This window comes from Mesorhizobium sp. WSM4847, assembly GCF_055811335.1.
In genome coordinates, this window is sequence record NZ_JBVVPY010000002.1 from 112,361 (window position 1) to 169,446 (window position 57,086).

General features: G+C 62.2%; 51 protein-coding genes and 7 pseudogenes (2 of these 58 running past the window's edge). 28 read left to right on the forward strand and 30 right to left on the reverse strand.

All coding sequences use genetic code 11. The features are described 5' to 3' along the window. The 5 genes from AC0L28_RS03255 to AC0L28_RS03275 form a co-directional block, all read right to left on the reverse strand. Positions 1–294 carry the 5' portion of a hypothetical protein gene (locus tag AC0L28_RS03255; RefSeq protein WP_287238941.1) on the reverse strand. The gene continues 45 nt to the left of window position 1, outside the view, so 294 of the gene's 339 nt are visible here — the first part of the coding sequence; it begins with the start codon at positions 292–294; the stop codon falls past the left edge of the window. Between the two features lie 120 nt (positions 295–414). Then, entirely contained in the window at positions 415–1,251 is an 837-nt protein-coding gene (locus tag AC0L28_RS03260; protein ID WP_473475510.1) for a universal stress protein, read from the reverse strand. Between the two features lie 79 nt (positions 1,252–1,330). Beyond that, a complete protein-coding gene (locus AC0L28_RS03265) occupies positions 1,331–2,281 on the reverse strand; it encodes a DUF2950 domain-containing protein (protein ID WP_473475512.1) in 951 nt (316 codons plus the stop codon). A 48-nt stretch (positions 2,282–2,329) separates the two neighbouring features. Further along, positions 2,330–3,727 carry a DUF3300 domain-containing protein gene (locus AC0L28_RS03270; RefSeq protein ID WP_473475514.1) on the reverse strand — a complete coding sequence of 466 codons (1,398 nt, stop codon included), beginning with the start codon at positions 3,725–3,727 and terminating at the stop codon, positions 2,330–2,332. Positions 3,728–3,757: 30 nt separating this feature from the next. Further along, positions 3,758–4,264, reverse strand: a complete 507-nt coding sequence (locus AC0L28_RS03275; RefSeq protein ID WP_473475516.1) for a hypothetical protein — start codon at positions 4,262–4,264, stop codon at positions 3,758–3,760. Between the two features lie 618 nt (positions 4,265–4,882). Here AC0L28_RS03275 and AC0L28_RS03280 point away from each other — a divergent pair. From AC0L28_RS03280 to ydiK, 4 genes are all read left to right on the forward strand, one after another. Continuing rightward, positions 4,883–5,137, forward strand: coding sequence for an aspartate-alanine antiporter-like transporter (locus AC0L28_RS03280; RefSeq protein ID WP_473475829.1), 255 nt, complete (start codon positions 4,883–4,885; stop codon positions 5,135–5,137). Positions 5,138–5,208: 71 nt separating this feature from the next. After that, positions 5,209–5,514: a potassium channel family protein gene (locus AC0L28_RS03285; RefSeq protein ID WP_306454962.1), complete on the forward strand. Its 306-nt coding sequence runs from the start codon at positions 5,209–5,211 to the stop codon at positions 5,512–5,514. Continuing rightward, positions 5,486–6,574: a calcium/proton exchanger gene (gene cax / locus AC0L28_RS03290; protein WP_031255267.1), complete on the forward strand. Its 1,089-nt coding sequence runs from the start codon at positions 5,486–5,488 to the stop codon at positions 6,572–6,574. Before AC0L28_RS03285 ends, cax begins: the two co-directional genes overlap by 29 nt. A 146-nt stretch (positions 6,575–6,720) precedes the next feature. Then, the gene (ydiK, locus tag AC0L28_RS03295) at positions 6,721–7,821 is read left to right on the forward strand and encodes an AI-2E family transporter YdiK (protein ID WP_473475518.1); all 1,101 of its coding nucleotides are present in this window, start codon (positions 6,721–6,723) and stop codon (positions 7,819–7,821) included. Between the two features lie 124 nt (positions 7,822–7,945). Here the strand turns inward: ydiK and AC0L28_RS03300 are convergent, their stop codons facing one another. From AC0L28_RS03300 to AC0L28_RS03315, 4 genes and pseudogenes are all read right to left on the reverse strand, one after another. After that, positions 7,946–8,563 (reverse strand): hypothetical protein, encoded by a 618-nt coding sequence (locus AC0L28_RS03300; RefSeq protein WP_473475520.1) that lies wholly within the window; start codon positions 8,561–8,563, stop codon positions 7,946–7,948. A 228-nt stretch (positions 8,564–8,791) separates the two neighbouring features. Then, positions 8,792–9,007: pseudogene (locus tag AC0L28_RS03305) on the reverse strand (protein-S-isoprenylcysteine O-methyltransferase); the annotation flags it as partial. 79 nt (positions 9,008–9,086) lie between these two features. Beyond that, positions 9,087–9,752 (reverse strand): hypothetical protein, encoded by a 666-nt coding sequence (locus AC0L28_RS03310; protein ID WP_473475522.1) that lies wholly within the window; start codon positions 9,750–9,752, stop codon positions 9,087–9,089. A 149-nt stretch (positions 9,753–9,901) separates the two neighbouring features. After that, positions 9,902–10,048 carry an ABC transporter gene (locus tag AC0L28_RS03315; protein ID WP_473475524.1) on the reverse strand — a complete coding sequence of 49 codons (147 nt, stop codon included), beginning with the start codon at positions 10,046–10,048 and terminating at the stop codon, positions 9,902–9,904. Positions 10,049–10,302: 254 nt separating this feature from the next. On the opposite strand from AC0L28_RS03315, the pseudogene AC0L28_RS03320 reads away from it, so the two are divergent. From AC0L28_RS03320 to AC0L28_RS03330, 3 genes and pseudogenes are all read left to right on the forward strand, one after another. Then, positions 10,303–10,968 (forward strand): annotated as a pseudogene (locus AC0L28_RS03320) (IS6 family transposase). 395 nt (positions 10,969–11,363) lie between these two features. Next, positions 11,364–11,597 carry an SAM domain-containing protein gene (locus AC0L28_RS03325; protein ID WP_473475526.1) on the forward strand — a complete coding sequence of 78 codons (234 nt, stop codon included), beginning with the start codon at positions 11,364–11,366 and terminating at the stop codon, positions 11,595–11,597. Positions 11,598–11,835: 238 nt separating this feature from the next. Further along, on the forward strand, positions 11,836–13,479 hold the full coding sequence (locus AC0L28_RS03330; RefSeq protein ID WP_473475528.1) for a SulP family inorganic anion transporter: 1,644 nt from the start codon (positions 11,836–11,838) through the stop codon (positions 13,477–13,479). 1,103 nt (positions 13,480–14,582) lie between these two features. On the opposite strand, the gene AC0L28_RS03335 is transcribed toward AC0L28_RS03330, so the two are convergent. The 4 genes and pseudogenes from AC0L28_RS03335 to AC0L28_RS03350 form a co-directional block, all read right to left on the reverse strand. Beyond that, positions 14,583–14,792, reverse strand: coding sequence for a hypothetical protein (locus AC0L28_RS03335; RefSeq protein ID WP_023799928.1), 210 nt, complete (start codon positions 14,790–14,792; stop codon positions 14,583–14,585). 15 nt (positions 14,793–14,807) lie between these two features. Then, on the reverse strand, positions 14,808–15,041 hold the full coding sequence (locus AC0L28_RS03340; protein ID WP_473475831.1) for a hypothetical protein: 234 nt from the start codon (positions 15,039–15,041) through the stop codon (positions 14,808–14,810). A gap of 144 nt (positions 15,042–15,185) precedes the next feature. Then, positions 15,186–15,889: pseudogene (locus AC0L28_RS03345) on the reverse strand (CHAD domain-containing protein). Between the two features lie 11 nt (positions 15,890–15,900). Next, on the reverse strand, positions 15,901–16,719 hold the full coding sequence (locus AC0L28_RS03350) for a CYTH domain-containing protein (protein WP_473475530.1): 819 nt from the start codon (positions 16,717–16,719) through the stop codon (positions 15,901–15,903). Between the two features lie 84 nt (positions 16,720–16,803). Here AC0L28_RS03350 and AC0L28_RS03355 point away from each other — a divergent pair, with 84 nt between their 5' ends. Further along, a complete protein-coding gene (locus AC0L28_RS03355) occupies positions 16,804–18,483 on the forward strand; it encodes a SulP family inorganic anion transporter (RefSeq protein ID WP_023799932.1) in 1,680 nt (559 codons plus the stop codon). Between the two features lie 72 nt (positions 18,484–18,555). Next, the gene (ppk2, locus tag AC0L28_RS03360; RefSeq protein WP_128178101.1) at positions 18,556–19,389 is read left to right on the forward strand and encodes a polyphosphate kinase 2; all 834 of its coding nucleotides are present in this window, start codon (positions 18,556–18,558) and stop codon (positions 19,387–19,389) included. Positions 19,390–19,426: 37 nt separating this feature from the next. Here ppk2 and AC0L28_RS03365 read toward each other — a convergent pair whose 3' ends face one another. From AC0L28_RS03365 to AC0L28_RS03390, 6 genes and pseudogenes are all read right to left on the reverse strand, one after another. Continuing rightward, positions 19,427–19,903 carry a histidine kinase gene (locus AC0L28_RS03365; RefSeq protein ID WP_128178093.1) on the reverse strand — a complete coding sequence of 159 codons (477 nt, stop codon included), beginning with the start codon at positions 19,901–19,903 and terminating at the stop codon, positions 19,427–19,429. 276 nt (positions 19,904–20,179) lie between these two features. Then, entirely contained in the window at positions 20,180–20,767 is a 588-nt protein-coding gene (locus AC0L28_RS03370; protein ID WP_473475533.1) for a BA14K family protein, read from the reverse strand. A 387-nt stretch (positions 20,768–21,154) separates the two neighbouring features. Next, a pseudogene (locus tag AC0L28_RS03375) lies at positions 21,155–21,367 on the reverse strand (calcium/proton exchanger); the annotation flags it as partial. A 257-nt stretch (positions 21,368–21,624) separates the two neighbouring features. After that, complete coding sequence (locus AC0L28_RS03380) at positions 21,625–21,939, reverse strand: DUF6665 family protein (protein ID WP_473475535.1); 315 nt, start codon at positions 21,937–21,939, stop codon at positions 21,625–21,627. A 31-nt stretch (positions 21,940–21,970) separates the two neighbouring features. Next, positions 21,971–23,854, reverse strand: a complete 1,884-nt coding sequence (locus AC0L28_RS03385) for an ABC transporter ATP-binding protein (RefSeq protein ID WP_473475537.1) — start codon at positions 23,852–23,854, stop codon at positions 21,971–21,973. A 53-nt stretch (positions 23,855–23,907) separates the two neighbouring features. Then, positions 23,908–25,783, reverse strand: a pseudogene (locus AC0L28_RS03390) (ABC transporter ATP-binding protein). A gap of 871 nt (positions 25,784–26,654) precedes the next feature. Here AC0L28_RS03390 and AC0L28_RS03395 point away from each other — a divergent pair. Together AC0L28_RS03395 and soxR are read left to right on the forward strand one after the other, a co-directional pair. Next, positions 26,655–27,113, forward strand: a complete 459-nt coding sequence (locus AC0L28_RS03395; RefSeq protein WP_128169704.1) for a tRNA (cytidine(34)-2'-O)-methyltransferase — start codon at positions 26,655–26,657, stop codon at positions 27,111–27,113. A 205-nt stretch (positions 27,114–27,318) separates the two neighbouring features. Continuing rightward, a complete protein-coding gene (gene soxR / locus AC0L28_RS03400) occupies positions 27,319–27,765 on the forward strand; it encodes a redox-sensitive transcriptional activator SoxR (protein ID WP_023799942.1) in 447 nt (148 codons plus the stop codon). On the opposite strand, the gene AC0L28_RS03405 is transcribed toward soxR, so the two are convergent. After that, positions 27,762–28,019 (reverse strand): hypothetical protein, encoded by a 258-nt coding sequence (locus tag AC0L28_RS03405; RefSeq protein ID WP_455837943.1) that lies wholly within the window; start codon positions 28,017–28,019, stop codon positions 27,762–27,764. The two genes, soxR and AC0L28_RS03405, sit on opposite strands and share 4 nt — an antisense overlap. A gap of 105 nt (positions 28,020–28,124) precedes the next feature. Here AC0L28_RS03405 and hemF point away from each other — a divergent pair, with 105 nt between their 5' ends. From hemF to AC0L28_RS03420, 3 genes are all read left to right on the forward strand, one after another. Further along, a complete protein-coding gene (gene hemF / locus AC0L28_RS03410; RefSeq protein ID WP_128174433.1) occupies positions 28,125–29,039 on the forward strand; it encodes an oxygen-dependent coproporphyrinogen oxidase in 915 nt (304 codons plus the stop codon). Between the two features lie 246 nt (positions 29,040–29,285). Beyond that, a complete protein-coding gene (locus AC0L28_RS03415; RefSeq protein WP_023799944.1) occupies positions 29,286–29,546 on the forward strand; it encodes a DUF1344 domain-containing protein in 261 nt (86 codons plus the stop codon). Between the two features lie 245 nt (positions 29,547–29,791). Continuing rightward, positions 29,792–29,977: a DUF1059 domain-containing protein gene (locus AC0L28_RS03420; protein ID WP_023799945.1), complete on the forward strand. Its 186-nt coding sequence runs from the start codon at positions 29,792–29,794 to the stop codon at positions 29,975–29,977. Positions 29,978–29,982: 5 nt separating this feature from the next. On the opposite strand, the gene AC0L28_RS03425 is transcribed toward AC0L28_RS03420, so the two are convergent. The 3 genes from AC0L28_RS03425 to AC0L28_RS03435 form a co-directional block, all read right to left on the reverse strand. After that, a complete protein-coding gene (locus tag AC0L28_RS03425; RefSeq protein ID WP_473475541.1) occupies positions 29,983–31,251 on the reverse strand; it encodes a CCA tRNA nucleotidyltransferase in 1,269 nt (422 codons plus the stop codon). Then, a complete protein-coding gene (locus AC0L28_RS03430; protein WP_128169702.1) occupies positions 31,248–31,880 on the reverse strand; it encodes a CoA pyrophosphatase in 633 nt (210 codons plus the stop codon). Before AC0L28_RS03430 ends, AC0L28_RS03425 begins: the two co-directional genes overlap by 4 nt. Positions 31,881–31,973: 93 nt before the next feature. Further along, complete coding sequence (locus AC0L28_RS03435; RefSeq protein ID WP_023799948.1) at positions 31,974–32,603, reverse strand: DUF1285 domain-containing protein; 630 nt, start codon at positions 32,601–32,603, stop codon at positions 31,974–31,976. Between the two features lie 146 nt (positions 32,604–32,749). On the opposite strand from AC0L28_RS03435, the gene AC0L28_RS03440 reads away from it, so the two are divergent. From AC0L28_RS03440 to AC0L28_RS03455, 4 genes are read left to right on the forward strand one after another with little or no spacing between them, the layout of a single operon-like run. After that, on the forward strand, positions 32,750–33,754 hold the full coding sequence (locus AC0L28_RS03440; RefSeq protein WP_023799949.1) for an AAA family ATPase: 1,005 nt from the start codon (positions 32,750–32,752) through the stop codon (positions 33,752–33,754). Next, the gene (locus AC0L28_RS03445) at positions 33,754–34,668 is read left to right on the forward strand and encodes a DUF58 domain-containing protein (protein WP_023799950.1); all 915 of its coding nucleotides are present in this window, start codon (positions 33,754–33,756) and stop codon (positions 34,666–34,668) included. Before AC0L28_RS03440 ends, AC0L28_RS03445 begins: the two co-directional genes overlap by 1 nt. Then, on the forward strand, positions 34,665–37,490 hold the full coding sequence (locus AC0L28_RS03450) for a DUF4159 domain-containing protein (RefSeq protein WP_473475544.1): 2,826 nt from the start codon (positions 34,665–34,667) through the stop codon (positions 37,488–37,490). Before AC0L28_RS03445 ends, AC0L28_RS03450 begins: the two co-directional genes overlap by 4 nt. A gap of 3 nt (positions 37,491–37,493) precedes the next feature. Next, a complete protein-coding gene (locus AC0L28_RS03455) occupies positions 37,494–39,581 on the forward strand; it encodes a hypothetical protein (RefSeq protein WP_473475546.1) in 2,088 nt (695 codons plus the stop codon). Between the two features lie 208 nt (positions 39,582–39,789). Here AC0L28_RS03455 and clpS (AC0L28_RS03460) read toward each other — a convergent pair. The 6 genes and pseudogenes from clpS (AC0L28_RS03460) to AC0L28_RS03485 all read right to left on the reverse strand — a co-directional run. Further along, positions 39,790–39,906 (reverse strand): annotated as a pseudogene (gene clpS, locus AC0L28_RS03460) (ATP-dependent Clp protease adaptor ClpS); the annotation flags it as partial. An 11-nt stretch (positions 39,907–39,917) separates the two neighbouring features. Continuing rightward, positions 39,918–40,556: pseudogene (locus tag AC0L28_RS03465) on the reverse strand (VOC family protein); the annotation flags it as partial. A 195-nt stretch (positions 40,557–40,751) separates the two neighbouring features. Beyond that, on the reverse strand, positions 40,752–41,057 hold the full coding sequence (clpS, locus tag AC0L28_RS03470) for an ATP-dependent Clp protease adapter ClpS (RefSeq protein WP_473475548.1): 306 nt from the start codon (positions 41,055–41,057) through the stop codon (positions 40,752–40,754). Positions 41,058–41,251: 194 nt separating this feature from the next. Further along, the gene (gene choV, locus AC0L28_RS03475; RefSeq protein WP_473475550.1) at positions 41,252–42,433 is read right to left on the reverse strand and encodes a choline ABC transporter ATP-binding protein; all 1,182 of its coding nucleotides are present in this window, start codon (positions 42,431–42,433) and stop codon (positions 41,252–41,254) included. Then, entirely contained in the window at positions 42,430–43,284 is an 855-nt protein-coding gene (gene choW, locus AC0L28_RS03480) for a choline ABC transporter permease subunit (RefSeq protein ID WP_023799956.1), read from the reverse strand. Before choW ends, choV begins: the two co-directional genes overlap by 4 nt. Positions 43,285–43,444: 160 nt before the next feature. Continuing rightward, positions 43,445–44,392: a choline ABC transporter substrate-binding protein gene (locus AC0L28_RS03485; RefSeq protein ID WP_287073496.1), complete on the reverse strand. Its 948-nt coding sequence runs from the start codon at positions 44,390–44,392 to the stop codon at positions 43,445–43,447. Positions 44,393–44,628: 236 nt separating this feature from the next. On the opposite strand from AC0L28_RS03485, the gene AC0L28_RS03490 reads away from it, so the two are divergent. From AC0L28_RS03490 to AC0L28_RS03525, 8 genes are all read left to right on the forward strand, one after another. After that, positions 44,629–45,240, forward strand: coding sequence for a thymidine kinase (locus AC0L28_RS03490; RefSeq protein WP_287375412.1), 612 nt, complete (start codon positions 44,629–44,631; stop codon positions 45,238–45,240). A gap of 222 nt (positions 45,241–45,462) precedes the next feature. Continuing rightward, positions 45,463–46,551: a hypothetical protein gene (locus AC0L28_RS03495; protein WP_023799959.1), complete on the forward strand. Its 1,089-nt coding sequence runs from the start codon at positions 45,463–45,465 to the stop codon at positions 46,549–46,551. A gap of 29 nt (positions 46,552–46,580) precedes the next feature. Beyond that, a complete protein-coding gene (locus AC0L28_RS03500; RefSeq protein ID WP_027151017.1) occupies positions 46,581–47,726 on the forward strand; it encodes a hypothetical protein in 1,146 nt (381 codons plus the stop codon). A 24-nt stretch (positions 47,727–47,750) separates the two neighbouring features. After that, complete coding sequence (locus tag AC0L28_RS03505; RefSeq protein WP_287260205.1) at positions 47,751–49,661, forward strand: AAA family ATPase; 1,911 nt, start codon at positions 47,751–47,753, stop codon at positions 49,659–49,661. Positions 49,662–49,881: 220 nt separating this feature from the next. Next, positions 49,882–51,186, forward strand: a complete 1,305-nt coding sequence (locus AC0L28_RS03510; protein WP_473475553.1) for a DUF6638 family protein — start codon at positions 49,882–49,884, stop codon at positions 51,184–51,186. A 32-nt stretch (positions 51,187–51,218) separates the two neighbouring features. After that, positions 51,219–52,361, forward strand: a complete 1,143-nt coding sequence (locus tag AC0L28_RS03515) for a DUF2333 family protein (RefSeq protein WP_473475555.1) — start codon at positions 51,219–51,221, stop codon at positions 52,359–52,361. A gap of 158 nt (positions 52,362–52,519) precedes the next feature. Further along, positions 52,520–52,915, forward strand: a complete 396-nt coding sequence (locus AC0L28_RS03520; protein WP_473475557.1) for an ester cyclase — start codon at positions 52,520–52,522, stop codon at positions 52,913–52,915. A gap of 307 nt (positions 52,916–53,222) precedes the next feature. Then, on the forward strand, positions 53,223–54,902 hold the full coding sequence (locus AC0L28_RS03525) for a formate--tetrahydrofolate ligase (RefSeq protein WP_473475559.1): 1,680 nt from the start codon (positions 53,223–53,225) through the stop codon (positions 54,900–54,902). A gap of 73 nt (positions 54,903–54,975) precedes the next feature. Here the strand turns inward: AC0L28_RS03525 and AC0L28_RS03530 are convergent, their stop codons facing one another. Then, positions 54,976–55,623 (reverse strand): cysteine hydrolase family protein, encoded by a 648-nt coding sequence (locus AC0L28_RS03530; RefSeq protein ID WP_473475561.1) that lies wholly within the window; start codon positions 55,621–55,623, stop codon positions 54,976–54,978. 128 nt (positions 55,624–55,751) lie between these two features. Here AC0L28_RS03530 and AC0L28_RS03535 point away from each other — a divergent pair, with 128 nt between their 5' ends. Beyond that, a complete protein-coding gene (locus AC0L28_RS03535) occupies positions 55,752–56,729 on the forward strand; it encodes a helix-turn-helix domain-containing protein (RefSeq protein WP_473475563.1) in 978 nt (325 codons plus the stop codon). A 323-nt stretch (positions 56,730–57,052) separates the two neighbouring features. Beyond that, positions 57,053–57,086, forward strand: the beginning of a protein-coding gene (gene parS, locus AC0L28_RS03540; protein ID WP_473475834.1) for a type II RES/Xre toxin-antitoxin system antitoxin. Its footprint extends 437 nt past the window's final position; only the first 34 of its 471 coding nucleotides appear in the window; its start codon is at positions 57,053–57,055; its stop codon lies off the right edge, out of view.

Genomic DNA, 57,086 nt, shown 5'->3' on the forward strand with positions numbered 1-57,086 from the left:
AAGCGTTTTTCCGGCGCAACTTCCCGACCAATCTCCGCCAACTGGCTCGGCCTTGCCTCGCATGGTGATTGTGCCGGCCTGATTGTCGGGGGTTATATAAACGGCAACCCCGTCTGGACCAATTTTGGACAAGTAGTAAGCACGAACGATGCCGCTTAATTCACAACGCACCAAGAAAGGAAAGTCCTCAAACGATCCCTCTTGGGCATGTGCTTCAGGGCTATACATGCAGGCAAGCGACGATTGCGCAATGAAAGCGAAAACTGTTCCTGTAAATAGCCAACGAGCCTTCATGCGAATATCCTTCCTAGGCCAAATATACTCCATTGCCAAATATACACCATTGATTGCCGTTCCTTGACCACCCGGTTCCGAATAACCTCGATGGCGCTTCGCCACTCGTCACCGACACGATCAATGCGAAAGCATTATCGGCAGCCGGATGTCCGACAGGATGCCTTTCGTAGCCCCACCGAGCACGAAATCCCTCAGTCTGGTGTGACCGAACGCTCCCATGATCATCAGGTCGGCGCCGATTTCGATCGCTCGCTCCTGAAGCGACACCTCGACCGGGCAATCCTCGGATACGAATGGCATGGCCTCGGCTGACAGCCCGCGTAGGTTCAGCCCTTGAGCCAAGCGTTGGGCGGCGTCCGTCTCCCGCAGGGACTTCTCGCCCGTCACGGTGAGCACCGTAATCTTGGAAGCGCGGCGCAACACCTGATGTGCATCCGCCACAGCGCGAGCCGCAACACGGCTGCCGTCCCAGGCAATAGCAAGGCTGTGCAGCTTCGTGACAGGCTCGACCTCTGGCAGAAGGATCGTCGGCCTTCCCGACCCGAAGATAATGGCCTGCGCGGTCGTCCTGCTCGTGGGGTTGTTCGCCTCCCAGGCGCAGAGAACGAGATCATAGTAACGCGCTTGAATTGCAGCGGTGTCATTCAGCAAGGGAGCGTTCGACGCGACCGCGTCTGTGGTTGAGTCCACGCCTGCCCGTTTCGCTTCCAGCACAACCTTTGCTAGAAACGCTTCGCCGCGATCCCGGCACAGCGCTTCGGCCTCCCGCGTCATTTTGGGGACGTCGACCAGCCTCCGCGACAGCGCATTCGAGATGTTTCGGATCTCTACGTTGATGGCCAACGCATGCAGTTGCGCGCCGAGGGCCGCCGCCATCGCGACCGCCCTGGGCACTACCATTTCAGGGTTGGGTTCGGGATAGGTGATAACAGGAAGCAGGGCTATCGTTTTCACTAGGGGCCTCCCTCTGAATGCAGGGTACGCGACAGCCATCTAGTCCCAAAGCATGCATCCGGGATGTGCATGGGTCCGCTCACTCGCCCGGATCGTTGACCACGGCCCAACCGTCATCGGGATTGAACGCCGTGATCTTTTCGGCGAGCGCCGCCGTATCGGGCCCGAGATCCTTTTCGTAGACTGTGCCGTACTGGTTTACGACGAAGGTCATGATGCCTGTGCGGTCGTATTCGGCAGGCATCGCGATCAGCCCAAAGCCGGCGATCATGTTGCCGTTGATGACGTAGTCGTACTGGCCGCCGGCGACGTTAGCGCCTTGACCGTTCAATATGCGGTAGCGGTATCCGAAATAGCCGTCCTCGGCGGCCGTCGCCAACTCGGCCTGGCTGATCAGCGAACCGAACGGGCTTTCCGGGACGCCGTCGCCGGGTTCCCAATAGAGCCCGTCATATGTTTCGGGCGTGCTGATCAACTTCTGAGCATATTCGCCGACGCCATCTTCGTCCCAGTCGGTTTCCTTGTAATCCTCCTGGGCGTCGACATAGGCGCGCAGGTTGGCGACGGTGGTCAGCTCGTTCTCGCCGATCCTGCGGTTGATGACTTCTTCCAGCCCGGCGATGGTATCGAACGCCCATTTGCCCTCTGTCTGCACGACAGGGAATGGAAACGGCCATACCTGGTTACCAAGAAGAAGCGAGCGGCGGTCGGGTGCCAGTTCCTTGACGGCGATGCCCTTCGCCGCCTCTTCGCGGATTTCCGGAAAGCTCGCCTCCACTTCCTTCGACTTCAGCACTTCGCTGGGCGACAGTCCGAGAAGCGAGGCGACGGCCTCCTTGTCATCTTCCTCCAGCGCTTTGCGGAACGCCTCGATGAGTTCGTCGACTGTTGCGAACGGCGTGGGCGTCTCGCCGATGAAGGCATCGAAATCCTGCGTGGTGCTGGTCTGTGCTTCCTGGGCGCCGCCGGCCGAAAGGGCGGGAACGCCGAGCGAAAGTGCGAGAGTTGCGGTAATGAGGTATCGGATCATGATCATGTTCCTGAAATAAGCCGGATGTCGCACACGATACGGCAGTTGCTACCGGCGTCCTCCGCCTCGTCCGCCTCCGCCTCGTCCGCCTCCGCCCCCTCCTCTTCCACCTCTGCTCTGCACCTGGCGATGGCCGCCACCCCGGCTATAGGCACCGCGGTTCGAATGGTTGGTCGCAACCCTGCCAGGTCGCGGATTCCCCATCGCCGACGGCTTGCGCGGACGATTGTCGGCGCGCGCAGCCGGCTTTTTCCTGGAGGACTTCTTCTGAGCGACTTTCTTGGCCGCAGGTTTGTTGGCCGCCGGTTTCGCCTTCCTGTGCTGGTCCGAGACGCGTTTTGCATCGGGCCGCTTGGTCCCCGACTTCGGCAGCTTGGCCTGCGGCCGGTCCTTCAAACCTTCGGCGACATTCTTGCGGACATCCTTCCCCTTGAGGTCATGCGCCCGCGCCTGCTTGCCCTTGCCCGACTCCCGGCGGTCCTTGGCCTTGCTGGCAATGTTGTTGAAGTCCTTGCTCTTCAGGTTCTGCTTGAGCTTGTCGCGGTCGATGTTCGCGTTCTTGAGATTGATCTTGTCGCGGTCGATGTTCTTGAGGTCGAGGTCCTTCAGCCTGTCGATGTCGATATTGTCGATGTCGATATTATCGAAATCGATATCGATGTTGTCGCCGATATCGACGTCGAGATCCACGTCGCCGCCCCAGGTTCCCCAGTCGTCCCAGTCGACCACTGCGGCCCACATCGCACCGGTAGCAAGCGCGGCCCAGTAGGGCGCTGTCGGATAGTAATAGGAGGGGTACGGGTCGTAGGCGATCGGGTCGCCCGCTATGACGTAGTCGGGCTCGTACAGCATTTCGGGGGGATAGGTCGGGATATAGACGGTCTGCGGATCGGCAGACCTGATCACGACATTGTCGCCTTCGTTGACAACCTGCACCTGCTCCGTCGTCTTCAGGTAGTCCTTGGCGACCGCCTCGTCGCGCAACTGCTGGATGGCGACGAGCAAATCCTTCTGCTGGTTGGCGGCCGCATTGCCCAACTGTTCGGTCCACTCCAGATCGTCGTTCATCATCTTCACGATCTTGGGATAATTGAGCAGCGAGATCACGCTGCCATCCCATTTGTCGCTCGGCTCGAGGTCGGGAGACTTCGCCTTTTCGTCGAGAAAGCGGGCCGCCTGCACGATCTGTAGCGGATAGAGCGAAGCCGCGATGGTGAGCGCGACGACATCGTCGGGATAAAGCGCGATCGGCGCGGTCAGGACCTTCAGTTCGTTGAGCGTGAGAGGAGCAGGCTCCTCAGTGACGGCGGCCGGTTCGCTGTCGGCCGCCGGCCGCGGAGTCGGAGTGGGGGTCTGGCCGTAGGCAGGCGCACCGAACGGCGCGGAAAGAAGCAGAAGGGCCGCAAGGCCGACTGAAACGAGGCCGAACCTGGACCAATGGGTCATCTGGCTGCTCCTACAGTTGCGATCGCCAAGCTATTTCTTTTGCGCGGCGTCGAAAGGGTCGACGTAGCTCCGCCCAACCGCGCGGACGGCGCGACCTATGTCGTCATGGATATCGTCCTGGAGATTGACGAAGGAGACACGCACGCTCCAGTTGGGAGCATCGAAACCCCCGCCATTGAGCAGCACGATCGAGTGGTTTTCCGCCAGGCGATAGACCAGGTCCAGTGGATGAACGTTCTTCTTCAGCCACGTAACCATTTCCTCGCCTTGGTATTTGCGCAGCCAGAACTCGAAATCGAGGGTTCCGCAGTACGCCGCAGAATTCGCGTTGGGCTGAACATCCAGAGGCGGTCCTTGCGCGTCCGATCTGCATCGGTCGGGCATTCCGGCCGCGCCACCGCTGTCGGAGCCTTCGCGAATATGGCTTGCACTGGAAACCGTTTGCGCGGCATCGATATGGTTTAACCGGTCACGCGGGGTGAGCCGTCGCTTCAAGCTCGGAACAGAGCCAAACTCACTGGAAAATTGATGCGCCACAGGAACACCCCTTCAATGGCCCTCAACTCTCTACTGTCAAACTACTTTCTCGCGCAGTTTTTAGACACACCACAATTAAAATAAGCTTTGAATTATCGTCCCTCCGCGCTCGCTCACGTCTGTTGTTAAAATGTAACCATTGTAGTAGTCTACGTTAAAAAAAAATCGAGACTTCAATAACATAAGCGATGCAGTTGTTCCATGATAACACCTTGAAATAAGGCACGCAAGGGTGTATTGTACGACTTCAAATTAACTGAAATTGCAATCAGCGGTTTCATTAGGATAATTATCATACAATTTAGCTTAGCGGCGGAAGCAATTGGAGAACTTCTGGCCGCTTGTTCCAGTATTGAACCTGCAACAGGAGGGTATCGTGGTAGAATGGGTTCGTGAGCACGCTTCGCAGCTGTCCTGAAATCTTGACCTTCATGTCTCTAGCCATTTGCTATTATTTCTGCCCCTTTATGGATGAAGATCTCGGATTAAGAGCGGTGACAGCGACCCCCATTGCAGCCGTCATCGTTGGGCAGCTTGGGATCACGATTTCTCCGTCGCTGAAAGCGCTGCTGGCAGGACTGGTTGTCGGGCATCTGCGTATGCGCTTCCCTCTCTTCGGTGGGGCCGGGACTGTACCTCCGGCACTACCTGCTCCGTATGAACCCCATACTGCTCCTCGGAGGACTGGCTGGGGCGCAGACCATGACCGCCGGCATGGCGGCGGTGCAGGACCGCTCGGGTAGCCCGGTTGCCGTCCTTGGCTATACGCCGGCGGTTCCATCGGCCATATCCTGCTCACAACCTGGGGACGGTGATCGTGGGCGTGACGGCGAAGTGAAATCCGACCTGAGAAAGGGACTTCGGTGGCAGTAGGATTAACCGGCAAGCCCCGATCGCGGCAGTTGAGACGCAGCTTCTTTTATGCGCTCGTGCAGCAGCTTCGCGTGGTCTGGCCGATCTTCTCCGGCATCCTTCTCGCCATGGCGGGATGCGGGCTGATCATCGGGCGTATTGAAAATTGGCGCGTCGACGAAGCTCTGTACTTCACCTTCGTGACGGGTCTTACGATCGGTTACGGCGATTTCTCGCCGCAGCACCTTCTGACGCGGTTACTGGCGATAGCGATCGGTTTTGCCGGCATAGTGATGACAGGCCTCATTGCGGCGGTCGCCGTGCAGGCGCTGAGGGCGGCTGACAGCAATCTCCTGAATGAGGCTGGAAATGGGCCCCTTGATCAAAGAGATCCGTAGCAACGTCGTTCTCTGGCTTTTGGCGTTTGTTCCGGTGGTCTTCGTCGTCCGGCAATTGGAGCCGGAAGCGCACACGCTGCTCTTTGTGCTCTCTGTGCTGGCGATTGTACCGCTGGCCACCTTGCTGAGCGCGGCTACCGAGTCGGTCGCGTCCAAGACGGGCGATACGGTCGGCGGGCTGCTGAATGCCACGTTGGGAAACCTGACGGAACTGGTCATTGCGCTGGCTGCGCTGCAAGCCGGCCAGTACACGTTGGTGAAGGCTTCTATCGCCGGAGCAATCGTCGCCAATACTCTGTTCATGTTGGGCGCCTCGTTCCTGCTAGGCGGTATCAAGTATCATGTGCAGGAGTACAACAGAGTCAGCGCCAGGCTGCAAACCAGCCTGCTGTTCCTCGCTACGATCGCGATGGTGACACCGTCCATGGTGGCGCAAGTCGATTCCGTTGCCACGTCCGCGTTCACCCAGCAGTTGAGCGTTGGATTGTCGGTGCTGCTCATCGGCGCCTACGCGATGGGCCTGGTCTTCTCGCTGAAGACCCATCGAGAACTTTTCAGCGGAACAGCCCATGCGGAAGACGGCGAAGCGTGGCCGATGGGCCTGGCCCTCGGAACGTTGGCAGCGGTGACATTGCTTGTTGCTCTGGTAAGCGAAGTGTTCGTCGAGTCGGTGCAGGAGGCTGCGGTCGCGTTCGGCATGACCCCCGCCTTCGTGGGTTTCATCGTCGTTGCGTTGGTGGGCGGTTCCGCCGAGATGGCGGCGGCGTTTGCCGGCGCGCGAAGGAACCGGCTGGACCTGAGCGTGGGCATCGCGCTTGGGGCCGCATCGCAGATCGCGCTTTTCGTTGCCCCGATGATGGTGCTCCTCAGCTATGTCATCGGCCCTGCTCCGATGGACCTTCTGTTCTGGCCGGGCGCGGTCGTCATGGTGCTTATTGCCACGATAACGGCGTTCCTGATGACCAATGGCGGACGTTCCGCATGGTTCGTCGGAGTGCTGCTGCTGATGGTCTATCTGATCTTCGCCATGACGATCTACCTTCTACCGCCGCAAATCTAGGCAGGTGGATGGAGCGTGGTTCCGTCACGGCGAATACCAGAGATGAACACCAAAGGATGGGCTGACCGCAGGTTTGGGCGCGCCAGGAGCGGACTTGGAGAACATGACGTGAGAAAGATAGGCGAGCGGCGTTGGGAGGGCAGATAATGGATTCGGACGGTTCGCGTCCCCGCGTCCATCCTCGTCAGGATCTCACCCGCGTGACGCTGGCGGTGCTGTTCATCGGCAGTCTTCTCATCGCCAGCGTCTGGGTGATGCAGCCGTTTCTGCCGGCGATCGTGTGGGCCACGACGTTGGTGCTTGCCACCTGGCCGCTCATGCTCTGGTTGCAGCGCCATACCGGCAACCGCCGCGGCCTTGCCGTCCTGATCATGACGCTGACCTTGCTGCTGCTTGTGATCGTGCCCTTCTGGCTGGCGCTCAGCACGGTCCTCGCGAACATCGACAAGGTTGGCGACCTGGTCCGGACTATCCTGTCGATGCGACTGCCACCGCCACCCAGCTGGCTGGAGGGAGTGCCCCTGGTTGGAGCACGCGCTGCCGAAGCATGGCAGAATCTGAACTCGGCGGGCGCTCAGGAACTGGTCCAAAGACTGACCCCTTATGCCGGAACGCTGACCTACTGGTTCGCGTCCGCCACCGGAAATTTGGGTGGCATGTTCATACATTTCCTGCTGACGACCGCGATTGCCGCGATCATGTATTCGGGCGGTGAACGGGCCGCCGCCACCGCAATTCTCTTCGGTCGTCGGCTGGGCGGCATTCGTGGAGAGACCGCGGTAAAGCTAGCCGGCCAGGCGATCCGAAGTGTGGCCTTAGGCGTAGTGGTTACCGCCGTTGCGCAAAGCGCTGTAGCGGGTATCGGGCTGGCCGTGGCCGGCGTGCCCTATGCCGCCGTGCTCATGGCATTGATCTTCATTTTGTGTCTGATCCAGCTCGGTCCGGTCCTGGTAATGGCTCCGGCAGTAATCTGGATGTATTATTCGGGCGACACGCTTTGGGCGACGGTGTTGCTGGCCTTTACCATCGTCGCCGCGACGATGGATCAATTTATTCGCCCTGTTCTCATCCGCAGAGGCGCCGACTTGCCTATGCTGCTTATCCTGGCCGGGGTCATCGGCGGCCTGGTAGCGTTTGGCATACTGGGCATTTTCATAGGCCCGACGGTTCTGGCGGTCGCCTACACGCTGCTCAATGCGTGGATGGCGGATGGCGATGATAGAGAACCTCCTGGGGAAACGCGATGAAGCCGGCACGCGTTGCTGCTTTTTAGCTAGGCGGCAGCGCCGCGAGCCAAATCGGCTAGTAGGGTGGACTCAATGCGCACGCCCGGCAGTTCACCCTCCAAGCGCTATAGTAACTACCAAGACGCTACCGATTGCCGCCATGGCCAGAGCCATCGGCCAAGGGCTTCTGCCCATATATTTTGCCGAGCCGTGCGCCGATCAAAAACAGCATGGCTACGGCTACCGCGTTCGACGCGCGCATCGCCGTCGGCAGATCGTCGATGAACAGGAACGGCATGCTGGGTGGAAGCGTCGATAGGATGACCAGCAAGCAGATTGAAACTGCAGCTCTGACATCCCGAATGTTCACAATGCGGCGATTGTCGGATGCTGGATGAGATCTGATGCGCGTGACGATACTTTCGGCGTCGGCCTCGGATGTGACCAGGCGGACGTCCTTCGGCAACTCGGAGAGGAAGACGCGCCGCGCCTCTGCCAGGGGCATGACGCGGATGGCCTCAAGGAAATTTAGGCGCTTCACCCGCTCCACAGCTGTCGTCAAGGCAAACATGACGCCGTCGACAATTCCCCAAGCGAGGTTGCAGCCCAGGGCAGCCAACAGCACGGCCCCCACCTTGTCGCCTTCGCCAACCGCGACGCTCATGGTGCCTGTGAAGGAAAGCGCTATCAATAGTCCGAAAAGTACCTCCGACAGACGGTCGATGGGGTCGAGCACGGGTCTAACGGAATCGGGACCGTTCATGGCAGGACAACCGGCACATGACAACACTTGAGCAATCGCACCTTACAGCAAGCGATTTCCGTTTGGAGGCTAATTCCGCTTGCCGAGTTCCCGTGCTTTGGGCAGAGGCGAACGAGTGGCTCCGCTTCAGCATGGTGGCGCGGCGGTGTAGAACCTGTCCCATAGCGCATCCTTTGATTCGGATGGCAATGATGCGCCATTAAAGTCCGGGAGGCCCATGCCGCGCGCGGCCAGGGCGAAGATGATAGCCCCGAGCGCGACCGCCCACCATCTCGCCGTAAAGTCGGCTGACTCGGGGATTCCGGTCGCGACATAGAAGCCGGGCAGAATCGCCAGGCCGAAGAGCAGCACGCGCTTGGCCGGTGCTCGAAAGGATATCGAATCACATACCAGCCGACGAATCCCGAGCACCCATACGATCTCGCCGACTGAACTCGCTTCCATGCTCAATGTAGCTCACCGGCGCCCTTTCGGCGGTATGGACGTCTTGAGGAGGCGCGGGTGCCTCGACATTCTCGATCTGCTAACGGGGGGCCGTTGCGGCGGGGGCATTTTCAACCCCCGGCGGGCCGGTATAGCCGATCGCATTCGGCCCGCCATTCATCTGTCGAAGCTTTGTGATGAAATCACGCGGCATAAGCCAGATACCTGGCGTCTTGTAGCCCATGAAGCTTGCGATGTCGGCCACGAAGGCGTTGCAATTGTAGAGCGACGCGTGCCAGAGCGGCGACTTGGCCTGCAGCTTGCGTATATATGCCACGACCCTCCTGTATTCAGGTTCGGTAAGCGGAACTGTCCAGCTCGCCGACCGGTAGGCGATTTCCAGATCGCCGTCGGTCCATCCGGTCGAGGCCGGCACCGGCGCGAGATGGCCGAGCATATAGATATTGGGATCGTTGGATTTCGGCGCGAGCCCGGCGACTTCGGCATTGATCATCTTTCCCGATTTGTCCATGCGCCCGAAAATCACGAAGGAGTGCCCGTATGTATAGGCGTAGCGGGAGCGGAACTCGATGAAGTACCGGCCTTCTGCTGAATTCACCGTGCTCGTCGGCGCCCCGGCAGCCGCTAGGGTCCGATCATCGGACGTGAAATTCAGTTGAGGTTTATTCTGCGATTGCGATTGGCATGATGCCGCCGCGAGCGCGAGCAGGGCCACGGACAGTGAACGGCCACCTACAAGCGTCATTTCATTCCCGAACTCCGAGGAGCGCAGATCAAAAGCGGGGTCCTGCCCGCCACTGCCGACCTCACGACCGAGCCGAAGAGTCGCCCGATCCGGATTGCTGGCTGATGGGAAAGGCCAGCGGCCCTTTCCCCATCCCGACCTAGGCCGGTTTACTTGTACACGGGCGCCGGTGCAGGCTCTTCGACGACGACAGGCGGCGGAGCCTTCCCCTTCCCTTTGCCGATGTCCATATTTGCGCAGCCGCTTAGGCTGGCGACGGCGAGCGCCGCAACCACTGGGATTAGAATTCTGCTCATCACATATTCCCCTCGGGCGAATCGGTTCAAGCTACAACACGCAAACTAACGGGGGACTACACCGCAGCTAGTGCAGGAAAGACACACCTAGCCAGTTTAACTGTCGGTTGATGGTTGGGAGAGGCATTCTGTCGGGTTCCGTTGCAAAATTGGGCTGTGTTGCAAAGTTTTCGGTAACCAGGCGCATGGCATGGCCTCTGGTGTTTCGCCGGAGAGTTCAGATGTTCAAGGGCCGCCATTTCGACTAGTCCGTCATTCTGCTTTGCGTTCGCTGGTATCTGGCCTACGGCTTGAGCCTTCGCGATTTGAAGGAAATGATGGCCGAGCGCGGCATCGGTATCGATCATTCGGCGATCCACCGCTGGGTCGTTCACTTCTCGCCCTTGCTGCTGAAAGGCTTCAATCGGCGCAAGTGTGCCGTCAGCGGAAGGTGGCATATCGACGAAACCTATATCAAGGTTCGCGGCCGCTGGATGTATCTCTATCGCGCCATCGACAGCGTCGGCGACACCGTCGAGTTCTGGTTCAGCGAGCATCGTGATCTGCCGGCGGCCAAACGCTTCCTGCGCAAGGCGTTGTAGCGTCACGGCCGCCCCGAGCGCATCGTCATCGACGGTAGCCAGACGAATCGCGAGGCGATCCTTTCCTGTGACGCGGAAAGCCGGCTGCGGGATCGGTCGCGGCGGCAGCTCAAGCCGATCCGCATCCGAAAGAGCCAGTACCTCAACAACCGCATCGAGCAGGATCACCGGCGCATCAACTGTCGTGTGCGGCCTATGCTCGGTTTCAAACTTGGCAAGCGCTATCGCCAGGCTGGGCGGGATCGAGATGATCCACATGATTCGAAAACGACAGGCGAGGTACGCCTTCAATCCAAATCCGCCATCGCCGAGCAATTCGAAATCATCGCCGTCGCGTGAGGCTGGGGTCGTTCCCAGAGTTTCTATTGCCAGACGACAATTTTGCAACGGAACCGTTCAGATCATTGCTGCACCCTCACCACGGGCGCCATTGCCGCGCAAGCGGCTTAGTCCAAGGGTCAATTCTTCCGGTCTGCGAACAGGAAGGACGCGCCATTTCTTGACATTGCCGGCGCTTCTCCGAAGCTGACCTTCCCCGAGGCAAGAGCATGGGCAAGTCCTGACCTCAGAGCAGGCATCCTCTCGAGAAGCGCGATGCTCGTCGTCAGGCCACCCGTTCCACGCCGATATCTCCGTTTCAGCGGCCTCTTCCAAAGAGATTCCGCCTACTCCATCGATTTGGGATATAGTTGGGAGAACAGGGCAGCCCCCCGCAGCCGAAAAGGAGAAGGGGCGTGGACATCGCGAAATGGCTACGGAGCCTCGGCCTGCAGCAATACGAGCAGGCTTTTCGCGACAACGACATTGAAGCTGAAACGCTTCCCCAGCTCACGGCCGACGATCTCGTGCTCGCCGCTATCGCCGTCCTGCGCGCGATTCGGATACAGCGGCCACCTCGACCACGCGATCCCTGGCGGCGATCTCAGGGACAGCCCCGCCGCTTCCAGAGGCTGAGCGGCGGCAGCTAACGGTCATGTTCGTTGACGTCGTCGGCTCGACGGCACTCGCAGGCCGCCTAGATCCGGAGGACATGCGCGAGATCATCGGAACCTACCATCGCTGCGTCGCCAGACTGAACCGAAATTCCTGGAGTAGGATACAGTTAAGTACCTTCCTTGCCGAGGAGTTACACCCTAGCTAGACTAGGTTGAGAACCATAACAGACATCGGCAAGGTCGCTCGATTGTTGAGCGCTGGCAAAGCGGCGTGAAAAAGCCCTCGATTGTTGCAATCCAACGCCTCGACGTGGTCGCAGGCCTGACGGCCTCAGCCGTCGTCCTGCCAAAGGCGATGGCCTACGCGACGGTTGCGGGCCTGCCGGTGAGTGTCGGACTTTACACGGCCTTCGTGCCGATGATCGTCTACGCGTTGCTTGGCACATCGCGCGTCCTGAGTGTAAGCTCTACGACCACCCTTGCGATCCTCGCTGGGACACAGCTCGGGCTCGCAGTTCCGGACGGTGATCCGGATAAACTGATCACGGCAACTGCGACGCTCACCGCGCTGACCGGAGCCCTGCTGATCGGGGCCTCAGTGCTTCGCCTCGGGTTCGTCGCCAATTTCATTTCGTCTCCCGTTCTGACCGGCTTCAAGGCCGGTATCGGTCTTGTGATCGTACTCGATCAGGTGCCGAAGCTGCTCGGCGTGCACATTGCGAAGGAAGGCTTCCTCCGCGACATTCTGAGTGTGGCGCACCATTTACCCAACACGTCGCTGCTCACTTTGACCATCGCCATCGCGGCAATACTGGCGCTGTTGGCGATGGAGCGGCTCTGGCCCCATTCGCCGGCTCCCCTCGTAGCGGTGAGCGCGGGGATTGGGCTCTCATGGTTCGTCGGTTTGGATTCTGTGGGCGTCGCGATTGTGGGGTTCATCCCACAGTCGCTCCCGTCGATCACCCTACCGACTCTCAGCCTCGTCCAGCAACTCTTGCCGGGCGCGCTCGGCATCGCATTGATGAGCTTCACTGAATCGATCGCCGCCGGGCGAGCCTTCGCCGCCCCCGCCGATCCGCTCATCAAGGCCGACCGCGAGCTTCTTGCAACAGGGACCGCCAACTTGGCGGGTGCGTTGTTCGGCGCCATGCCGGCGGGCGGTGGTACTTCCCAGACTGCCGTGGTCCGCGCGGTCGGAGGACAAACGCAGAAGGCATCTCTCGTCACGGCCTGTGCCGCGGCGGCCACCATGCTGCTCCTCGCCCCGCTGCTCAGCCTGTTGCCTCAGGCTGTGCTGGCGGCAATCGTGATCGTCTACTCGATCGGACTGATCAAGCCGGCCGAGTTCGTGTCGATCCGCAAGGTACGGCGAATGGAGTTTCGATGGGCGCTGGCGGCCTTCCTTGGCGTACTTGCCTTCGGCACGCTGCAGGGCATCGTCGTGGCGATCGTTCTGTCGCTCGTTGGCTTGGCCAGTCAGTCGGCCAACCCAAATGTCTACGTGATCGGCCGCAAGCGGGGCACCGACGTAATCCGTCCGTTGTCACCCGAGCACCCGGACGATGAGACATTCGAGGGCCTGCTTATCCTCCGGCCGGAGGGACGGCTCTTCTTCGCCAATGCCCAACGGGTCGCGGATCAGATCCAGGCCCTGGTCGTCGAGCACAAGCCGCGCGTCCTCGCGCTCGACATGAGCCGGGTCTTCGACATCGAGTATTCCGCCCTCCAGATGATAATGGAGGGTGAACGCCGCATAACCGAGCAAGGAATGACGTGTTGGATAGTGGCGCTGAACCCCAGCGTACTCGAATACATCCGGGCCTCTGGCTTCGCCGATCGACTAGGACCCGAGCGTCTATTCTCCAGCGTACGGGGAGCCATCCAGCACTATACGACGAGTTTCAATCAAAACTAGGCACCCATTGGCGCTCGGTCGTGAGCCACCTCTCGGTGGGCGTGAATATGACTGGGGATCCTGCCGTGAAGAGCGGTCGGATGGAACTTCGCTGATCATCCCATGTACTCTGTCAGGCGCGAGACAGGCAGCATTGGCTCGAAGGAAGGCACCTACGAAGACCGGGCATTCAGCCGGCCACAGCCGGTGTCCTAGCTGAGATAGTAGGTCAAAGAATAAGACTACATTCCTCAAAGATCAGTGTTGCAAGTCATATGCTTGACCCGTCGATCGTAGTTGCTCAAGTGTTTTTCCTGCGCAACTTCCCGACCCGTCTCCGCCCACCGGATCGGCCTTGCCGCTTACAGTTATGGTGCCGGCCTGCCTGTCTGGCGAAATATAGACGGCAACCCCGTCTTGGCCAATTGTGGACAAATAGAAAGCACGATGCAGGCCGCTAACCTCGCAATGTACTAAGAAGGGAAAGTCATCAAATGATCCCTCGCTGGCATGCGCGATGGCCGCTAACTGCGACAACGCAGTGGCGGCGAAAGTTGCTCTTATGACCATACCACGCGCCTTCACGCGAGGATTCCGCCAAGACGCGAGATATGCCATTTGATTGGACCCCACTTTGCTCGCCGTTATTTTTGATGCCGGTTGTGACGGTGGTGTGGACAACCACGCTATTCCCACATCTGCTCTATGAGTGGCTCTTCGAAAACCAAGTTTCGCGCATAAAGTGTCATCTGGCAAGTTTAGGCTCAGCGCAAGAAGTCCGACACCCAACTAAGAACCCAGACCGGCACTTCACCCTTACACAGCCAGGCGGGCGGATGCGGACCCCAGCGCCACCAACTTCTTACTGAGGGGCGGCGCGCCGACGTTCTTTGGATTCTGTGTTGCGTGCGTGTATCTTGTGGTCCTGCCCAGGGTCAACGACAGGAGGGTCATACGCCTGACGGCAATACCATGCGGGCTCTTCGATTTGTCGGGTATCAGAAGCCGTTTGAGTTTTGCGACGTACCAATTCCGGAGGCTGGGCCAGGCTCTGTACGCGGGTGGAGATCACCGGGAAGAATGCGCCGTTCATAAGATGGCACGGGACGCGGCCAGTGAATTAGTCACTGAACTGGTTCAAGGTTCCGCAACCCGTCGCTGACTAGCTGCAGCGTGGCGATCAGGCGCTTGTATTCCTCGATGATATCAGTCGAGAAATGCGCGAGTTGGACTGCATCGCCCCAATGGTGTGACGCTTCCCACGCAATCATGTCGCGGCAAAGCTCAATCTGTTGCTCGCGGATTGCTATTCGGTCGGCATTGGTTGGACGCAAGCGCCATGCTCCCGATCAAGAGCCGCCGGCTACGCGCTCGGCTATTGCGAACGCCTGCAGGTTCTTGACCTTGCCGTGGTCCTGATCGGCGGTTGCAATAATCGAGAAGAACGCCGCGCAGGCGACATCCTTCTTTGACGCGTTCGGATGCGCTTTCATTGCCGCCTTGGTCAATTGCTTGGGCGTCATGTCTGGCGTCACGACCCGCATCAGGGTGTCGGCAATAGCCTGCATCTCGCCCGCTTCCACAGCAAAACTCCACTTGGCGACGCGAAGCATATTAGCAGTTTTGCGGGGAAACGCCATGAACCAAAGTTTGGTCTGTCAAGTATACAATCGCCGCGTCTTCCGGAGGCCAAAGCCGGGCCAGCAATCTCCATGCAGCGGGGCCGGTCACTTCCAGAAGGGGCGGGTCTCGTCGAGGCTTCCCCACAAGGTTTTTGCGCCAGCCCAGCCAAATTCGGCGCGCGCCTGACTCGCTCCGATCACCCATCCGATGGCGCGTTGCGCGGCCGCATCGCCGGCGCCGGGCGCTTCCGCTCCCGTCAACATGGCTCTGACGACCGCCGCGTCGTTCAGGTCGCCGAAGACCGCCTGAAGTTTCTTCAATTGCTTCAGGAACGGTTCAGCACGTTTCGCCGGGTATAGGGAGAGAAGAACTCAACCGCATAGCGCAGCTTCTTTAGTTCCTTGCGCAACTCGTGGCGCTGCTCCACATCGAGAGTCTCCAGTCCACGTGCGTGCTTGCTAACTTTCTTCCAGCGCTTGCTGAGTGCCTTGCCAGCCAACTCGACGACCGGCGCTGCAAGCCGCTCGGTCTGGCCAAAATCTTGAGGAACGAGCCAGCCTCGCGCCTCCACGAAACGCGCCAGGTCGATCAGGAACGCCTGCACGCGCGCTTCGGGGAGAACCTTGCGAAGGTGATCGCGCAGTCCCCCAGCCTGCCTCGAGAGAGCATCGGCAAGGGGCGGCAGACCCGGTTCATCCGCGTGGGCCTCGGCCTCCCGCCGTACGATATTGTTCGCCACCATATCGATATCCCTGAGACGCCCGACCTCCTGGCCAAGCCAGCGGGCTTCCATGCTGAGCCGCGTCATTTCCGGGCTCTTCAGAACGGAAGCGCAGACAGAGAGCGCAGGCCGATCCGCAACTGGTGCGGCCCTTCGGGATCGTCCAGCTCCCGGATCACCACGACATTCGTGGCGACCTGATCGAGGCACTCGCGAAGGACGTCGCGTGCCGCCTGCTCGGCGATCTGAGCCCGATCGAGTGCAACGTCCTCGGCATTGCGGGGCGCGAGAGGCGGGTCGATCCATCCCTGTTCCGCGAGCAGATAGCCGCGCGCCGCCTTGGAAAGGCGGGAGAACCTCAGGCCCCCCTCAGGAACCAGTAGATGTGCAATGTCGAACAGTCCGCCCAGGCTGCCCTCAATGAGTTCGATCTCGAGTTCACGCAACTCGGCCGAGCGCCCCCCGGCGTGGATTTCGCCGATGTCTATTGCCAGTTCCGCACGCGTGCCGTCCTCAAGGGACAACTCGCTGGCGGAACGCCTGATCACGGTCTCGCAGACGAACTCAAGCGGCGCGCCGTTCACGCGGCGAACGACTTCCTCTCGGACCGCTGCGTCCGGAATCGCTTCGAGAAACAGCCGGCCGCCCGGAGCCGGGTTCCCCACCTCGCCAACCTGCGACAGACCGCCATGCTGCTCTGGCTTGGTCTTGACGGTCTGTATCCAACGCCGCCCGTCGCGCCGGAGTCTGAGCACAATTCCTGCCTTCTTCAGCGCATGATCAGGGGTGTCGAGATAGATGCTTCTGAGCGTCCTGGTTTTCGGGCGGCCAGTAACCAGCTTCAACGCCTTCGCGCGCGCGCCCAGTTGGCTCGACGTCAGTTCGTCGAGGAGAAATTTTAGCTCGATCTCGCTCATTGGCCGAGTGTTGTCAGGCCCGGTACAAGGCTATAGAGTCGCTGAAGCTAATAAAATAGCTATGCCAGCTAAGGATTCAACCCGGTGGGCTTGCGCCTTCCCGTGCTTACGAGCCTTTCCGGTTATCAACCGGGCTGGGTGCGGAGCGATGTCTCTGCCGGGCTTGCAGTTGCCGCGGTTGGGCTTCCCAGTGCTATCGCCTATCCTGCGATAGCGGGCCTGCCGCCTGAGACCGGCATCTACGCGAGCATCGCGCCGCTGGTTGCCTACGCGATCTTTGGCCCCTCGCGTCAGCTCATAGTCGGTCCGGACGCGGCTACGATGACGGTGCTTGCGGCGGTTTTGGTCGCCGTTACCGCGAGCGTGCCAGTCGGGCTCGAAGTGGAGCGAACTGCGATCGCAGCAATCCTCGCGCTTGGCGTCGGTTTGTTTTGCCTGGCGGCGTGGGTGCTTCGGCTCGGCGTTCTTGCAACCTTCCTGTCGCGTCCCATCCTGACGGGGTTCTTCATCGGCATCTCGCTTTCGATCCTGATCGGCCAAATCGGTCGCTTCACCGGAGTCAAGGTCGAGGCGGAAGGCCTGCTCGCACCGGTCCTCGAACTTCTGCGCAAGGCCGGATCGATACATTGGCCGTCTCTTCTGCTGGCCTTGGGGATGTTCGGTTTGTTGCAGATCGCGCGGGCCATGCGTTTTCCGGTTCCCGGGCCAGTGCTGGTCGTGGTCCTCTCCGTAGTGCTTTCGGCCGTTTTCGACTTTGAAGGACGCGGCATCGCCGTAGTCGGCGATATTCCGACAGGGTTGCCCTCGTTGTCGTTGCCAGCGATCGCTGACCTTCCGATCCAGACATTGGCCCTCGGCGCCGCGGCGATCTTCCTCGTGAGCTACGGCGCCGGCATCATTACGGCCCGCAGCTTTGGGGCAATAGGCGGCTACCCGGTCGATCCGAACCGCGAACTCATCGGATTTAGCGCTGCGAACATAGGGGCGGGCCTTTTCGGCGCCTTCCCGGTGACGGCCTCCGACTCGCGCACGGCGGTCAACCTTACCGTTGGCGGACGCTCGCAGGTGACGAGCATCGTGGCTGCCGCGACCCTGATCGCGACACTGCTGTTTCTCGGTCCGACCCTAAGGATTATCCCGATCCCTGCGCTCGGGGCGATTCTTGCGGCTACTGCAATCAGCCTGATAGATCTCGCCGCCCTTAGGCAGATTTGGCGCATCAGCCGCATGGAGTTCGTCTTCGCCCTCATTGCGATGTGGGGTCCGATCGGTCTGGGCGTCCTTAACGGGGTTGTCATCGCGATCGGCGCGACGCTGGTCTATGTTTTGCGCAAGCTGATGTTTCCCCGCGACGCTATGCTCGGCCGTGTTCCAGGCCATGACGGTTTCTACAAACTGCATCGAACGCCCGAGGCCCGTCAGGTACCCGGCCTCGCCGTATGCCTCATTCAAGGCAGCCTGCTGTTCTTCAACACCGACTACGTCGCATCGCGGCTGCGGTCCATTGCCGAGGAATTGCCGGCAGACACACGCTGGCTGCTGATTGATGCAAGTGCAATTTCCCAGATCGACAGCTCGGCAGCGGCAATGCTGGAGGAGCTATGTGACGAATTGCGCAATCGCGGGATCAGGCTTGGCGTAGCGGAGCTTCACGCCGAAGCGCGCGATATCCTTGTTCGCGCCGGCGTGATCGAGCGCATTGGCTCCGACATGGTCTTCGACATTCTCGAAGAGGCGTATCATGCGTTCGAGGCCCAAGCGTGACAGTTCAGGGACTCTCCTGCTGTCACCCAACTGTCATTTTAATGGCTGCGTGCCAGTGGAGTGGAGGAAGACATGAGTAAGAAGAATAGAGACAGGGCAGCGGCTACGATATCCGAACCGGCGGAGGAAGCGAAATCGGGAGGAAAAAAATATGCGAAGGAACTCGCCCGGTTGCATGTTGAGCTTGCCCACCTTCAGGCCTGGGTGAAGAAGTCTGGTGCCCGCATCGCGATCATTTTCGAGGGCCGTGACGCCGCCGGGAAAGGCGGCGTGATCAAGCGCCTGACCGAGCGGGTCAGCCCACGAGTGTTCCGCGTCGTCGCCCTGCCGGCTCCGACCGATCGAGAGAAGACCCAGATCTACATGCAGCGCTACATCCAGCACCTGCCCGCCGGAGGCGAGATCGTGATATTCGACCGCTCCTGGTACAACCGTCCTGGCGTCGAACGCGTCATGGGTTTCTGTAGCGACAAGCAGGCGCGGCGCTTTCTCGAACAGGCGCCGACGTTTGAAACCGCCCTGGTCGAAAGCGGCATAACGCTGCTCAAATACTTCCTCGATGTGAGTGAGGAAGAACAGGAGCGGCGTTTCCGACAGCGGGCCGACGACCCCCTTCGACAGTGGAAACTGAGCCCGATGGATGTCGAATCGTACAACCGCTGGTGGGATTACACCCGCGCTTACGACGAGATGATCCGTGCAACAGACACAAGGCATGCGCCCTGGTGGATTGTGCCGTCAAACGACAAGAAGCGCGCGCGCATCAACTGCATTTCGCACATTCTGAGCTCCATCCCCTATGAGCGCGTCGAGTTCGAAAAACCTAACTTCAGCAAACGCCAGAAGCGGCCCGACAACTTCGTGGACGATGCAACTCCGCGCAACGTGGTGCCGAACGTGCTTTGACCCAGCTATACACGCTGTTCAGAACCATTACCGGTTCCTATTTGGTTTCGGGCTCCCAATTTAAGAAGAAGCCGACGTCGCCAGGGATTCCGCCGGGGAAGTTAATAATCATGGCCTTAAGCTTGTAACCCTGCGGCTTCGCATTCTTCTGGTAGCGCTCATAGAACTGCTTGGCCTTCCCCTGGAGCGTTTCGGGCCATTGCGGATCAGCGCTGTTGATGGCTCGGCCGCTGTCAGTGCAAAGGGCCGACGGAAAACTATATACTAGTGCTTCGTACTTGCCGTTCTTGACAGCGTTCATCACCAGGCGGCGGACCATCGCGATTTCATTCTCGTTCACCTGGTCCTTGAGGAAACTTTCTGTGAACTTCGTGAGCTCCTGATTTTTTTTCGCCCGCAGCTTTTCCTGCTTGTCTGCCTCCGCCATCTGCTCCTCTAGGAGAGCCATTCGCAGTTGCTCAGCGCTCGGCGGCGCCGCATTTATGTCTAAAGCTGTGTCTTTGATGTTGGCCATTTTCTCCTCCACTCGAAACCGTTCGAGAATAGAACACAGAGGCAGATCGACGTCTTGCCAATCTCGTTCGTTGGGCTCAATTCATGCCCACCCAACCGCAAGAACGTAAATCAGCAGGGTAGTCGACTGAGGCAGGCTGCCAGCCGCACGTTGAAGGGATCGGCCGCCGCGGCAAGAAGTCTTGTCTTCGCAGTCCAGCTACCATTCCATGATGCCATGTGGGCACATCAAGGTCAAATTCGCGATAGGCGGTAGAATATGTCGCGACAGGCCGCGCTAGTAGCAATTACCGGAATCGGCTTCCCGGGGCGAGCATGGGCGATAGGACCTGTTTGAGTGATACCCATTGCCATAATACCGGTCGCCATAATACCGGTTGCGGTAATACCGGTCGCGGTAATACGGTTCGCCATAATAAGGTCTGCCGTAATAGGGTCCGCCGTAATACGGATCGCCGTAGAAGCCGCTTCGGTAATACCCGCCGTAGTAGCCGTTGTTGTTGGCGATCATGCTGCCGAGCAGCGCTCCAGCGACAAATGCGCCGGCGGGGAACCAAAAGTCGTTGTGCCTATGGTACCTCGGACGATAGTGGCGGTAGCCGCGATAACCCCTGTACCAGCCATCTCGAATTTGGATGACATGGGACTGCGCGCTTTGTGCCCTGGGCACGAAGATCGGTGCGGCATCAACTGGAACAGTGCTCGTAAGTGCAAAAATGGCGACCAGGGAGGTCGCTATGCCTGACAGGAACCTCATGATCGCGTCCTCGCTGGTGGCAATGTTTGCCGTATGCGAAACGTCGTCATTAACTGGAAGAAACGTCGTCGATCCAAATTTGTTCCCGAAACCGGCAAATCGTCTCAAGCCGCTCCGAACCTTTGACGGTCAGACAGGCCGCCGTCCCGCCTAGATATACGCTTGGGCTGGCCCGCTGGAAATACATGTCGTCGACCGCCTTGTCACTGCGGGCGATCCGACCTAAGCCTCCTTCACGCTGCAGATCGGCTGGAGCCGTCTCGACCTGCGTCCTCGACTTCTGCTCCTGAGGCGGCGGCGGCGCGCTGACGCAGGCGCTCAGGGCCCCGCCAGGCATCCAATTGCTGTTGCCCGGATCGAAGTTCCCACTGCACGTTTTGCCGACATTGCTTGTCCCTCTCCGAATGCCGCTTCACACACCCTTGTAAAGGGCGGCCCCCTTGCATGAGAACGATGACCTTGGCGCCAACCTTGACGCGGGATGCGAGATTGGTGCGTCGCATTGAGAAGGCCGCCCACCCGTATCGCCCGTCTTGGTCGCCACCGACTCGGTGGCGTAGCTCAGCAGCGCAGCCAGCGGCACGATCGCCAGCACGGAAAGCACAAAAAGCAGCGTGTGTGCTTCGGGCTCGAGTGCTTGGGCGACGAACACCGCAGGCACAAAGGCCAACACCAGAGAACGGGATTGTCACGGATTTCTTTGAGCAAGGGGGGCCATGGATACGATCAGCGAAATACTGCTTGTCTTAGAACGAGCGCTGGCTGGTCCATGGCTTCAACCCCGCTAGCAGGCTTCCGAGCCATCAGTGCTGGTTGCCAAAAATGTCAGCTATCAGGCAGCGAAATGGGCTGATGAAGGGCGGCTTCGGGTCAACTTATTCCGTAGCGCGAGCGATCTGGACGACTGGAACGGGGTCGAAATCGGTATTTTGTCTTCGGTACCATCAGATTTTCAACACTATTGTCTATTTGGCGCCGAGCCTGGCCAGCACGGCCTTGGGGATGTTGTATTCCCGGATCACCGCGTCGTGCTTGCGCAAGCCGCACAATTCGCGCTGGATGAAATAGGCGTGGACCGCCTCGGCCGCGTCCCTGAGCAGCCGGGCACGTTGATCGCCGTCGTCGCCATGTTCACGCAATCTCGCCAGCGTCTCATCCACGCGCCGGCCGGCGCGGCCGAGCGCCGCCGCCTTTTCGCCGAGGATTTCATGGCCGAGCAGGTCGAGCGCGCTCTCCCGCGCTCCCGACCGTCCGAAATTCGATGGCATTCTCACCGACATGCTTCACTCCGGTTTTTGCTGAAATCTGGCCCTACTCCGCCGGCCGCGTCTCCTCCAGCACGCTCTCCTCGTTGTATAGGAAGCCGCCGGACTGCCGCTTCCACAGCCGCGCATAGAGCCCGTCGAGCGCCACCAGTTCGTCATGCGTGCCTTGTTCGACGATCCGGCCGGCGTCGAGCACCACAAGGCGATCGAGCGCCGCGATGGTCGACAGCCGATGCGCGATGGCGATGACCGTCTTGTTCTCCATCAGCCTCGCCAGATTTTCCTGGATGGCCGCCTCGATGTCGGAATCGAGCGCCGACGTCGCCTCGTCGAGTATCAGGATCGGCGCGTCCTTGAGGAAGACGCGGGCGATCGCCACGCGCTGGCGCTGGCCGCCAGACAATTTCACGCCGCGCTCGCCGACAAAGGCCTCGTAGCCCTGGCGATCGCGATTGTCGCGCAAGTCAAGGATGAAGTCGTGCGCCTCGGCCTTCTTCGCGGCCGCGATCACCTCGGCTGCGGTTGCTTCCGGCATGCCGAGCTTGATGTTGTCGCGCAAGGAACGGTGGAAAAGCGCGGTATCCTGGCTGACGACGCCGATGTTGGCACGCAGCGAATTCTGCGTCACCTTCGAGACGTCCTGGCCGTCGATGGTGATCTTGCCGGCCTCGAGCTCGTAGAGGCGCAGGATCAGATTGGCCAGCGTCGTCTTGCCGGCGCCGGACGGACCGACCAGTCCGACCTTCTCGCCCGGCCGCACGACAAGATCGATGCCGTTGAGCACGCCGAATCCCTTGCCGTAGTGGAACTCGACGTTGTTCACTTCGATCCGGCCGCCGGTCACGACAAGCTCCTTCGCGTCGGGCGTATCGGTCAGGCCGAGCGGCTGCGAGATCAGCGCCTTCGAGTTTTCCAGCACGCCGAGATTCCGCAGGATGCTGTTGAGCTGCATCATCAGCCGGCCGAGCAGCATGTTGAGCCGCAACACCAGGGACAGCGTGAAGGCGACGGCGCCGACGGTGATCGAGCCTTCGAGCCAGAGATAGACGGCAAAGCAGGCGATCGCGGTGATCATGATCCCCGACAGCGTCGTCAGCGCCATGCGCACGCCGGTCAGCCTGCGGGTGAACGGGCGCAGCGCGTCAAGATAGATATCGAAGCCGCTCCTGATGTAGCGGTCGTCGCCGTCGGCCGAGAACAGCTTCAGCGTCTGCACGTTCGAATAGGAATCGACGATGCGGCCGGTGATCATCGAACCAGCCTCGGCGGTTGCCTCGGCATGCTTGCGGATCGCCGGCAAATAGCGCTTGGCCAGCCAGCCGAAGGCGGTGATCCAGATCACCACCAGCGCCGCCAGCCGCAAGTCGAGGCCGGCGACCAGCACCAGCGTCGTCACCGTATAGACGACCATGAACCAGACGACCTCGATGAAGCTTTGCATCAAATCGCCGGTCGCCTGCCCGGCCTGCCAGACTTTTGTTGCGATGCGGCCGGCGAAATCGTTCTGGAAGAAGTTGTAGGACTGGCGCGAGACATGGCGGTGCGCCTGCCAGCGCACCAGATTGTAGAAGCCGGGGGTGATCGTCTGCTCGTCGACCAGCGCCGCCAGGCCTACGACGATGGTGCGGACGACCAGCACCACGGCGGCCATGAAGACAAGTTCGGGACCGGCGGCAGTCCACAGCGCATCCCAGCTGCGCTCGCCAGGGAGCTGGTCGAGAATGTCGACCAGCCTGCCGACGAAGTAGAACAGCCCAGCCTCGACCAGCGGCGCAATGCCGCCGATGACAAGCATGGCGAAGAAGGCGACCTTCGCCTGGCCGACATAGTGCCAGAGGAAACCGCTGACGCTGACCGGTGGCCGAAGGTCCGCGGGCTCCCTGAACGGATAGACCCAGTTCTCGAACCAGCGATAGACGGCAATCATCATTCAGCGGCCATCATTCTGCTGCCCATCATTCCACTGTCATCATTCCGCTGCCATCATTCCGCTGCTTGGCCCTTGACGATGGCATCGTTGGCGGCGGCACCGTCGTCGAGCAGGAAGCCGCCCGATTGGCGCTGCCAAAGCTGCGCATAGAGCCCGCCGCTGGCGACGAGTTGCTCATGCGAACCTTCCTCGATGATGCGGCCCTTGTCCATGACGACGAGCCGGTCCATCGCCGCGATGGTCGAGAGCCGGTGCGCGATGGCGATGACGGTCTTGCCTTGCATCAGCTTATAGAGGTTCTCCTGGATGGCGGCCTCAGCCTCGGAATCAAGCGCAGACGTCGCTTCGTCGAGAATGAGGATCGGTGCGTCCTTCAGCATAACACGGGCAATCGCGATGCGTTGCCGCTGGCCGCCTGACAATTTGACGCCACGATCGCCGACATGCGCATGGAAACCGGTGCGGCCACTGGCGTCCGAAAGCCTTGATATGAAATCAAGCGCCTCGGCGCGGCGTGCTGCCTCGACCAGCATCTCGTTGCTGGCGTCCGGTCGGCCATAAAGGATGTTCTCGCGCACTGAGCGATGCAGCAGCGAGGTATCCTGCGTGACCAATGGCGATCTGGGCGCGCAGCGAATCCTGCGTCACCGCCGCGATTTCCTGGCCGTCGATCAGGATCTTGCCGCTTTCAAGGTCGTAGAAGCGCAACAGCAGGTTGACCAGCGTCGACTTGCCGGCGCCCGAGCGGCCGACGATGCCGACCTTTTCGCCCGGCTTCACCGTCAGCGACAGGCGTTCGATCATGCCTTTCTGCTTGCCGTAGTGGAAGCGGATGTCCTCGAAACGGATCTCGCCCTTGGTCACGACAATGTCCCTGGCGCCTGGCCTGTCTTCGACGACGCGCGGCAGCGAGATCGAGCTGATGCCGTCCTGCACCGTGCCGATATTCTCGAACAGGGTGGACATCTCCCACATGATCCATTGCGACATGCCCCAGAGCCGAAGCACGAGGCCGATGACCAGGGCGACGGCGCCGATCGTCACCACTTGGCCGAGCCAAAGCCACAGCGAGATCGCAGTGACCGAAAACAACAGCAGTGAGTTCAGGACGTAGAGCAGGCCGTAGAGCTGCGTCACCAACCGCATCGACCGGTAGACCGTATCGAGAAAGCCGGCCATGCCTTCCCGGGCGAAGGACGCCTCGCGCCGCGCATGCGAGAACAGCTTGACCGTCTGGATGTTGGAGTAGCTGTCGACGACGCGGCCGGTCATGGTCGAGCGCGCGTTGGCCTGCTCCTCGCCGACCTTGCCCAATCGCGGGATGAAATAGCGCAGGAGCAAGACATAGCCGGCAAGCCAGACGGCAAGCGGTGCTGCCAGCCGCCAGTCGGCCGAACCGACAATGAACAGCATGCCGAGGAAATAGACCACGACATAATTGAGCACGTCGATGAGCTTGATGACGCATTCGCGCACGGCGAGCGCCGTCTGCATCAGCTTGGTCGCGATGCGTCCGGCGAACTCGTCCTGGTAGAAGGCCATCGACTGCTTGAGCAGGTAGCGATGCACCTGCCAGCGGATACGCATCGGATAGTTGCCCATCAGCGTCTGCTGGTTGAGGAGCGCATGGAACCAGACCGTCGCCGGCAGCGCGAAAACCACGATGAAAGCCATGCCTGCGAGCTTCCAGCCCTCGGTCTGCAGGAATGTCTCGCGATTCTGCACCGACAGCCAGTCCACGATCCGGCCCATGAAGCCGAACATCCACACCTCGGCGAGGGCGATAGCCGTCACCAGCATCGCATCGATTGCGATGTAGGGCCAGGCGCCGCGCGTATAGTGGACGCAGAAGGCGATCAGCGTCTTCGGCGGCTCGACCGGCTCCTCGGCAGGGAACGGATCGAGCCTTGTTTCAAACCAGCGGAACATTGTCTTGGTACTCACATGCTCGTTTTCGCTCTCGGCGCGCGGGAGCGTGTAGCGTCCTGGGAGCGCATGGCGTCATGGGTCGCGTGGCAGCAAGGACCGGCGTCCCGGAATCACCCGGGCCGCCGATCTTGCTTCGCGCAATATAGGATGTCGCGGGCTTTTCGCCGACAGGCTCGTTTGACGATCCTGACAGCGCTGCGTCGACGACCCGGAGTTTCGCGCCGGATTTCGCGCCAGGGCGGATCAGCCTGATGATTCGGCGCACCAGCGACGGCCGGCTGCGGTCGGGAACCGCGCGCGAGAAGTCGACGTCCGGCAGCATGCCCCGATGCGGGCGCCGGCGGGTTTCGGCGTGAACCGCCGACGAGTAGGTTTCGCCGACCAAAAGCGCCCAGGTCGCCGTCCTGCGCTCGTGCAGGTTTCTTGAACCGGGAATTTTGCAGGGATCGAACATCGGTCCGTCCTCCATGTGAAAATAGGGAAAAAAATCCGGCCTGTTCGCAGCTGAATGGCCAGCGAAAGACGGGGGTTGAACAGCGGCGTGCTCAGGCGGGGCGTTCAGCCCCTTCGACAGCTTGAAAAACATCGCAGGATTCCTTCGAAGACCGAAAAAGGGTTTCGGCTAAGAATCGGTGCGATCGAAGTCTAAAAGGTCAGGAGAATCGTCGAACCGAAACCGCCGGCAGGCTGGTAAGCCCACATGAGGGGCGCTGGATGTGCATGATCATCATGAATTACCCCTCCATCGGTTCGGGTTGACAATGCCCGCCGTATAACCGACTTCGCAGAAAATGACCACCCGCCGGTCCAGAAATTTCCAAAACCGCGAACCTGTTGTGGCCGATCTGCCACTTATTAGAAGGATGCGGAAATGAACAACCGTCTCCGCATCGCGCTCTACCAGCCGGATATCGCCGGCAACACCGGGACGATCCTGCGCTTCGCGGCTTGCCTTGGTCTCGGCGTCGACATCATCGAACCGGCCGGCTTCCCGCTCTCCGACCGGGCGCTGAAACGGGCCGGCATGGATTATCTCGAAATGGCGGCGCTGACCCGGCATGTCGACTGGCAAGCCTTCGAGAACTGGCGCAGAGGCGAAGCGCGGCGGCTGGTGCTGCTGTCGACCAGAGCCGCGACCGCCTACACCGATTTCGCCTTCGCCGATGCCGACATTCTTCTGTTCGGCCGCGAATCCGCAGGCGTGCCTGACCCTGTCCACGAAGCGGCGGATGCGCGACTGATCATCCCGATGCAGCCGGGCGCGCGCAGCATCAACGTCGCGCTTTCCGTCGCCATGGTGGCCGGCGAGGCGATCCGGCAGCTCGGATAGGATTTGCAGATCTTCAGTGGGCGCAGCCAACCCGGCCGCTTTCTGGCCCCCGGCTGCTTCCTGGCCCCCGGTTGCTTCCTGAACAATGACCGCACCCTCGCTTGTCACTCGTACCCAGGCGCACATCGCCTTCTCCTGCGGTTTGCATATCAAGGGTTTCTTCGTTACAAGCTCAACTAAACTTGAGGTCAAGCGGAAAATTCAAATGGCTGCGGTGACGGAATTGACGGTCGGCCAGGTGGCCACGCGCAGCGGGGTGGCAGTGTCGGCGCTGCATTTCTACGAGGCGCGCGGATTGATCCGCAGCCACCGCACATCAGGCAACCAGCGGCGCTACGGCCGCGACGTGCTGCGGCGGGTGGCGATCATCAAGGTGGCACAGGAGGTCGGCATCTCGCTGGCCGAGATCGGCGAGGCATTGGCATCGCTGCCTGAAGGCCGCACGCCGACGCGCGGGGACTGGAATGTGCTTTCAACCGCCTGGCGCGACCAGCTCGATCGCAAGATTGCCCAGTTGAAGAAGCTGCGCGACGGGCTGACCGACTGCATCGGCTGCGGCTGCATGTCGATCGACAAGTGCCCGCTGCGCAACAAGGAAGACCGGCTGAGCGCCCAAGGCCCGGGCGCAAGGCGGTTGTTGGTCGCTCGCTAATCCGCCGCCGGCAATCGCCTGATGGTGAATTCGATGACGTCGCCCGGCCGCTCGAACCAGCTTTCGATCTCGGTCCAGTAGGCCTGCTTGGGAAAGCGCTCGAACCACTCCTTCGCCTTGAGCCGCGCATCGGAGCGCGGCAGGACGAAGGTCTCGCGCAAAAACCCGTCGCGCGGCATGCGCCCGCGCTCGGCGCGCGAACGGTCGAGCCTCTTCTTCAGGCCATCCAGCGGCGGTCTTGCCGGAGTGCGCACGAAAGAACTCCATTCACACTTGACCCTTGCACCTAAGAGATTAGGGATCGCGGCCGGAAAAGACGAGTCATTTGTCGGGGTACGCCCGACAACAGGAGACAGCATTTGCAACGACCCGAAATACCGGCGGGGCTGCCGGCCGACATCGAACAGAAGAAGATGAAGGCGCGGCTGTGGTTCGAGACGCTGCGCGAGCGCATCTGCGCCGCCTTCGAGCAGATCGAGCAGGACCTGCAGGGGCCGCAGGCCTCATGGTCGCCCGGCCGCTTCGAAAAGACGCCGTGGCAGCGCGACGCCGGCAAGGGCGGCGGCGGCACCATGTCGATGATGCGCGGCCGCGTCTTCGAGAAGGTCGGCGTCCACACCTCGACGGTCTATGGCGAGTTCTCGCCGGAGTTCAGGAAGCAGATGCCGGGCGCCGAGGAAGACCCGCGCTTTTGGGCGAGCGGCATTTCGCTGATCGCCCATCCGTGGAACCCCAACGTGCCGGCGGTGCACATGAACACGCGCATGGTCGTCACCTCGCGCCAATGGTTCGGCGGCGGCGCCGACCTGACGCCGGTGCTCGACCGTCGCCGCAGCCAGGGGGACCCGGACACGGTCGCCTTCCACCGCGCCATGCAATTTGCCTGCGAGAAGCACGCTGGCGTCGCCGACCACGCGAAATTCAAGGCCTGGTGCGACGAGTATTTCTATCTGCCGCACCGCAACGAACCGCGCGGCACCGGCGGCATCTTCTTCGACTGGCTGCATTCGGACGAGGACAGAGGCGGCTGGAACGCCGATTTCAACTTCGTCCAGGATGTCGGGCGCACTTTTCTCGTCGTCTACGGGCATCTGGTGCGGGCCAATTTCAACGACAACTGGACCGACGGCGACCGCGAAGAACAGCTCATTCGCCGCGGCCGCTATGTCGAATTCAACTTGCTTCACGATCGCGGCACCATCTTCGGGCTGAAGACCGGCGGCAACGTTGCCGCGATCCTGTCCAGCCTGCCGCCAGAGGTGAAATGGCCGTAAAATCTCGGTGAGTTGGACGTGAGTCGCAATCGGGTCCAAATCGCAGGATTCTGGCGGCGAATGTGGCGCGCAGAATATCTTTTTCGTCTAATATCCATTTGAAAAAGCAAGAATATTTTTCGTTACGGGCCGGGAAACGCCGGCGGTTCTCGCCTCCCTGGAACCGCGATCCGACGCGACCGGACGGCCCATGATTGAGTGGGGCACCTCCGAAAAATGGTGCCTTCATTTCCAGGAGAGCATGCCATGCGCAAGCTTATTATGTCGGTTGCGGCTGCCGCCGTTCTTGCCTCTGGTGGCGCTGCCTTCGCAGCGGTCAAGCACACCACGGGCACGATCAAGACTTACGATGGAACGGCCATGAGCCTTGTTCTGGATAACGGATCTACCTTTACGCTGCCCAAGGCCTTCAAGAATCCTGGCCTGAAGGCTGGCGAAAAGGTCCGCGTTTCGTGGGACATGAGCGGCAAGCACAAAATTGCCGAGGCAGTCAGGATCGTGAAGTGATGGCCTGCCCGCTGGAGCAAGACGAGGTCTTGCCTCCGGGGTAGCTTCAAGAGGGCGGAGCAGCGATGCTCCGCCTTTTTCGGTCTCTGCAGCAACCAAAACCATCCGATCGTGTTATGCTGGTTCGGCCAGCGCATGACCCGAAAACCGAACCGGTTTCCGACAGAGATCATGCGTCGATCAAAGGTGCTGGAGCTTCCGTGTCAGAGCAGATGCGGCACTCCGAGGAGGAAGGGAGAAATCCGATGAAGGAATTCCACTGCGGCTCGCTGGTTCCGGGTTGTGACTGGCATACGCGCGCCGACGAGGAAGCCGAGATCATGCGTCGTGCCGTCGAGCATATGCGTGAGACGCATGGCGAGACGATCATTCGCGAGACGATGATCGAAGCGATCCGTTCGCGCATCGAAAAGGCTCGCGACGCGGCCTGATTTGCCTAATTTTCGAGTGCTTCTGCGGCGCGCTTGAGAAGTGCGCCGCGATCCAGCGCAAAGCCGGACTCGATCCACTCGTCTTCGAGGTTCTTCAGGGTTGCGCCGAGTTTCGGCCCGGGCGACGCGCCAAGCCTCGTCAGATCGGCGCCCTTGAGCGGAAAGTCGGGCTTTTTCCATTTTCCGGCAAAGGCCAGCAGCCGCGAAAAGCCGCCAGCTTCGAGCAGCGCGTCGTTGTCCTCGACGGCGCGGGCTCGAGCGGAAGCGAGCGACAGCCGCAAGCGATCGACAAGGCCCTGACGATCGCCGCGATAGAGCCGTTTTGCGAGTTCCGCTTCGGTCGTCTTCGGCCCGACGGGCGCTGTCAGCGCCCACTGCCTGAGGCGACCGGCGTCGCTGACGGAGAACCTCAACCGCTCGGCGAGCGTCTTCATCCGCGCTGCGTCCGGCGGCACGATCGCTTCCAGCCTGAGCAGCGGGTCCAGCGTCCAGCCGAGATCCTTCTCCGCCCTGGTCAGCGCATGGATCGCATCGATGCCCCATTTCTCGCTCTCCGGCAGAACGCTGGTGAGCACGCCCGCCTGGCGCATCCACAGCAGGGCGCGCGATGGATCGGGGGCCGACAGCAGCTTCTTCAGTTCGGACCAGACGCGCTCGACCGAGAGTTGGCCAAGCCCCTCCTTGAGCCGGGCGCAAGCCTTCAGCCCTTCGGCATCCGGCCGGCCGTCGCCATACCAGGCGAAGAAGCGGAAAAAGCGTAGGATGCGCAGATAATCCTCGCGGATGCGCGCCTCCGGATCGCCGATGAAGCGCAGCCGGCGCGCCTCGATATCGGCAATGCCGCCGACCAGGTCGACGATCGTGCCGTCGGCCTCGGCATAGAGCGCGTTGATGGTGAAATCGCGTCGTTCCGCATCGGCCTTCCAGTCGCGCCCGAACAACACTTTTGCCCGCCGTCCGTCGGTCTCGATGTCGGCGCGCAGCGTGGTCACCTCGAATGGCTTGCCGCCGGCGACAATCGTGATGGTGCCGTGCTCGATGCCGGTCGGCACCGCCTTGAAACCCGCCGCCTCGGCGCGGCGGATGGTCTCGTCAGGCACGGTTGTGGTGGCGATATCGACGTCGGCAACCGGCTGGCCGATGAGCGCATTGCGCACCGCACCGCCGGCGACGCGCGCCTCCTCGCCGCCATCCGCCAAAGCCGCCAGCAGGCGCTGCAAATGCCGTTCCCCGAGCCAGTCGGCTTTGCCCGCGAGCGACACCCGGCCGCTCACGTATAGAGCCTTTCATAGAGCGTGCGGATGATGCCCGCGGTGACGCCCCAGATGCGCTGTCCGTCATAGGGCATTTCGTAGAAGACCCATTCGAGATCGTTCCACATGCGGCTGTCGCGGCCGTGGTTGGCCGGGTCCATCAGAAAGCGCAGCGGCACTTCGAAGGCGGCGTCGACCTCCTCGGAATTCAGCGTCAGTGAAAAGTCCGGCCGCACTATTCCCAGCACCGGGGCGATCCGGTAGCCGCTGCCGGAGACGTAATCGGGCATGCGGCCAATGATCTCGACCCGATCCTGGCCAAGCCCGATCTCCTCGAATGTCTCGCGCAATGCCGCCGCCTCCGGGCTCGGATCGGTAGGATCGATCGTGCCTCCGGGAAAGGCCACCTGCCCCGAATGGCTGCGCAGCTTTTCCGCCCGCTTGGTCAGCAGAACCGTTGCATCGCGTCCATGATCGACCACCGGGATCAGCACGGCGGCATCGCGCAGCGCCTTTGCGAGCTTCAAACGCGGATGTCCCGGGTTGAAGCGATGGTCGCCATAATCGTCGGCGGCATGCGCCAGCGGCTGCGCCGCGACGCGGGCGCGAAAATCCGCGGCCGAAAACGGCGCCGGCGTCACTTGGTCCATAGTGTCACCTGGTTCATCGCGTCACCTGGTCCATCATGCCCCGGTTCATTTGGCCCCGGTCCATTTGGCCCCGGTCCATTTGGCGTCGCCCTCTCATGCGCTCAGCCGCTGCAGTTTTTCCGCCGGCATGATCGGATAGACCGCACCCTTCGAGCGGACGGCAAACATCCTTCGGCCGCCGACCTCGATCTCCTCGCCATGCTCGACCAATTCATACATGACCGGCCGCGCCAGCAGCGCCTCCAGCCGTCCGCGCACCAGCACATAGGGTTTCAGGCCGCCGGTTGCCTCCTCGTCGACAAAGCGCAGCGGATGCTCCGGCCCGGCCTCGACCACATCGCCGACATTGGTACGAAAGGTGATGACCTGGCCATCGCCGGTGCCGCAAACATCCATCTCGACGGCTATGAAGGGCGCGTCGACCACGCGGATGCCGACCCTTTCCACCGGCGTCACCAGGTAGGTCCTGCCGTCTTCGTCCTTGCGCAGCACGGAGGAAAACAGCTGCACCAGCGGCATGCGGCCGATCGGCGTGCCCTGGTAGAACCAGGTGCCGTCCTGCCGGATCTCCATGTCGAGATCGCCGCAAAAGGCCGGATTCCAACGATCCACCGGCGCCGGCCCGTTGCCCGCGCGGGCGGCACGCGAGATCAGCGCCTCCAGTCCGCGCGCCTCGGTCGCTGCCGTCAAACTTCCTTCACGATCGTCGGCGCGTTCTGTCATGGTCACGAAATAGTCACTGTTGTTCCGCTTGTCAGCCTAAGTCAGTGATTTAAGTTCAAAGACGGGCGCCACGCGAGGCCGAATCGCGGCACTCTGTGGCGTCGAAGCTGCAAGCCGGTATTTCCAACGAGAAGGATCGATGCTGCATGAGCGTGATGATCAAGGAAAGCCCGATCAGCGAAGAGGACATGATCGCCCTGGCCGAGACGGCGCTGGCCGACATTTCCAGGGTTCGCGAGGGCGTCGGCCGCGTCATCTTCGGCCAGGAAAGCGTCGTCGAACGCACGCTGGTGGCGCTGCTCGCAGGCGGCCATGCGCTACTGGTCGGCGTGCCCGGCCTCGCCAAGACCAAGCTGGTCGAGACGCTGGGCATCGTGCTCGGCCTCGATTCCCGCCGCATCCAGTTCACGCCCGACCTGATGCCGTCCGATATTCTCGGCTCCGAGGTGATGGAGCAGGACGAATTCGGCAAGCGCTCGTTCCGCTTCATCTCCGGGCCGATCTTCGCGCAACTGCTGATGGCCGACGAGATCAACCGCGCCTCGCCGCGCACCCAGTCGGCGCTGCTGCAGGCGATGCAGGAATACCACGTCACCATTGCCGGTGTCCGCCATGACCTGCCGGCGCCCTTCCACGTGCTGGCGACGCAGAACCCGCTGGAGCAGGAGGGCACCTATCCGCTGCCCGAGGCGCAGCTTGACCGTTTCCTGATGCAGGTCGACATCCTCTATCCGGAAATCGAGGCGGAGCGCCGCATCCTCCTGGAGACTACCGGCATTGAGGACGCCAAGGCGCAGAACGTGTTGCAGCCGGCGCGGCTGAAGGAGATCCAGACCCTCATTCGCCGCATGCCGGTGCCGGAAAGCGTCGTCGAGGCGATCCTCCAACTGGTGCGCTCGGCGCGCCCCGGCCAGGGCAATGCCGAGACCGACAAGCACGTCGCCTGGGGCCCGGGCCCGCGCGCCAGCCAGTCGCTGACACTGTGCGCCCGCGCCCGCGCCCTTTATGACGGACGGCTGGCGCCGTCGATCGACGATATCAGAGCGCTGGCCGAGCCGGTGCTGCAGCACCGCATGGCGCTGACGTTTGCCGCCCGTGCCGAGGGCACGACCGTGCGTGACGTGGTGGCGAAACTGGCAAAAGGCATCTGATGGCGCGTATAGGCGAGGCCCAGGCTCCGGCGGCGACGCGTGACGCGCTCGCCCGCGGCCGTTTGCGGGCATCGCTGGTGCCGGACCTGCTGGTCGAGGCGCGTCGCATCGTAAACACGGTGATCGCCGGCTGGCACGGCCGCCGCAAGCGCGGCATCGGCGAGAATTTCTGGCAGTTCCGGCCCTATGTCGAGGGCGACTCCTCGCGCATCGACTGGCGCCGCTCGGCCCGCGACGACCACATCTATGTGCGAGACCGCGAATGGGAGGCCGCCCATACGGTGTGGCTGTGGGCAGATCCCTCGCCTTCCATGCTCTACAAATCGACCGGCGCCACCGTCTCGAAGGAGTCCCGCGCGCTGGTGCTGGCGCTGGCCATGGCCGAGCTTCTGTCGCGCAGCGGCGAGCGCATCGCCTGGCCCGGGCTGACCGATCCGTTCACCGCCCGCAACGGCGCCGAGCGGATCGCAGCACAACTCAGCCATGCCGGCGAATTGCCGGCAAAGCCCGACCTGTCCGCCATCCGCCGCTTCTGCGACATCGTCATCGTCAGCGACTTCCTCGATCCGGTCGAGGACACCATCGCCTGGCTTGACGTGCTCGCCCGCCACGGCGTGCGTGCCCATCTGATCGAGGTCGCCGACCCGGCCGAGGAGAGATTCCCCTATGCCGGCCGCACCGAATTCACCGATCCCGAGACCGGCGACAAGCTGACCGCCGGCCGCGCCGAAACGCTGGGCGATGACTACCGACTGCTTTACATCGCCCGCCGCCAGGAACTGACCGACTGGTGCAAGCGCCTCGGCTGGAGCTTTACCGTCAACCACACCGACCGCCTCGCCTCCGATGCGCTGGTGCGTGTCCACATGGCGATGACCGTCGATGGCAGCTCAGCCGGGAGGATCCGCGCATGAGCTGGCTGCCGCTCTCCTTCGGAGCGCCGATGGTGCTGTGGGGCCTTCTGGCCCTGCCGGTGATCTGGTGGCTTTTGCGGTTCACCCCGCCCAAGCCGCAGACTGAGGTCTTCCCGCCGCTGAAGATCCTGGCCCGCGTGCTGAAGCGCGAGGAGACGCCGCAACAGAGCCCGTGGTGGCTGACGCTGCTCAGGCTGCTGATGGCGGCCCTTATCGTTGCGGCGCTGGCCGAACCTGTCTTCAACCCGCGTGAAAGACTGCCGGCCGAGGGCACCGCTCTTGCGTTGGTCATCGACAATGACTGGGCAAGTGCCGCCGACTGGGGCCAGCGCGTCGCCACTGCCGAACGGCTGATCGCCGATGCCAGCTCCAACGACGTGCCTGTCATCATCGCCTTCACCGCCGAAAAACCGAATGCCGAGATCGGCCCGTTCGACGCCGCCACCGCGCTCGACCGGCTGCGCGCGGCAAAGCCGCGGCCGATCCCGACCGACCGCCCGGCCGTCTATGCCCGCGTCGCGACAACCCTGGAGAGCTTGCCGGGCGCCAGCGTCGCCGTGCTCGCCGATGGTCTGGCGGCGGAAGGCGACGAGGCCGCCTTCAACACGCTTCTGTCGAAGAACGCCGCCCGTGTCGTCTGGGCCGCCTCCGACCGGCCTGGCCTGATCGGCCTGACCGGCGCCGACAACCAGGTGGACGGCTTCGAGCTGACCGCCATCCGCGCGCCGGGCGATCCGGCGCCGGCTCAGGTGACCGCCGGCGCCTTCGACGACAAGGGCCGCCGCATCGCCGACGCCACGCTGACCTTCTCGCCGGGCGAATCCACCGCCACCGGCACGATGGCGGTGCCTTTCGAGCTGCGCAACGACTTCGCCTCGATCACGCTCGACGGTCAGCGGCAGGCCGGCGCCGTTCGCGTGCTCGACGAGAGTTCCAAGCGCCGCCGCGTCGGACTGCTGTCGCAGGCCGAAGCCGACCAGGCGCAGCCGCTTCTGTCGCCGCTGTACTACATCCGCCGCGCGCTGCAGCCCTTCGCCGATCTGGCCGAGCCGTCGAGCGCCGACCTTGCCGACGCCATCCCACAGCTCCTCGACCAGAAGCCGGCGATGATCGTCATGGCCGATGTCGGCACCATTCCGCAGCAGGTGCGGCAAAGGCTGGTCGACTGGGTCGACAATGGCGGCACGCTGGTGCGATTCGCCGGCTCGCGGCTGGTCGCCGCCGGCAATGACGACGACCTGCTGCCGGTCAGGTTGCGCACCGGCGAGCGCTCGCTCGGCGGCGCGCTGTCGTGGACGACGCCGCAGCCGGTCACCGATTTTCCGAAGACCGGCCCCTTCGCCGATCTCGCTCCACCGGCCGAGGTCACCGTCACCAGGCAGGTGCTGGCCGAGCCGACGCCCGATATCGTCGAGCGCAGCTGGGCCACGCTTGCCGACGGCACGCCACTGGTGACCGGGATGAAGAAGGGCAAAGGCACGCTTGTCCTGTTCCATGTCACGCCGGAGGCGACCTGGTCGAACCTGCCGATCTCCGGCAGTTTCGTCGAGATGCTGCGCCGCATCGTGCAACTGTCGCGCAACCAGGGTGCGGCGGTCGCCAATGCCGAAGCCGCCGCCGCCTCGCTGGCGCCCTACCGCATGATATCAGCCGATGGCACGCTGGTGCCGCCGACGCCGGATGCACGGCCGCTGGTGCCGGGTGCCGGCCCGCTGCCGGTGACGTTCGAGAATCCGCCCGGCCTGTATGGCTCCGACACCGGCGTCATCGCTCACAATCTGCTCAATGCCGAAAGCCGCTTGGCGCCGCTGGTCCGTCCTCAGATCACCGTGCCGGTCACCACCGTCCAGTACGCTTTCGACGAATCGCACAATTTGAAGGGCCCGCTGGTGGCGGCAGCTCTCCTGCTGATGGTCCTTGATACGCTGGCGGTGTTCTGGATGGGCGGCCTGTTATCGCGCCGGCCGCGCCGCGCCGGCACGGCCGCCGCAACCACCGCCGCCCTGCTGATTACGCTCGGCGCCCTGGTCGGCCACACCGACATCGCCCGCGCCGACGATGCCAAACCCGGTGATGAGCGGGCGATCGAGGACATTTCGAAAACCCGGATCGGCTATGTGCAGACCGGCGACCGGAGCGTCGATTCGATCAGCCAGGCCGGGCTGGACGGCCTGACCCGCTTTCTGATCGAGAAGACCGCGCTCGAGCCGGGGGCGCCGGCCAGCGTCGATATCTCGAAGGACCAGCTTGCCTTCTATCCGCTGATCTACTGGCCGATCGATCCTGCCGCGCCGATGCCGAGCCAGGCCGCGATCGCCCGCGTCGACGCCTATATGCAGCAGGGCGGCACGGTGCTGTTCGACACGCGCGACCAGTTCGCCACCGGCATCGGCGCGGAGCAGGCCAGCCCGGCGACGGAGCGGCTGCGCGACATCCTCGGCAACCTCAACGTGCCGGCGCTGGAGCCGGTGCCGTCGGACCATGTGCTGACCAAATCCTTCTACATCCTGCCTGAGTTTCCCGGACGCTTCGCCGGCGGCCCGCTCTGGGTCGCGGCGTCGCTCGAAGCCAGCAACACCGAGAACCGCCCGGTACGCACCGGCGACGGCGTCTCGCCGATCATGATCACCGCCAATGATTTCGCCGGCGCCTGGGCGGTCGACGAGAATGGCGATCCGCTTTTGCCGACCGTGCCGTCGGATCCGATGCAGCGCATTTATGCGCTGCGCGGCGGCGTCAACATCATGATGTACATGCTGACCGGCAACTACAAATCCGATCAGGTGCATGTGCCGGTGCTGCTCGAACGGCTGGGGCAGTAAGCCATGAACTTGTCGCTCGCCTTCGAACCGCTCATCTCCTGGCCGCTGCTCGGCCTGGTGCTGGCGCCGCTGTTGCTGCTGGCATTGGTCGGCCTGTGGTTCCGCCAGCGCGGCGCGGTCTTCCGTTTTGCCGCCCTGCTGGCGCTGACTGCTGCCCTGCTCAACCCGGTGTTGCTCGACGAAGAGCGCGAGGCGCTGAAAAGCGTCGTCGCCGTCGTCGTCGACCGCAGCCAGAGCCAGGACATTGGCGAGCGCACCAGGCAGACCGACGAGGCGCTGGCCGGGCTTCAGCAGCGCCTCGGCCGCTTCAAGCAATTCGACATCCGCGTCGTCGAGGCCGGCAAGTCGGAAGCCGCCGAGGAGCGCACCGAAACGCGGCTTTTCGGGGCGCTTGAGAGCGCTTTCCGCGACGTGCCGCCTTCGCGCATCGGCGGCGCCATCATGATCACCGACGGCGAGGTGCATGACGCCCCGGGCGGCACGCCCGACTTCAACGCCCCGCTGCACGCGCTGATCACCGGCAACGACCAGGAAAAGGATCGCCGCATCCGCTTCGAGAATGCGCCGCGCTTCGGTTTGGTCGGCAAGCCGCTCGAAATGACCTATCGCGTCATCGGTACCAACAACGAGGCGGGCTCGGTCGATGTGCGCGTCTCGGTCAATGGCGAGCAGGTTTCGGTCGAGCGCGCCACCATCGGCCAGGCCATGCCGCTGCAGGTGACCATTCCCGGCGCCGGCCGCAACATCGTCGAGCTTGCCATCGATCCCGAGCCCGACGAACTCACCGACACCAACAACCGCGCCATCGCGCTGATCGACGGCATCCGCGAGAATTTGCGCGTGCTGCTGGTCTCCGGCGAACCGCATGCCGGCGAACGCACCTGGCGCAACCTTCTGAAATCCGACGCCTCGGTCGATCTTGTCCACTTCACCATTCTGCGGCCGCCGGAAAAGCAGGACGGCACGCCGATCAACGAATTGTCGCTGATCGCCTTCCCGACGCGCGAACTGTTCGTCGAGAAGATCAAGGATTTCGACCTGATCATCTTCGACCGCTACCAGCACCGCGACGTGCTGCCGGTCCTCTATTACGACTACATCGCCGAATATGTTGAAAAGGGCGGCGCGCTGCTGATCGCGGCAGGACCCGAATATGCCGGCGAAAGTTCCATCGCCCGCACGCCTTTGATGTCGGCGCTGCCGGCGATGCCGACCGGCGAAGTCGTCGAAAAGGCCTTTTATCCGCGCCTCACCGAGCTCGGCCAGCGCCATCCGGTGACGCGCGGGCTTGACGGCTCCGCCACCGAGCCGCCGCACTGGAGCCGCTGGTTCCGCACCATCGGCGTCGAGAACCCCGGGGGCGAGGCGGTAATGAAGGGCGCCGACAACCGTCCGCTGCTGCTGCTCGACCGCAAGGGTGAAGGCCGCGTCGGCATGTTTTTGTCCGACCAGGGCTGGTTGTGGGCGCGCGGCTTCGAGGGCGGCGGCCCGCATGTCCAGCTCTATCGCCGCATCGCCCACTGGCTGATGAAGGAGCCCGAACTCGAGGAGGAGCGGCTGACTGCCGACGGCCGCGGCATGATGCTGGAACTCCGCCGCCAGACGATGAGCGACGATCCCGGCCCGGCGCAGATCATCACCCCGTCCGGCAAGGCGATGACCGTCAAGCTCGAGAGAGCCGAACCCGGCGTCTTCCTCGGCAGCATCGAGACCAGCGAGATCGGCCTCTATCAGGTCGGCAATGGCGACCTGAAAGCGCTTGCCCATGTCGGCCCGGTCAACGCACCGGAATTCACCGACGTCGTCTCCACCGAGAACCGGCTGAGAGCCCCGGCCGAGGCCACCGGCGGCAGCGTGCGCCGGCTGGCGCAATCGTCCACCCTTGGCAATCTCACAAGCGGCGTGACGCTGCCGTCGGTCGTCCCGGTCCGCTCCACGGGCGCGGCGGCCGGCAACGACTGGATCGGCCTGCGCACCACCGACGACAGCGTGCTGAAGGCCGTCTCGCGCGTGCCGCTGTTCGGCGGGTTCCTCGGCCTCGGCCTGCTGCTTCTGGCATTGGGCTCGATGTGGTACCGAGAGGGGCGTTAGCGACGCCGACTTTCCTTCTCCCCTTGTGGGAGAAGGTGGCCGAGCCCACGGGTCTTGCCTCCGGCAAGCCCGAGGACAGGCTCCGCTCGGTCGGATGAGGGGTGTTCCAGCTTGGCAGCGACGGCACTCCGTCCAGCGCCGCTCAACCGTCTTGGCGCTGCGCGCCAATCCACCTTCTCCCACAGGGGGAGAAGGGGAAGCGGGCGCGCTACTCCTCCGGTTCCGTCGTGAACATCAGCGGGTAGCCCTTGGCCTTGCCGGCATCGGTCGCCCGAGTCGCCTTGGTCTCGGCGACGTCCCTTGTGAAGACGGCGACGACGCAGACGGCTCAGTCACCGGGCCAGCAAACAAAATGAGATTTCCGTCTGGATCCATAACAATGAAGTTTCTGGCACCCCAGGGTTCTTTCCTGAGGACTTAGTGAAAGGGCACCCCTGCGGCCTGAAAATTCAGAAAGAGCTGTTTAATCTCGTCTGCAGTATCGACTGTGATCCCGGCGGAGAGCAGGTGTTCACGTTGCCGTATATCGCCAACGAACACAGGTTCGCAAACCAGCCTCAGCGCGAGTTGCGCATTGTCACGTGTCACCTGTCCGTAAAATGCCGGGTCGCCGTAAACAAAGTCGACTCCGAAGCCGAGCTTGGTGGTGAAGAATTCGAACGACGCTTTGATGTCGGTGACGAACAACTGCGCTGAGGTTGAACTCAGAACGGGTGCAGGTACGGTCTGTTTTTTCTGATCTGTCATGGCTGGGGCTCCTGTCTTGAGCGCCTGCCATCCCTCGAACCCCGATTGACGCGCGATCAGTTCCTGCGCGTCGCTGAGCTTGAAATTTGCTTCCAGTACCTGATTGTCATCGAGATGCTGGAAGCGTGGCAACGCAGCCCTGATCTCGGCTGCGACCGGATAGTACCGTTCGCGGTGCCACCGCAAATATTGCTTGGCCTGCTTTTTGAGGTTTTCGAGATTCGGCATGGGCGCAACTGTGGTTACAGTATAGGCGGGCATTGCCCTTTCGACGTTACACCGATGCGCCCTACGCAGCGCTGCGAACGTGCCTCGGCGATGAGCAGTTGTCAATCACCGCACTCCGTCCAGTACCCTCAACCGTCTTGGCGCTGCACGCCAATCCACCTTCTCCCGCAGCAAGGGGAGGAGGGGAAGCCGGCACTACTCCTCCGGTTCCGTCGTGAACATCAGCGGGTAGCCCTTGGCCTTGCCGGCATCGGTCGCCCGTGTCGCCTTGCTCTCGGCGACGTCCCTGGTGAAGACGGCGACGACGCAGACGCCGCGCTGGTGCGCGGTGATCATCACCCGCCGAGCCTGGTCCTCGCTCAGCTTGAACTCGCCCTTGAGCACCGTCACCACGAACTCGCGCGGCGTGAAATCGTCATTAAGGAGGATGACCTTGTAGAGCTTCGGCCGTTCGATCTTCGGCTTCGTCTTGGTGCGGGGTTTGGTGACGATCTCAGGCATCGGAACCGGCAACTGCGCGCAAGAATTTCGCTTTTATCCTGACATGAACGAAAGCAATCGTCCATTTTGAACCGCCCGCAAACCGCCTTCCTGGCGGGGCGCCGCCGTTCACAAGTATATGCCTTATGTGGGACCGCCGCTAAGCCGCGCAGAGACCGCGAAGAAACGATACGGGCCGTTTCGTTTAAAAATAGCTACCGCCGCAACACCGCCGACAACACATCCCTGATGCCGATGGCGCCGACGAAGCGCGACTGGTCGTCGAACAGCGCCACCGGTGCGGTCTGCGAGCGGTGCATGGCCAGCATCACCGTCTTCAGCGAGGTGCCGGGATTGGCCCAGAATACCTGCGTCGTCTCCTCCGGCTGCGCCTCGACATCGGCGCACGACACCCAGAACGCCGGCTTGCCATCGCGCTCGGCCGCCGCCACCAGCCCGTGCTCATCGATCTTGAAACGCGTCGTCTTGCGGCGGTCGAGCCACACCCAGCCGTCCTCGCCGTGGTCGAGATCACGGCGGTCGCGCATCACGTTCCAGGCAGTCAGCACCGAGAGCGGATTCACATTGGCGATGAAGTCGCGGACATAGTCGTTGGCGGGGCGCAGCACGATGTCTTCCGGCGCGCCGGTCTGCACGATGCGCCCGCCTTCCATGATGGTGATGTGGCTGCCAATCTTCAGCGCCTCCTCGAGATCGTGGCTGACGAAGACGATGGTCTTCTTCAGCTCGGCCTGAAGCTGCAGCAATTCGTCCTGCAGCTTGGTCCGGATCAGCGGGTCGAGCGCCGAGAACGGCTCGTCCATCAGCAGGATCGGCGCTTCGGTGGCAAACGCGCGCGCCAGCCCGACGCGCTGCTGCATGCCGCCGGAAAGCTCGTGGGCGTATTTCGACGCCCACTGGTCGAGGCCGACGAGCTTCAACTGGCGGTCGACGCGCGCCTTGCGCTCGGCTTCGGGCACGCCGGAAAGCTCGAGCCCAAAGCCGACATTTTCCGCGACGGTGCGCCAGGGCAGAAGGCCGAACTGCTGAAACACCATGGCGACCCGCGTCTGTCGGATGTGGCGCAGCGTGGCGGCGTCGCAGGTTGCGACATCGACCATGCGGCCGCCGTCCTTGACCATGACGTTGCCGCGCGCCGGCACGTTGAGCAGGTTGACGGCGCGCAGCAGCGTCGATTTGCCGGAGCCGGAGAGGCCCATCAGGACGGAAATCTCGCCCTCGTTGACGGTCAAATTGGCACCGGCGCAGCCGAGCACGGCGCCGGTCTTCTCCAAAATTTCCTGACGCGTTGCGCCCCTGTCGACGAGCGCCAGCGCTTCCTTGCGCGCCGCGCCGAAGACGATGTCGACATTCTTGAAATCGACCGCAGCGCTCATTTGGCGGCTCCCGTGCCGATGCGGCTGATGCGGTCGAGGATGATGGCGAGCACGACGATGGCGAGGCCGGCTTCGAGGCCGAGCGGGATGTTGACCGAGTTCAGCGCGCGCACCACCGGCTTGCCCAGGCCGTTGGCGCCGATGAGCGCAGCGATCACCACCATGGAGAGGCAGAGCATGATGCACTGCGTCAGCCCCGCCATGATGGTCGGCAGCGCCGCCGGCAGCTCGACTTTCCACAGCAGCTGGCGTTTTGTCGCGCCGAAGGCTTCGCCGGCCTCGATCATCGGTTTAGGCACCGAGGTGATGCCGAGATGCGTCAGGCGGATCGGCGCGGGAGCGGCGAAGATGACGGTGACGATGAGGCCGGGTGCGATGCCGAGGCCGAAGAGAATGAGCACCGGGATCAGGTAGACGAAGGTCGGCATGGTCTGCATCAGGTCGAGGACCGGCTGGAGATAGCGGTAGCCGCGCTCGTTATGCGCCGCCCAGATGCCGATCGGCACGCCGATGGCCATCGAGGCCGCAGCGGCGCCCACGACCAACACCAGCGTCTCGACGGTTTCCTGCCAGAGATCCTGGTTGACGATGAAGAGCAGGCCGAGCGCGACGGCAAGCGCCAGCTTCCATGATTTCTGCAGGTACCAGGCAAGCCCGGCTATGGCGGCGACCAGGAGGACCGGGGGGACGAGCAGCAAAAGATCGACGAGCCCGTCGAGAACGACGGTGAGCCCGTCGGCGATACTGTCGAAAAACCACTCGAAATTGGTGGTCAGAAAGTCGAAGAAGGTCTTGCCCCACCGCCCGATCGGGATCTTGAAGCTCGAAATCAGTTGCGAAACCGGATCCATGGCAAATGTCCCCTCATTCTTCTTCACCTCTCCCCTGACGGGGTGGGCCGAACCGCGCAGCCGAGCCGGGTGGGATGGTCACGGTTATGCTCCGTTCCGAACCATCCCAACCGCGGCGCGTGCCGCGCCGAACCTCCCCACACGGGGAGGTGTAAGTTTGCTACGAACCCAGTGCGGTTTTCACCGCGGCCGCGGCGTCGCCGCCGTCGAAGGTCGTCACGCCGGCGAGCCATGGCGTCATCGCGTCCGGATTGGCCTTGAGCCATTCGGTGGCCGCGGCTTTCGGGTCGGCGCCGTCATTGAGGATCGCACCCATGATCTCGTTTTCCATCTTGAGCGAGAACACCATGTTCTTGAGCAGCGCGCCGACGTTCGGGCATTCGGTGGTGTAGCCGGCCCGGACATTGGTGGCGACGGTCGCGCCGCCGAAATTCGGGCCGAACACCTCATCGCCACCCGACAGATAGGCCATCTTGATGTTGGTGTTCATCGGATGCGGCTCCCAGCCGAGGAAGACCACGTCTTCGCCCGATGCGGCCGCCTTCTGCACCGCCGACAGCATGCCGGCTTCGGAGCTTTCGACAAGCTCGAAATCCTTCAGGCCGAACTTGTCGGCGGCGATCATGTCGAGGATCAGGCGGTTGCCGTCATTGCCGGCTTCGATGCCGTAAATCTTGCCGTCGAGCTTGTCCTTGAATTTGGCGATATCGGCGAAATCCTTCAGACCGGCATCATAGGTGTGCTGTGGAACGGCGAGCGTATATTTCGCGCCTTCCAGGTTGGTCACGACCGTCTCGACCGACTTGTCTTCGAGATAGGGTTTTATGTCGGCTTCCATGGTCGGCATCCAATTGCCAAGGAAGACGTCGACGTCCTTGTTCTTCAGCGAGGTGTAGGTGACCGGAACCGACAGCACCTGCACGTCGGGCTCGTAGCCGAGCGCTTCGAGGATGACGCTGGCGGTAGCGGTGGTGGCGGTGATGTCGGTCCAGCCGACATCGGCAAAACGCACCGGCTTGCAGCTTTCCGGCTCGGCGGCGAGTGCACCGCTCGCCGAAAGAAATGCCGCCAGACCGAAGCCGGCGGCGAGTAGTTTCATACGCGACATCTGTATTCTCCCATTGTGATCTGTCGGCGAAGCGAAATTGCGGATTTGTCTCCGCCTTGTTTCGTCAGCCAAACACCATTCTGGTGCGGTTTCAAGCGATAAGACAATCGCGATCAACGGCGCGGGCTGGCCGACCAGCGACAGATTCGCCGCTTTTCCGGTGGCCAGGCGCTTTTCCGGTGGAACGTCGGGACGCCCCCTCCCCGCGTTGGGACAACTCGGCTTAAAAGGGCGGCATGGCCAAGCTGTACTTCCACTATGCGACGATGAATGCCGGCAAGACGACGATGCTGCTGCAGGCCTCCTACAATTACCGCGAGCGCGGCATGATGACGATGCTGTTCGTCGCCGGCCACTACCGCAAGGGCGACACCGGGCTGATCTCGTCGCGCATCGGCCTGGAGACGGAGGCTGAGATGTTCCGCGACGGCGACGACCTGTTCGCCAGGGTCGCCGAGCATCACGACCACACGACCGTGCATTGCGTCTTCGTCGACGAGGCGCAGTTCCTCGAAGAGGAGCAGGCGTGGCAGCTTGCCCGCATCGCCGACCGGCTGGACATCCCGGTGATGTGCTACGGCCTGCGCACGGATTTCCAGGGCAAGCTGTTTTCCGGCTCGCGCGCGCTCCTGGCGATAGCAGACGATCTGCGCGAGGTGCGCACCATCTGCCGCTGCGGCCGCAAGGCGACGATGGTCGTGCGCCTCGGCGCGGACGGCAAGGTGGCGAGACAGGGCGAACAGGTGGCGATCGGCAAGGATGTTTATGTCTCGCTCTGCCGCCGCCATTGGGAAGAGGAAATGGGCCGCGCCGCGCCCGACGATTTCATCGGCTTCACCAAGGCCTGAGCAACGCCGTCGGCGACGCTGCCGATCTCCCCCCTTGCGGGCCCTTGCGGGGGAGATCGGGTGCGGCTTCGGCTTTTCGCCAATCACCAGCGGTGGAAGGCAGGCCGATGGGGTCGGGTTTTGTTTGAGGTATCGCGGCATCTTCCGCCTTTCCTTCCCCCCTTGCCATACATATATTCGCGGCGTTCGCGACACGAACAATTGCCGAAGCGGGAGGCTCCTATGGCGACATTGCAGAATTTCGATGCCGAAATTGCCAAGACCAATCAGGTCGTGCAGGACATGCGCACCAAGATCGAGCAGTCCGGCGCCGTGCTCGACACGCTCGCCAGGACCGACAGGAAGATCGGCGACGCCAATTTCGACCTCGAGAACGCCCGCATCGAGGATGTGCTGAAGCAGCAGAAGGTGATGGAAGGCAACATCGCCGACCTGATCATCGGGCTGGAGGACGCCACCAACGTCTTCGGCGCCGAATTCGAGAGCATGAAGAACTACACCGGCTGGGAAAGCTTCGTCGGCATATTTTCCGACCAGAGCAAGCAGCGCATGCGCACCGACCGCGTCCGCAACATGTCGCTGGCCGGCAATCTGCAGGAGCTTCTGGCGAAATCCGACACCATCGTCGGCATCCTCAAGGCGCAGAAGCAGATCCTCGACCAGCGTTACAAGACCTCCGAGGCCAGCCTGTCGCAGGTGATCGAGCGCCGCAAGGCAACCATGTCGAATCTCGAGACCGTGCAAAAGCGCATCGAGGAGCTCAATCCGATGCTGCTCGACATCGAGAACAAGATCGCCGCCTCGACCAGCCAGAAGGAGCGCACCGAGCTTGAGGGCGAGCGTTCGAAACTGGCAACCGAGTACAACGAGAAGCAGGCCAAGGAGCAGGAACTGCTGGCCGAAAGCCAGACGCTGGAGCGCTACACCTCGATGTTCCAGACCTTCGTCGATTCGCTCAACAACCAGATCGCGGCGCAGTCGACGCTGATCAACAAGCTGACCATCGATACCGAGCAGCGCATCGTGCTCTACAAGGCCCTGGAAGATTCGCTGAAGACCGCCGCCCAGCAGGACGTCGCTCACAAGATCAACACGCTGGGCAGCCAGGTCGACAACACCGCCGAGGAAACCATGGCCGGCATCGGCGCGGCCTCGCAGAAGCACATTGGCGATCTCCTCGAAATGCACGAGAAGAACATGGTGGCGACCGCCGACATCCAGCGCCGCAAGAAGCTGGCCGACGATGCCTTTGCCCGCCGCTTCGACGACGTGCTGAAAAAGCACAATGCGGCAAACTACGTGCAGTCGTAATTGCTGCATATCTCCCAAGGGCTGGCTGCATGACCCCCGAAAACGAAGCCGCAACGCGGTATTTCTCGGCGATCACCGCGGCACTCAGCGGCCTCGAAGTGTTCATGCGCGACGATCGCTCGCCGCTCTACCGGCACGGCATCGTCGCCAAGATCGTCGCCGAATACATTGCGCGGCTCGACAACTCGTTTTCCTGCTGGCGCAACCGGCTGGGCTTCATGGAGACATTCCGCATCTCGCGCGCCGAAAGCGGCTTTCCGGTCTTCCAGAACGTGCTCGAACTTGAAAACGACCGCCGCCAGGCCGATACGCGTCTCGCCAACATACCGCTGGCCGACGAGTTGCGCGAGGAAATGGCCGACTTCATCCTGCGCCACAAGGAATTCCCCGAGGCGCTGCAGAAGTCGATGGCCGAGCGGCTCTATCTGGAAGGCGTCAGGAGCGAGACGACCTTCGGGCCGTTCACCTTGGCGCAGACGGCAAAAGTCTCGGTCAATCCGAAGACCAGGCGGCCTTACTACCTCGCCCATTGGGCAGCCTTCGACGGCAGCGCCAACCTGCCGCTGGTCTACATGGTGACGGTCGAGGATTCCTCCGAAGAGATGATCGGGCAGCTTGTCGACCGCAATGGCAAGCTCAACGAAAAGGTCGACATTCCGCTTCCGGTTGAAGGACTGCTCAATCCCGAGCTTGCCCACCGCTTCGACGACTTCACCGAGAAGAACTCCGCCTATACGCTGTCGCCGGCTACGATCGCGGTCAACCTCGACAAGGATTTCGAGCAACTCCACCCCAAGCAGCTGCGCCGCGTCGTGCTCGGGCCTTTCTATTCGGCCGGGATCACCGACAACAATTCGACGGTGACCGACATTCTGGACAAGGTGCGCAAGCCGGAAAACGCCTGGCTGCTGACCTGGACCATCCAGGAGGTTTATTCGAAATCCGAAAAGCCAGGTCGCAAGGGGTTGTTTTCGAGCGAGAAGGCGACGCAGGAATTCTTCATCGACACCGACGATCTGGAGGCGGCGCGACAAGGCGTGTCGAGCTACGAGAAGCACGCGCTGATCCCGCATGAGGCCTATCAGGCGCTCTACGCCGCCGGCGAGGCGCAGAAGATCTTTTCCGGCTACAAGGTCCACATCCTGTCCAAAGGACAGGTCATCAGTGACGTCTGACAGTCAAACCGCGGAGCATCCTTCATGGACACCGGCCTGACCACGATTTCGGAAGCGGCAATCGAAAAGCACCGCGCCACCGCGCAGAGCTTCATCACCCGCATCGTCGTGCTGGAGGACCCGTCGCGGGAATCCGGTACCGCACTGGCCGGCACCAACCGCCGCTTCGTCTCGACCGTCTCGGTCGGCTCGGTGCGCCGCACGCGCGAGGTCGAGCTTTCCAAGACCGTCGCCGCCGTCCATCCCGACGACCAGCTGCTGAGCATTGCACAGCACATGCTGCTTTATCGCACCCGGCGCGGGCTGGCGATCGCGCTGGCCATCGCCGATGTCTTCGCCGAAGGCTCAGATCTCGAGAGCCTGAAGGCGAAAAACGCCCGCGCGCCGCTCGAAGGCGACGAGGCCGCCGCCTTCAAGAAGCTGCTGTCGGCCTCGGCCTATATTTCGGCCTTCAGCCTCGCCTCCTATCTGTTCCAGCTGATCGACAGCGACGGCGAGGCGCCGAACGACACGCCCGAGCCGGACTTTTTGTTCGACACGCCGCAGGACGCGGTGAAATCGATCGTAGCCGGCCTCGACAGGGCGATAGCAGGCGCGAAGGACGACGCCGATCTGATGACCCGGGCGCGCGCATTCGCCCGTGTCGTCATCGACGGGCTTTTGGCGCGAAAGGGCCGCTTCGACGGCATTGGTCCGTTTGAGAATGCGCATATCCGCATCGACGTCGACGACTTCACCCTCGACGGCTTCGACGTCGCGCCGGGCAAGCGGTCGAAGCCGCTGGTGATGACCTTCAAGAAGCCGGAAGAGGTCGTCGGCAACCACATCGCCAAATACCAGTCGGTCAAGCTCGCCAAGATGCTGATGGCATACGATTTCGAGCGCGAGCTGAACCCGTTTGTCGAGCTCGGCGGCTTCCTGTTCACCTTCATCGGCGACGGCGCGCCCGGCACCGGCAAGACGACGCTGATCCAGATGATCGCCGGTCTCGTCAACGGCTACTGCCAGGTCGCCGGCTATCCCTTCGCCTACGAGAATTTCGGCGTCGACCAGATCTCCTCCTACCAGGGCAAGTCGGGCCAGAACTGCCGCCAGTTCATCAACAATGTGCTGAACTCGCGCGTCATCGGCTTCGGCACCATCGACGATATCGACCAGGTGGCGGCCCGCCGCTCCGACGATCGCGCCTCGGCCGGCCAGCAGGAAATCACCGGCGTCCTGATGGACGCATTCGGGGGTGCGGCCACGGTGGTGCGCGGCAACTGCTCCTTCGGCATGTTCTCCAACTATCCCGAAAACGTCGACGACGCGCTGCGCCAACGCGCCGGCGCCCGCTGGCTGGTCGATGGGCCCCAAACGCGCGACGACTATATCGACATCTTCGTGCTGCTCGCCGGCAAGAACCACAAGATCCCGCTCGGCGACCACAAGCTCTATGCCGCCCAAGAAATCCAGCGCGCGGTGATGGAGGCCTATGAAGAGCACGAGAAGCCCAGGGAAGACGGGCTGATGAAGGTCTATGAGCGCTACATGAAGGAGAACGGCGCGCCGAAGTCGATGGCCGACATCGGCACCTATCTGCACATGATCAAGGAGGCCGAGCCGCGCTTCACCGGCCGCGCCATCAAGAATGTCACCGATGCGATCAAGATGCGCGCCATGGACATCGAGTTGCCGGACGAATGGTTCGAGAAGCCTGAAGTCTTCATGCACAAGAGCTACGACGACAAGAAGGCGATGATCGAGGAACTGCGCGGCCCGTTCTCGATGGACATGGTCATGCAGGAGGTCAACCGCTACGCCGACTCGGAGTTCCGCTATTCCGACAAGTCAGACGACGCCGCAGTGACCAAGATGATCCGCGACACCCGCCTGCGCGACCGCGCGGTCCGCGAGATCGAGGAGCTGAAGAAGAAGGGCCTGTGGAATGCGTGAGACGCGCCGACGCTCCCTTCTCCCCTTGTGGGAGAAGGTGTCGCCGAAGGCGACGGATGAGGGGTGCTCCAGCTTGGCGCCGATGGCGCTCCGTCCAGCACCCCTCATCTGTCTCGGCGCTACGCGCCGATCCACCTTCTCCCACAAGGGGAGAAGGGATGCCCGCGCCCCTCATCCGCCCTTCGGGCACCTTCTCCCCGTGAACGGGGAGAAGAGATAGATGAGCCCCGCCAGGAAGTCCGACCTTTTGCGCGAGAACGAGCTGATCTATGGCCGGCTGCTGACCATCGACGAGCCACATCTGATCCAGCGCTACAACAAGGCTTTGGTCGCCTTCGGCCTGAAGCCGACGAAGCTGAAGAGCTTCGAGATCGACCGCACCGGCTTCTCGCCGCAAGTGGCCGAGGAATGCGGCGACTACAGCTACCTCGATCCCAACGAGATCAATCGCCGCTTCATCCTCCTGACGCCGTCGCAGGTCGACCTGCCGGTGGTCCACACCGCCTTTTCCAACACCTCGCAGCTGATGTTCGAGTTCATGTCGACGAACCAGCGCGCCATCGACGCGCTGACCATCAAGGATGTCATCTACGGCGAGATCGAGGATTCGGTCCCCAAGGTCGACGACATCGAGGACCTGCTGTCGATCAACCAAGTCGAGTTCAAGGTGCTGTCGGCGGAGGACGTGCTCGGCAAAGCCGCCGAACTCGGCAAGCTCGTCGACCGGTTGAAGCAGGAGCCGGACGCCTGGCGCGACAGCGCCATGCTCACCCGCATGGTCGAGCTTGCCAAGATCTGCGGCGACATCCGCGAGAACGCGCTGGTGCCGGATCAGGTGATCTTTCGCCACAGCGCCTATTGGACCAGCCATTTCGGCGGGCTCTATGTGTTCATCGACCCCGACATGACGACGGTGATCAGCGACCCGGCAGCACCCGGCTTCCGCCGCTCGCGGCCGTGGCAGGTGAGCTACCTCTCGATCAACGATGCCGACAGGGTGTTCAAGTTCCTCGCCGCGACCGGCCGCATCGAACTGCCGCGGGCCTCGTGGATCGAAACATCAGGCTATCTCGAGCATCGCGCCGAAATGGTGGTGCGCGCGCTGATCCGCGACGCCGAGCCCGACCGCAACCTGACTGACGTCGACAAGGTCTGGCTGCAGACCTGGATCCACAGCCATGCCGACCTGATCACCAGGGACGGCAATTTTCCTTTCCTCAACGCCGCCAAACGCGAGATCGCTCACCTCGGCTATCTCAAGGTCGAGGACGTGTTCCCGCAGCAGCGTTTCCTGACGATCCGGGCCAAGCCCGGACATCCCGACGCCTGGCTGACCAACCAGCTGATCTCGGATTTCGTGCCGCAGGATTTCGTCTCGCGCTACGTCTTCAACAAACCGGGTTTTTACAGGGACTATGACGGCTTCAGCGACGCCTGGCGATCGCATGTTGTGGACGTTCTGAAAACCACATATCTGAAAGACAAGGTGGCGTTTCGCACACGCCTCTACGGCCTTAGCGATTGAAGGCCGGCTGACTGACGAGGGGTGACATCGCCATGCTTGATCCGATCGTGAACTTCTTCACACGGATGTTCCAGTGGATCGGCCGCGGCATCGGCTTCGCCGTCGGCGTGATCCTGTGGCCGTTCATGTGGGCCGGGCGCTGGTATACGCAGCGCGGCTGGATCCTGAAGACGGTGCTCGGCCTCGCTCTGCTCATGCTGATCGGCCTCTACGGCTATTTCATCTGGAACACGCAGGTCTGGAGCAATTTCAATCCCGCCTATGCGGAAGCATATAGGTTCACGCAGCCGGCCGGAACCACGCCGGCACAGCCCGCTCCTTCCGCCACCGGGGAAACTGCTGGCGTCGAGGGAGAGGTCAAGACCTGCACCCACTCGGCCATTGTCCAGGTGACAGCCGATCTCATCGATTTCAACGTCAACGAGAATGCCTGGATCTCGTCGATGATACTCTACAAGCTCGGGCTCTTCGGCATGGACTGGGACCGCACGCCGTTTCTCGACAACAAGGCCTCCTTCCAGCGCGGGGTCAATCAGGCCATCCGGCGCACCACGGTCGAGCTTGTCGACACGCTGGGCCGCGTCCGCGGCACCAGCCAGATCGACCAGAACCTGCAGGATGCGCGCGGCGCGATCACCTTCGACGAGGAAACCTGGTACTTCGGCCTCAGGCCCTTTGGTCCGAAAACCCCGACGCCGAGTTTTTATCGCACGGCGGCGAGCAGCCTTCGCGCCTTCAACGACCGGCTCATGAAATGCGAGGTTGTCTTCAACGCGCGCGCCGACAATCTGTTGCAGTTCGTCGATCGGATCGCGAGTGACATAGGCTCGACGTCGGACCTGATCCGTGACCGTTCGCAGAACTTCAACAGCGGCTGGTTCGACACGCGCGCTGACGACCGCTTCTGGTTCGCCTACGGCCAGCTCTACGGCTATTATGGCATCCTGACGGCGGCGCATCACGATTTTCAGCAGATCCTCGACAATCGCGGCCTCACGCCGCTGTGGAACAGCGTGGAAGGCCAGCTCAAGGCAGCGCTCGCCATCCAGCCTCTGATAATCTCCAACGGCCGCGAGGATGGCTGGATCATGCCCACCCACCTCACCACGATGGGTTTCTATGTGCTTAGGGTTCGATCGAACCTCGTCGAGGTCAGGTCTGTCCTGGATCGGTGAAGCAAGCGATTGGTGAAAGACGCCTTGGCTTGAATCACCGCTGGCCCCGTCGGGATCGGCAACGTGCTGACGCGGCAGTTCGGCTGCGCATTGCGAGGAGCGGAACCTGATCGTCTCGCCGTCGTTCAACCGTGGGCGGCAGCCAGCGAGGACACGCGATGGATATCCGGGAAATTGCCCGAAATCTCTATGCCACGATCGATGCGCGGGACTGGGATAGACTGGCCGGTCTGGTCTCTCCGGATCTCACCGTTCATCTCGCCAGCGCCAATCCGATCGGCTTCGATGACTGGCGAAAATCGCTGACCGAATTCTTTGTTGGATTCCCGGACGGACATCACGTCATCGACGACTATATCGGCGATGCCGACAAGGTGGTCACGCGCGGTCGCTTTCAGGGCACGCACACCGGCATCTTCCACGGCGTCGCACCGAGCGGAAATTGCGTCTCGGTTGGTGTGATTAACATTGATCGCGTCGAGAACGGCATCGTGGTCGAACATTTCGGCCAGCTTGACGGCTTGGGGCTGATGCACCAGATCGGCGCATTCTAGCGCCACCGCTCGAAGCGCCGACCGGCGTTCCAACCCTGTCGCATTCCGTGCATTCCGCGGCTGTTTTGAGACGGCAGGACGGCGCGTGCTCTGGCTTCTATACGGCGCGACAACCCGCGAAGATCCGGGTCAGGTCGACCAGGAGCCGTCTTTCTCTATAGGAAACATAGTTGCATGCAAGTTGACGCCACGGCAGCCACAGGGGTAGAACGTGCCCTCGCCTGCAGCGCCAGGCTGTTCCGAACAGGCTTGCGACCACACTGATCAAACCCGTCCCCTCCACCGTCCAATCCAGAGGAAAGCCGCCATGGCCGAAGTGAAGTCCGACATCGAGATCGCGCGCGCCGCCGACAAGAAGCAGATCCAGGCGATCGGCCAGAAGATCGGCATTCCAAGCGAGCATCTTTTGCCTTACGGCCACGACAAGGCGAAGATCTCGGCCGAGTTCATCAAGTCGGTGAAGGCAAACAAGGACGGCAAGCTGATCCTCGTCACCGCCATCAACCCGACGCCGGCCGGCGAAGGCAAGACGACGACGACGGTGGGCCTCGGCGACGGTCTCAACCGCATCGGCAAGAAGGCCATCATCTGTATCCGCGAGGCCTCGCTCGGGCCGAATTTCGGCGTCAAGGGCGGCGCTGCCGGCGGCGGCTATGCGCAGGTCGTGCCGATGGAGGACATGAACCTCCACTTCACCGGCGATTTCCATGCCATCACCACGGCGCATAATTTGCTTTCGGCGCTGATCGACAACCACATCTACTGGGGCAACGAACTCGGTATCGACATCCGCCGCGTCGTCTGGCGCCGCGTCATGGACATGAACGACCGCGCACTGCGCGAGATCATTTGCTCGCTCGGCGGCGTCGCCAACGGTTTTCCGCGCGAGGGCGGCTTTGACATCACCGTCGCCTCGGAGGTCATGGCGATCCTGTGCCTCGCCACCGACCTGAAGGATTTGGAAAAGCGCCTCGGCGACATCATCGTCGCCTATCGCCGCGACAAGTCGGCCGTCTATGCCCGCGACCTCAAGGCCGACGGCGCCATGGCCGTGCTGCTCAAGGACGCCATGCAGCCCAACCTCGTGCAGACGCTGGAGAACAACCCGGCCTTCGTCCATGGCGGCCCCTTCGCCAACATCGCGCATGGCTGCAACTCGGTCGTCGCCACCACGACGGCGCTGAAACTTGCCGACTATGTCGTCACCGAAGCCGGTTTCGGCGCCGATCTCGGTGCCGAAAAGTTCTTCGACATCAAGTGCCGCAAGGCCGGCCTGAAGCCGGCGGCCACGGTCATCGTCGCCACCGTGCGCGCCATGAAGATGAATGGCGGCGTCAAGAAGGAAGACCTCGGCAAGGAGAACGTCGAGGCGGTGAAGAAGGGCTGCGCCAATCTCGGCCGTCACATCGAGAATGTCAGGCAGTTCGGCGTGCCTGCGGTGGTCGCCATCAACCATTTCTATTCCGACACCGACGCTGAAATCAGGGCGATGAAGGACTACGTCGCCTCGATGGGCGAAGAGGCGATCCTGTGCAAGCACTGGGCCCACGGCTCGGCCGGCATCGAGGAACTCGCCAACAAGGTGGTGACGCTGGCCGAATCCGGCTCCTCGCAGTTTGCGCCGCTCTATCCCGACACCATGCCGCTGTTCGAGAAGATCAACACCATCGTCCAGCGCATCTATCGCGGATCCGAAGCGATCGCCGACAAGTCGGTGCGCGACCAGCTCCACGCCTGGGAGCACGCCGGCTACGGCAATTTGCCGGTTTGCATGGCCAAGACGCAGTATTCGTTCTCGACCGATCCGAACCTGCGCGGCGCGCCGACCGGCCACACTGTGCCGGTGCGCGAGGTCAGGCTGTCTGCCGGCGCCGGCTTCATCGTCGTCATCTGCGGCGAGGTCATGACCATGCCCGGCCTGCCCAAGGCACCGTCCTCGGAGAAGATATTCCTGAACGAGATGGGCCAGATCGAAGGCCTGTTCTGAGAATTTCGAAGGCCGGAAAGATAAGGGCGCCGCAGCGATGCGGCGCCCTCTTTTGCTTGGCCGCGCCAAACTTCTAAGCGGCGTTGCGTGCCAGCGCGCGCTGGTTGGAGGCGTAGGGCATATCGCGCTCGGGCAGCACGCCGGTCTTCAGGCAGTCGATCCATTCGGCGGTCTTGAGAACGGCGGCGAAGCGCGACTGCAGGACAACCGTCACCACGCGATGGACGTCCTCGGCCGAGGCGTAGCCGGCGCTGTTGGCATAGGGCAGCGACCCCGTCGCATCCGACAGGAACTCGACGGCAAAGCCCATATGGACCGCGTGGATGACGGTCGACAAATCGCAATTATGCGTCATGTAGCCGATGACCGTAATCGTATCGATAGCGTTGGCGCGCAGCCATTCCTCGAGGTCGGTGCCGGTGAAGGCGCTTGGCAAGGTCTTTTCGATGTAGTGGTCACGGTTTCGCCTCGCGACCTCGGGATGCAATTCTGCGCCGTGACTGCCCTTGGCGAAGACCGGTGAGGTTTCCGGCGCCAACTGCTTGACGACCACCACCTTGACGCCTGCCTCGGCGGCCGCGTCCATGGCGCGTGCCACATTGGCGACGGTGTCGCGGAAGGGCGGGTGCTTGATGGCGAGATTGCCGCCGTCATAGTCGTTCTGAACGTCGACGACGATGAGGGCACGGCGTGGCGCTTTGCCTTTGGCTGAGTCCGACATGGAGTTTTCCTTTCCCGTTTGACATTGATGGTCGAGGATAGACTCGGCATCGGTCCGCAAAAGTGTCCCGATTGACATAGTTCGAAATAATTGGGACATTCGGGTCTAACCCCTCATTGGTGCCCATCATGGCTGATCCGATCGTTGCCGCCATCGCCTTCGATGGCATCAGCCCGTTCCACCTCTCCGTGCCCTGCCTTGTATTCGCAGAGGATCGCACGACGCTCGGCCTGCCGCGCTTCGAGTTCCGGGTCTGCGCGATTGAGGACGGGCCGATCCGCACCGATGCGGGGCTGACCATCAGCGTCCCGCACGGGCTTTCCGCGCTTGATGACGCCGACATAGTCATCGTGCCCAGCTGGAAGAACCTCGAAGTCCCACCGCCGGCGGCACTGATCGAGGCGCTGCGCCGCGCGCACCGGCGCGATGCGCTGATTGTCGGATTGTGCCTGGGAACGTTCGCTGTTGCGGCGACCGGACTGCTTTCGGGGCGGCGAGCCGCGACGCACTGGGCTTTTTCCGACCAGCTGCAGGCCCTCTATCCCGACATTCTCGTCGAGCCGGAGGTGCTCTATATCGACAACGGCGATGTCGTGACCTCGGCCGGTGTCGCCGCCGGGCTCGACTGCTGTCTCCACATCATACGGGCCCGCTATGGCGCGGAGGCGGCACTCCGGCTTGCCCGGCAGATCGTGCTTTCTCCTCATCGGCAGGGCGGACAGGCGCAGTTCATAGAGCGTCCGATCGCCAGGACCGAAAGTGCCGACCGCTTCACCCACGCCATCGACACCGTGCGCAAGACGTTGCACGCGACGCACAGCCTCGACAGTGTCGCCGCTACCGCCGGCCTCACCCGCCGGACCTTCACGCGCCGCTTCCAGAAAACAATCGGCACCAGCTTCGGCGACTGGCTGACCGATCAGCGCGTCGCGCTGGCGCAGCGGCTGCTGGAAGCAACGGAAAAATCAATGGACACGGTTGCCTTCGAGGCCGGCTTCGGCAGCGCCACCTCGCTGCGCCAGCATTTTGCGGCGCGGCTCAGAACCACGCCCGCGCAGTACCGCCGCGAATTCTCGAAGAACGCTCAGGAGCGCGTGGCAAGATAGTTCCAACTCATATTGGAACAATCACTGTCGGTGTCGGCGCTGCCCCTCACCTGCCTGCCGGCATCCTCTCCCCGAATAGTGACGGGGAGAAGGGGCTGGCCGCAACCTCGGTACCCTTTCTGCAGCGCTGGTGATTTGCGAAATCGCCGATGACGGCATCTTTGTCCCCGTCACTATACGGGGAGAAATGCCCGGCAGGGCAATGAGGGGCAGCGCAAACCTGAAGCATTATCTCTGCTCTCGATCCTGCTCGCCCTTGAAAGCCTCGCGTCACCTGTCATATATTGACGCGACAGATGACGTTAGGAGGCAGACGCGTGGCGATGGCATTGAAAAAGGCGCCAACAAACAATGAAC

Excerpts from the sequence above, each read along its gene's own strand:
- ydiK (WP_473475518.1), top strand. The coding sequence starts at position 6,721 with ATGGATTCGGACGGTTCGCGTCCCCGCGTCCATCCTCGTCAGGATCTC.
- AC0L28_RS03420 (WP_023799945.1), top strand. The coding sequence starts at position 29,792 with ATGAAGGAATTCCACTGCGGCTCGCTGGTTCCGGGTTGTGACTGGCAT.
- AC0L28_RS03310 (WP_473475522.1), bottom strand. The coding sequence starts at position 9,752 with ATGACGCTTGTAGGTGGCCGTTCACTGTCCGTGGCCCTGCTCGCGCTC.
- AC0L28_RS03515 (WP_473475555.1), top strand. The coding sequence starts at position 51,219 with ATGCTTGATCCGATCGTGAACTTCTTCACACGGATGTTCCAGTGGATC.
- AC0L28_RS03415 (WP_023799944.1), top strand. The coding sequence starts at position 29,286 with ATGCGCAAGCTTATTATGTCGGTTGCGGCTGCCGCCGTTCTTGCCTCT.
- AC0L28_RS03350 (WP_473475530.1), bottom strand. The coding sequence starts at position 16,719 with ATGAGCGAGATCGAGCTAAAATTTCTCCTCGACGAACTGACGTCGAGC.
- cax (WP_031255267.1), top strand. The coding sequence starts at position 5,486 with ATGGGCCCCTTGATCAAAGAGATCCGTAGCAACGTCGTTCTCTGGCTT.
- AC0L28_RS03445 (WP_023799950.1), top strand. The coding sequence starts at position 33,754 with ATGGCGCGTATAGGCGAGGCCCAGGCTCCGGCGGCGACGCGTGACGCG.
- AC0L28_RS03385 (WP_473475537.1), bottom strand. The coding sequence starts at position 23,854 with ATGATGATTGCCGTCTATCGCTGGTTCGAGAACTGGGTCTATCCGTTC.
- AC0L28_RS03395 (WP_128169704.1), top strand. The coding sequence starts at position 26,655 with ATGAACAACCGTCTCCGCATCGCGCTCTACCAGCCGGATATCGCCGGC.
- AC0L28_RS03450 (WP_473475544.1), top strand. The coding sequence starts at position 34,665 with ATGAGCTGGCTGCCGCTCTCCTTCGGAGCGCCGATGGTGCTGTGGGGC.
- soxR (WP_023799942.1), top strand. The coding sequence starts at position 27,319 with ATGGCTGCGGTGACGGAATTGACGGTCGGCCAGGTGGCCACGCGCAGC.
- choW (WP_023799956.1), bottom strand. The coding sequence starts at position 43,284 with ATGGATCCGGTTTCGCAACTGATTTCGAGCTTCAAGATCCCGATCGGG.
- AC0L28_RS03535 (WP_473475563.1), top strand. The coding sequence starts at position 55,752 with ATGGCTGATCCGATCGTTGCCGCCATCGCCTTCGATGGCATCAGCCCG.
- AC0L28_RS03505 (WP_287260205.1), top strand. The coding sequence starts at position 47,751 with ATGGACACCGGCCTGACCACGATTTCGGAAGCGGCAATCGAAAAGCAC.
- AC0L28_RS03520 (WP_473475557.1), top strand. The coding sequence starts at position 52,520 with ATGGATATCCGGGAAATTGCCCGAAATCTCTATGCCACGATCGATGCG.
- AC0L28_RS03510 (WP_473475553.1), top strand. The coding sequence starts at position 49,882 with ATGAGCCCCGCCAGGAAGTCCGACCTTTTGCGCGAGAACGAGCTGATC.
- AC0L28_RS03300 (WP_473475520.1), bottom strand. The coding sequence starts at position 8,563 with ATGAACGGTCCCGATTCCGTTAGACCCGTGCTCGACCCCATCGACCGT.
- AC0L28_RS03440 (WP_023799949.1), top strand. The coding sequence starts at position 32,750 with ATGAGCGTGATGATCAAGGAAAGCCCGATCAGCGAAGAGGACATGATC.
- AC0L28_RS03315 (WP_473475524.1), bottom strand. The coding sequence starts at position 10,048 with ATGAGCAGAATTCTAATCCCAGTGGTTGCGGCGCTCGCCGTCGCCAGC.
- AC0L28_RS03455 (WP_473475546.1), top strand. The coding sequence starts at position 37,494 with ATGAACTTGTCGCTCGCCTTCGAACCGCTCATCTCCTGGCCGCTGCTC.
- AC0L28_RS03495 (WP_023799959.1), top strand. The coding sequence starts at position 45,463 with ATGGCGACATTGCAGAATTTCGATGCCGAAATTGCCAAGACCAATCAG.
- AC0L28_RS03430 (WP_128169702.1), bottom strand. The coding sequence starts at position 31,880 with ATGGACCAAGTGACGCCGGCGCCGTTTTCGGCCGCGGATTTTCGCGCC.
- AC0L28_RS03525 (WP_473475559.1), top strand. The coding sequence starts at position 53,223 with ATGGCCGAAGTGAAGTCCGACATCGAGATCGCGCGCGCCGCCGACAAG.
- choV (WP_473475550.1), bottom strand. The coding sequence starts at position 42,433 with ATGAGCGCTGCGGTCGATTTCAAGAATGTCGACATCGTCTTCGGCGCG.
- AC0L28_RS03435 (WP_023799948.1), bottom strand. The coding sequence starts at position 32,603 with ATGACAGAACGCGCCGACGATCGTGAAGGAAGTTTGACGGCAGCGACC.
- AC0L28_RS03530 (WP_473475561.1), bottom strand. The coding sequence starts at position 55,623 with ATGTCGGACTCAGCCAAAGGCAAAGCGCCACGCCGTGCCCTCATCGTC.
- clpS (WP_473475548.1), bottom strand. The coding sequence starts at position 41,057 with ATGCCTGAGATCGTCACCAAACCCCGCACCAAGACGAAGCCGAAGATC.
- AC0L28_RS03500 (WP_027151017.1), top strand. The coding sequence starts at position 46,581 with ATGACCCCCGAAAACGAAGCCGCAACGCGGTATTTCTCGGCGATCACC.
- AC0L28_RS03490 (WP_287375412.1), top strand. The coding sequence starts at position 44,629 with ATGGCCAAGCTGTACTTCCACTATGCGACGATGAATGCCGGCAAGACG.
- AC0L28_RS03380 (WP_473475535.1), bottom strand. The coding sequence starts at position 21,939 with ATGTCGGTGAGAATGCCATCGAATTTCGGACGGTCGGGAGCGCGGGAG.
- AC0L28_RS03265 (WP_473475512.1), bottom strand. The coding sequence starts at position 2,281 with ATGATCCGATACCTCATTACCGCAACTCTCGCACTTTCGCTCGGCGTT.
- AC0L28_RS03365 (WP_128178093.1), bottom strand. The coding sequence starts at position 19,903 with ATGGCCAACATCAAAGACACAGCTTTAGACATAAATGCGGCGCCGCCG.
- ppk2 (WP_128178101.1), top strand. The coding sequence starts at position 18,556 with ATGAGTAAGAAGAATAGAGACAGGGCAGCGGCTACGATATCCGAACCG.
- AC0L28_RS03270 (WP_473475514.1), bottom strand. The coding sequence starts at position 3,727 with ATGACCCATTGGTCCAGGTTCGGCCTCGTTTCAGTCGGCCTTGCGGCC.
- AC0L28_RS03485 (WP_287073496.1), bottom strand. The coding sequence starts at position 44,392 with ATGTCGCGTATGAAACTACTCGCCGCCGGCTTCGGTCTGGCGGCATTT.